General features: G+C 41.0%; 69 protein-coding genes and 1 pseudogene. 63 read left to right on the top strand and 7 right to left on the bottom strand.

Features of this window, described 5'->3' with window-relative positions; genetic code table 11:
- Positions 1-239: 239 nt before the first annotated feature.
- On the bottom strand, positions 240-764 hold the full coding sequence (locus tag MKY23_RS07260; RefSeq protein ID WP_339836702.1) for a DUF5412 family protein: 525 nt from the start codon (positions 762-764) through the stop codon (positions 240-242).
- Between the two features lie 16 nt (positions 765-780).
- On the bottom strand, positions 781-1674 hold the full coding sequence (locus MKY23_RS07265; RefSeq protein WP_090921790.1) for a helix-turn-helix domain-containing protein: 894 nt from the start codon (positions 1672-1674) through the stop codon (positions 781-783).
- Between the two features lie 121 nt (positions 1675-1795).
- Here MKY23_RS07265 and MKY23_RS07270 point away from each other — a divergent pair, with 121 nt between their 5' ends.
- The 11 genes from MKY23_RS07270 to MKY23_RS07320 all read left to right on the top strand — a co-directional run bounded on the left by MKY23_RS07270 (position 1796) and on the right by MKY23_RS07320 (position 17324).
- On the top strand, positions 1796-3691 hold the full coding sequence (locus MKY23_RS07270; protein ID WP_339836708.1) for an ABC transporter ATP-binding protein: 1896 nt from the start codon (positions 1796-1798) through the stop codon (positions 3689-3691).
- Positions 3692-3971: 280 nt separating this feature from the next.
- A complete protein-coding gene (locus tag MKY23_RS07275) occupies positions 3972-5879 on the top strand; it encodes an ABC transporter ATP-binding protein (RefSeq protein WP_339836711.1) in 1908 nt (635 codons plus the stop codon).
- A 334-nt stretch (positions 5880-6213) separates the two neighbouring features.
- Positions 6214-8094 (top strand): DNA helicase RecQ, encoded by a 1881-nt coding sequence (recQ, locus tag MKY23_RS07280; RefSeq protein ID WP_090921798.1) that lies wholly within the window; start codon positions 6214-6216, stop codon positions 8092-8094.
- 1140 nt (positions 8095-9234) lie between these two features.
- Positions 9235-11277, top strand: coding sequence for a B12-binding domain-containing radical SAM protein (locus MKY23_RS07285; protein WP_339836716.1), 2043 nt, complete (start codon positions 9235-9237; stop codon positions 11275-11277).
- Between the two features lie 372 nt (positions 11278-11649).
- Complete coding sequence (locus MKY23_RS07290; RefSeq protein WP_339836719.1) at positions 11650-12519, top strand: tyrosine-type recombinase/integrase; 870 nt, start codon at positions 11650-11652, stop codon at positions 12517-12519.
- A 186-nt stretch (positions 12520-12705) separates the two neighbouring features.
- Complete coding sequence (locus tag MKY23_RS07295) at positions 12706-12996, top strand: hypothetical protein (RefSeq protein ID WP_339836722.1); 291 nt, start codon at positions 12706-12708, stop codon at positions 12994-12996.
- Positions 12997-13328: 332 nt separating this feature from the next.
- A complete protein-coding gene (locus tag MKY23_RS07300) occupies positions 13329-13784 on the top strand; it encodes a hypothetical protein (protein WP_339836725.1) in 456 nt (151 codons plus the stop codon).
- A 195-nt stretch (positions 13785-13979) separates the two neighbouring features.
- Positions 13980-14237: a hypothetical protein gene (locus MKY23_RS07305; RefSeq protein ID WP_339836728.1), complete on the top strand. Its 258-nt coding sequence runs from the start codon at positions 13980-13982 to the stop codon at positions 14235-14237.
- 347 nt (positions 14238-14584) lie between these two features.
- Positions 14585-15685: a hypothetical protein gene (locus MKY23_RS07310; RefSeq protein ID WP_339836731.1), complete on the top strand. Its 1101-nt coding sequence runs from the start codon at positions 14585-14587 to the stop codon at positions 15683-15685.
- Between the two features lie 219 nt (positions 15686-15904).
- On the top strand, positions 15905-16546 hold the full coding sequence (locus MKY23_RS07315) for a hypothetical protein (protein ID WP_339836734.1): 642 nt from the start codon (positions 15905-15907) through the stop codon (positions 16544-16546).
- A 145-nt stretch (positions 16547-16691) separates the two neighbouring features.
- Positions 16692-17324: a DUF2971 domain-containing protein gene (locus MKY23_RS07320; protein ID WP_339836737.1), complete on the top strand. Its 633-nt coding sequence runs from the start codon at positions 16692-16694 to the stop codon at positions 17322-17324.
- A gap of 166 nt (positions 17325-17490) precedes the next feature.
- Here the strand turns inward: MKY23_RS07320 and MKY23_RS07325 are convergent, their stop codons facing one another.
- Positions 17491-17778, bottom strand: coding sequence for a hypothetical protein (locus tag MKY23_RS07325; protein WP_339836740.1), 288 nt, complete (start codon positions 17776-17778; stop codon positions 17491-17493).
- Positions 17779-17949: 171 nt separating this feature from the next.
- Here MKY23_RS07325 and MKY23_RS07330 point away from each other — a divergent pair, with 171 nt between their 5' ends.
- The 36 genes from MKY23_RS07330 to MKY23_RS07505 all read left to right on the top strand — a co-directional run bounded on the left by MKY23_RS07330 (position 17950) and on the right by MKY23_RS07505 (position 42121).
- On the top strand, positions 17950-18153 hold the full coding sequence (locus tag MKY23_RS07330; protein WP_090998994.1) for a helix-turn-helix transcriptional regulator: 204 nt from the start codon (positions 17950-17952) through the stop codon (positions 18151-18153).
- A gap of 194 nt (positions 18154-18347) precedes the next feature.
- Complete coding sequence (locus tag MKY23_RS07335) at positions 18348-18992, top strand: hypothetical protein (protein WP_339836749.1); 645 nt, start codon at positions 18348-18350, stop codon at positions 18990-18992.
- 184 nt (positions 18993-19176) lie between these two features.
- Positions 19177-19896: a RusA family crossover junction endodeoxyribonuclease gene (locus MKY23_RS07340; RefSeq protein WP_339836752.1), complete on the top strand. Its 720-nt coding sequence runs from the start codon at positions 19177-19179 to the stop codon at positions 19894-19896.
- A 302-nt stretch (positions 19897-20198) separates the two neighbouring features.
- Positions 20199-20633: a restriction endonuclease gene (locus MKY23_RS07345; RefSeq protein WP_339839310.1), complete on the top strand. Its 435-nt coding sequence runs from the start codon at positions 20199-20201 to the stop codon at positions 20631-20633.
- Positions 20634-20867: 234 nt separating this feature from the next.
- On the top strand, positions 20868-21707 hold the full coding sequence (locus MKY23_RS07350; RefSeq protein ID WP_339836755.1) for a TIR domain-containing protein: 840 nt from the start codon (positions 20868-20870) through the stop codon (positions 21705-21707).
- A complete protein-coding gene (locus tag MKY23_RS07355) occupies positions 21691-22245 on the top strand; it encodes a hypothetical protein (protein ID WP_339836758.1) in 555 nt (184 codons plus the stop codon). The genes MKY23_RS07350 and MKY23_RS07355 overlap by 17 nt, the downstream gene beginning before the upstream one ends.
- A 157-nt stretch (positions 22246-22402) precedes the next feature.
- The gene (locus MKY23_RS07360; protein ID WP_339836761.1) at positions 22403-22900 is read left to right on the top strand and encodes a hypothetical protein; all 498 of its coding nucleotides are present in this window, start codon (positions 22403-22405) and stop codon (positions 22898-22900) included.
- 427 nt (positions 22901-23327) lie between these two features.
- On the top strand, positions 23328-23669 hold the full coding sequence (locus tag MKY23_RS07365; RefSeq protein WP_339836764.1) for a hypothetical protein: 342 nt from the start codon (positions 23328-23330) through the stop codon (positions 23667-23669).
- 239 nt (positions 23670-23908) lie between these two features.
- Positions 23909-24421 (top strand): GNAT family N-acetyltransferase, encoded by a 513-nt coding sequence (locus MKY23_RS07370; protein ID WP_339836767.1) that lies wholly within the window; start codon positions 23909-23911, stop codon positions 24419-24421.
- Positions 24422-24499: 78 nt separating this feature from the next.
- Positions 24500-25267 (top strand): GNAT family N-acetyltransferase, encoded by a 768-nt coding sequence (locus tag MKY23_RS07375; protein ID WP_339836769.1) that lies wholly within the window; start codon positions 24500-24502, stop codon positions 25265-25267.
- Between the two features lie 266 nt (positions 25268-25533).
- A complete protein-coding gene (locus MKY23_RS07380; protein ID WP_339836772.1) occupies positions 25534-26028 on the top strand; it encodes a hypothetical protein in 495 nt (164 codons plus the stop codon).
- 296 nt (positions 26029-26324) lie between these two features.
- Positions 26325-27122, top strand: a complete 798-nt coding sequence (locus MKY23_RS07385) for a phosphotransferase (RefSeq protein ID WP_339836775.1) — start codon at positions 26325-26327, stop codon at positions 27120-27122.
- A 148-nt stretch (positions 27123-27270) separates the two neighbouring features.
- Positions 27271-28062, top strand: coding sequence for a GNAT family N-acetyltransferase (locus MKY23_RS07390; protein ID WP_339836779.1), 792 nt, complete (start codon positions 27271-27273; stop codon positions 28060-28062).
- 164 nt (positions 28063-28226) lie between these two features.
- Positions 28227-29189 carry a serine hydrolase gene (locus MKY23_RS07395; protein ID WP_339836781.1) on the top strand — a complete coding sequence of 321 codons (963 nt, stop codon included), beginning with the start codon at positions 28227-28229 and terminating at the stop codon, positions 29187-29189.
- 195 nt (positions 29190-29384) lie between these two features.
- Positions 29385-29873, top strand: a complete 489-nt coding sequence (locus tag MKY23_RS07400) for a hypothetical protein (RefSeq protein WP_339836784.1) — start codon at positions 29385-29387, stop codon at positions 29871-29873.
- Between the two features lie 45 nt (positions 29874-29918).
- On the top strand, positions 29919-30341 hold the full coding sequence (locus MKY23_RS07405; RefSeq protein ID WP_339836787.1) for a GNAT family N-acetyltransferase: 423 nt from the start codon (positions 29919-29921) through the stop codon (positions 30339-30341).
- A 74-nt stretch (positions 30342-30415) separates the two neighbouring features.
- Positions 30416-31183: a nucleotidyltransferase domain-containing protein gene (locus MKY23_RS07410; RefSeq protein ID WP_339836790.1), complete on the top strand. Its 768-nt coding sequence runs from the start codon at positions 30416-30418 to the stop codon at positions 31181-31183.
- Between the two features lie 16 nt (positions 31184-31199).
- The gene (locus MKY23_RS07415) at positions 31200-31619 is read left to right on the top strand and encodes a hypothetical protein (protein WP_339836793.1); all 420 of its coding nucleotides are present in this window, start codon (positions 31200-31202) and stop codon (positions 31617-31619) included.
- Positions 31612-32031 carry a hypothetical protein gene (locus tag MKY23_RS07420; RefSeq protein WP_339836796.1) on the top strand — a complete coding sequence of 140 codons (420 nt, stop codon included), beginning with the start codon at positions 31612-31614 and terminating at the stop codon, positions 32029-32031. The genes MKY23_RS07415 and MKY23_RS07420 overlap by 8 nt, the downstream gene beginning before the upstream one ends.
- 78 nt (positions 32032-32109) lie before the next feature.
- Positions 32110-32604 (top strand): GNAT family N-acetyltransferase, encoded by a 495-nt coding sequence (locus MKY23_RS07425; RefSeq protein WP_339839313.1) that lies wholly within the window; start codon positions 32110-32112, stop codon positions 32602-32604.
- 104 nt (positions 32605-32708) lie between these two features.
- Entirely contained in the window at positions 32709-33290 is a 582-nt protein-coding gene (locus MKY23_RS07430; protein WP_339836799.1) for a DJ-1/PfpI family protein, read from the top strand.
- 39 nt (positions 33291-33329) lie between these two features.
- Complete coding sequence (locus MKY23_RS07435) at positions 33330-33635, top strand: DUF2834 domain-containing protein (protein ID WP_339839316.1); 306 nt, start codon at positions 33330-33332, stop codon at positions 33633-33635.
- 85 nt (positions 33636-33720) lie between these two features.
- Positions 33721-34182, top strand: a complete 462-nt coding sequence (locus MKY23_RS07440; RefSeq protein WP_221787136.1) for an SRPBCC family protein — start codon at positions 33721-33723, stop codon at positions 34180-34182.
- Positions 34183-34325: 143 nt separating this feature from the next.
- Entirely contained in the window at positions 34326-34901 is a 576-nt protein-coding gene (locus tag MKY23_RS07445; protein ID WP_339836802.1) for a dihydrofolate reductase family protein, read from the top strand.
- A gap of 148 nt (positions 34902-35049) precedes the next feature.
- Positions 35050-35805: a hypothetical protein gene (locus MKY23_RS07450; protein ID WP_339836805.1), complete on the top strand. Its 756-nt coding sequence runs from the start codon at positions 35050-35052 to the stop codon at positions 35803-35805.
- Between the two features lie 35 nt (positions 35806-35840).
- Entirely contained in the window at positions 35841-36428 is a 588-nt protein-coding gene (locus tag MKY23_RS07455; RefSeq protein ID WP_339836808.1) for a GNAT family protein, read from the top strand.
- A 63-nt stretch (positions 36429-36491) separates the two neighbouring features.
- Positions 36492-36689, top strand: a complete 198-nt coding sequence (locus tag MKY23_RS07460; protein WP_154958414.1) for a hypothetical protein — start codon at positions 36492-36494, stop codon at positions 36687-36689.
- A gap of 24 nt (positions 36690-36713) precedes the next feature.
- Positions 36714-37241 (top strand): hypothetical protein, encoded by a 528-nt coding sequence (locus tag MKY23_RS07465; protein ID WP_339836814.1) that lies wholly within the window; start codon positions 36714-36716, stop codon positions 37239-37241.
- A gap of 179 nt (positions 37242-37420) precedes the next feature.
- The gene (locus MKY23_RS07470; RefSeq protein ID WP_339836817.1) at positions 37421-37732 is read left to right on the top strand and encodes a hypothetical protein; all 312 of its coding nucleotides are present in this window, start codon (positions 37421-37423) and stop codon (positions 37730-37732) included.
- A 64-nt stretch (positions 37733-37796) separates the two neighbouring features.
- Positions 37797-38234 carry a GNAT family N-acetyltransferase gene (locus MKY23_RS07475; protein ID WP_221787115.1) on the top strand — a complete coding sequence of 146 codons (438 nt, stop codon included), beginning with the start codon at positions 37797-37799 and terminating at the stop codon, positions 38232-38234.
- Positions 38235-38309: 75 nt separating this feature from the next.
- Positions 38310-39107: a hypothetical protein gene (locus tag MKY23_RS07480; protein ID WP_154958410.1), complete on the top strand. Its 798-nt coding sequence runs from the start codon at positions 38310-38312 to the stop codon at positions 39105-39107.
- A gap of 33 nt (positions 39108-39140) precedes the next feature.
- Entirely contained in the window at positions 39141-39401 is a 261-nt protein-coding gene (locus tag MKY23_RS07485; protein WP_339836821.1) for a hypothetical protein, read from the top strand.
- A gap of 376 nt (positions 39402-39777) precedes the next feature.
- Positions 39778-40221 carry a GNAT family N-acetyltransferase gene (locus MKY23_RS07490; protein ID WP_339836824.1) on the top strand — a complete coding sequence of 148 codons (444 nt, stop codon included), beginning with the start codon at positions 39778-39780 and terminating at the stop codon, positions 40219-40221.
- A gap of 79 nt (positions 40222-40300) precedes the next feature.
- Entirely contained in the window at positions 40301-40957 is a 657-nt protein-coding gene (locus MKY23_RS07495) for a hypothetical protein (RefSeq protein WP_339836827.1), read from the top strand.
- Between the two features lie 34 nt (positions 40958-40991).
- Positions 40992-41555 (top strand): hypothetical protein, encoded by a 564-nt coding sequence (locus MKY23_RS07500; protein WP_339836830.1) that lies wholly within the window; start codon positions 40992-40994, stop codon positions 41553-41555.
- An 86-nt stretch (positions 41556-41641) separates the two neighbouring features.
- The gene (locus tag MKY23_RS07505; RefSeq protein WP_339836833.1) at positions 41642-42121 is read left to right on the top strand and encodes a hypothetical protein; all 480 of its coding nucleotides are present in this window, start codon (positions 41642-41644) and stop codon (positions 42119-42121) included.
- 125 nt (positions 42122-42246) lie between these two features.
- On the opposite strand, the gene MKY23_RS07510 is transcribed toward MKY23_RS07505, so the two are convergent.
- Positions 42247-42783 (bottom strand): hypothetical protein, encoded by a 537-nt coding sequence (locus MKY23_RS07510; protein ID WP_339836836.1) that lies wholly within the window; start codon positions 42781-42783, stop codon positions 42247-42249.
- A gap of 209 nt (positions 42784-42992) precedes the next feature.
- Here MKY23_RS07510 and MKY23_RS07515 point away from each other — a divergent pair, with 209 nt between their 5' ends.
- The 12 genes and pseudogenes from MKY23_RS07515 to MKY23_RS07570 all read left to right on the top strand — a co-directional run bounded on the left by MKY23_RS07515 (position 42993) and on the right by MKY23_RS07570 (position 52120).
- Positions 42993-43559, top strand: coding sequence for a histidine phosphatase family protein (locus MKY23_RS07515; RefSeq protein ID WP_339836839.1), 567 nt, complete (start codon positions 42993-42995; stop codon positions 43557-43559).
- A 119-nt stretch (positions 43560-43678) separates the two neighbouring features.
- Positions 43679-44404, top strand: coding sequence for a hypothetical protein (locus MKY23_RS07520; protein ID WP_339836843.1), 726 nt, complete (start codon positions 43679-43681; stop codon positions 44402-44404).
- 33 nt (positions 44405-44437) lie between these two features.
- A complete protein-coding gene (locus MKY23_RS07525; RefSeq protein ID WP_339836846.1) occupies positions 44438-44971 on the top strand; it encodes a hypothetical protein in 534 nt (177 codons plus the stop codon).
- On the top strand, positions 44968-45654 hold the full coding sequence (locus MKY23_RS07530) for a hypothetical protein (RefSeq protein ID WP_339836849.1): 687 nt from the start codon (positions 44968-44970) through the stop codon (positions 45652-45654). Before MKY23_RS07525 ends, MKY23_RS07530 begins: the two co-directional genes overlap by 4 nt.
- Positions 45655-45687: 33 nt before the next feature.
- Positions 45688-46269, top strand: a pseudogene (locus MKY23_RS07535) (chemotaxis protein).
- Positions 46270-46614: 345 nt separating this feature from the next.
- A complete protein-coding gene (gene tnpA, locus MKY23_RS07540) occupies positions 46615-47088 on the top strand; it encodes an IS200/IS605 family transposase (protein ID WP_138227108.1) in 474 nt (157 codons plus the stop codon).
- 410 nt (positions 47089-47498) lie between these two features.
- Entirely contained in the window at positions 47499-48326 is an 828-nt protein-coding gene (locus MKY23_RS07545; protein WP_339836852.1) for a transporter substrate-binding domain-containing protein, read from the top strand.
- Positions 48327-48353: 27 nt separating this feature from the next.
- On the top strand, positions 48354-49049 hold the full coding sequence (locus MKY23_RS07550) for an amino acid ABC transporter permease (RefSeq protein ID WP_339836856.1): 696 nt from the start codon (positions 48354-48356) through the stop codon (positions 49047-49049).
- Positions 49046-49756, top strand: coding sequence for an amino acid ABC transporter permease (locus MKY23_RS07555; RefSeq protein WP_339836859.1), 711 nt, complete (start codon positions 49046-49048; stop codon positions 49754-49756). Before MKY23_RS07550 ends, MKY23_RS07555 begins: the two co-directional genes overlap by 4 nt.
- Positions 49753-50505: an amino acid ABC transporter ATP-binding protein gene (locus MKY23_RS07560; RefSeq protein WP_221787084.1), complete on the top strand. Its 753-nt coding sequence runs from the start codon at positions 49753-49755 to the stop codon at positions 50503-50505. Before MKY23_RS07555 ends, MKY23_RS07560 begins: the two co-directional genes overlap by 4 nt.
- 48 nt (positions 50506-50553) lie before the next feature.
- Positions 50554-51564: an LLM class flavin-dependent oxidoreductase gene (locus MKY23_RS07565; protein WP_221787082.1), complete on the top strand. Its 1011-nt coding sequence runs from the start codon at positions 50554-50556 to the stop codon at positions 51562-51564.
- A 61-nt stretch (positions 51565-51625) separates the two neighbouring features.
- On the top strand, positions 51626-52120 hold the full coding sequence (locus MKY23_RS07570; RefSeq protein ID WP_221787080.1) for a DinB family protein: 495 nt from the start codon (positions 51626-51628) through the stop codon (positions 52118-52120).
- A 42-nt stretch (positions 52121-52162) separates the two neighbouring features.
- On the opposite strand, the gene MKY23_RS07575 is transcribed toward MKY23_RS07570, so the two are convergent.
- Together MKY23_RS07575 and MKY23_RS07580 are read right to left on the bottom strand one after the other, a co-directional pair.
- Positions 52163-52534 carry a hypothetical protein gene (locus MKY23_RS07575; RefSeq protein WP_221787074.1) on the bottom strand — a complete coding sequence of 124 codons (372 nt, stop codon included), beginning with the start codon at positions 52532-52534 and terminating at the stop codon, positions 52163-52165.
- Positions 52535-52659: 125 nt separating this feature from the next.
- The gene (locus tag MKY23_RS07580; RefSeq protein WP_221787071.1) at positions 52660-53361 is read right to left on the bottom strand and encodes an NAD(P)H-binding protein; all 702 of its coding nucleotides are present in this window, start codon (positions 53359-53361) and stop codon (positions 52660-52662) included.
- A gap of 186 nt (positions 53362-53547) precedes the next feature.
- Between MKY23_RS07580 and MKY23_RS07585 the strand changes: the two genes are divergently transcribed.
- From MKY23_RS07585 to MKY23_RS07600, 4 genes are all read left to right on the top strand, one after another.
- Positions 53548-54108: a TetR/AcrR family transcriptional regulator gene (locus MKY23_RS07585; RefSeq protein ID WP_312027576.1), complete on the top strand. Its 561-nt coding sequence runs from the start codon at positions 53548-53550 to the stop codon at positions 54106-54108.
- A gap of 26 nt (positions 54109-54134) precedes the next feature.
- Positions 54135-54413, top strand: a complete 279-nt coding sequence (locus tag MKY23_RS07590; RefSeq protein WP_339836864.1) for a hypothetical protein — start codon at positions 54135-54137, stop codon at positions 54411-54413.
- Between the two features lie 157 nt (positions 54414-54570).
- A complete protein-coding gene (locus MKY23_RS07595) occupies positions 54571-55611 on the top strand; it encodes an iron-siderophore ABC transporter substrate-binding protein (RefSeq protein ID WP_339836867.1) in 1041 nt (346 codons plus the stop codon).
- Position 55612: 1 nt separating this feature from the next.
- Positions 55613-56389, top strand: coding sequence for a (2Fe-2S)-binding protein (locus MKY23_RS07600; RefSeq protein WP_339836871.1), 777 nt, complete (start codon positions 55613-55615; stop codon positions 56387-56389).
- A 254-nt stretch (positions 56390-56643) separates the two neighbouring features.
- Here the strand turns inward: MKY23_RS07600 and MKY23_RS07605 are convergent, their stop codons facing one another.
- Positions 56644-56904, bottom strand: coding sequence for a hypothetical protein (locus MKY23_RS07605; RefSeq protein ID WP_339836874.1), 261 nt, complete (start codon positions 56902-56904; stop codon positions 56644-56646).
- Positions 56905-57211: the final 307 nt, after the last annotated feature.

Here is a 57211-nt window from a genome sequence, read left to right on the forward strand (position 1 = left end):
AAAGGGAATCATAACAGTTCTCAAATATAGCAATCAAATTAGCAATCCAATAAGGGTCTTCTACAGAGGCCTAATAAAAATAAACCCCGTTTAGCCGAGAAAGTCGGTAAACGGGGTTTGCTGTTGCTCTGTTTTAGTATGAACAGTGTGAACCGCGTTTAGAACAACTGAACTTATCGTCCGTATCCATGTTCCGAAGCAAAGTTGTCATGACATGATATTTCATCAGAATATGTTATTCACGATTCAGGTTCCAAACATCTTACATACTGGTCCTTTGTACGCAAGCTGCTGCAAGCCCAGCCCCATCCATCATAAATTTCTTCATCTATATTCAAGGTAACAGTCTCGTTACTATACTCGCTCCAGTTTTCAATGCGAAGGGTATTGTCACTCTCCCATTCGAGGTGATTTCCGCCATGAAACTCTGCGCGATAGATGCTTTTGGCATTCGAAGTGCTTGTATCCGCTGTTTTCCGTACGTCTACCCAGATCGTTACCCCACCTGCTGCGCCGCCATAGGGAACACCGTATAGTTCGGCCGTGTATTTCCCACTTGGGGATGACATGGACGAGCTCAGATCGCCCTCGCCCGAACGATCGAATGTGGAGAGGTAGGGACGAAGCGTGAAGAAAAGCGTTAACGCCACGATGGGCAACATAAACAAGGCGATGAATATTGAAGTGTTTGGATGCCTGAGAACCCAAGATTGGTGTGCGTTTATCGGAGATGAATCCGGGCGAGGAGTTCTATCTTTTGTCATAATCATGCACCTTCCTTTAGAGCGTGATCTGTTTGGCAGGGATATAAATATCCAGTTCTCCGTAATGCTCCTGGGCGAGACTGCCGTCTATTCTTTCAAAATAATAAGCATCACTTTTGCTGTATCCGGAATGACTTTGCCAGTATTCATCGATAAATGTCCAGACACTATCCAGATGATCGATATTAATCAGGCTTGGATGGAAATCACAGATAAACTTGAAAACGGCATACTGATTGGCAGGCACTTCGATGCCGTTCAGTTCTTCCGGGATCTCTTCCAAACTCGTAACTTCAACAGATGGCTGATAGGTACTGTAATGTTCTTCAATCTCATTGGTCAATCCAATGTATACGTTATCGTGCAGCACGTTAGGGATCAGATGAAAGAATTTTTCATAAAAAAGGTTGCCTGCAGAATTGGATTTATAATATTCCTCGTTATCCACATATCGAATCTGAGATTGCTGACCGATAAGCTTCATCGCAGGTTTCCGTACATAAATCGGATGAAAAATATATCCATACGGAAGGATCGTAATCATCGACGAAGTCATACGAGCCGTAAACTGTAAATCACCAGCACCCTGTTTGCGATATTGCAGGGGGGTTATCCCAAAGGCCTGTTTGAAAGCCCGAATGTAAGACTGCTCATGTTCAAAAGAATAATGTCCGCTAATATCGATAATTTTCCAGTTCAGATCGACCAGTTGCTCCAGACTACGCGCCAATTTGCGAGCACGAATATACTCTCCAGGTAACTGCCCGCTGGCATGTTTAAACATACGATGCAGATGGAACTTGGAGATATGGGTTATCGATGCAAGATGATCGAGTGTCAACTTCTCATGAATATGGTCTTCTATGTAATCAAACAACGTATCCAATGTCTGCAGTAGATCTGGTTGCATGTACAATCTCCTTATTTCGTCCTGATTTATAGGGGATAGCAAGAAATGTTCATTTTTTCCTTATCACTGATGATATCATAACCAGATACTTAATTTGATGACAAGATTGGAGTAATTACACATGTTAGCCGACCAAACCATAACAGACAAAAGAACATATAAGCCCGCTCAAGTACTCGTACGGTTATGGACATTAACTGGAAAATATCGCATGTTTATCATCCCACTGCTCATTGCAGCTTTGGCCGCCTCACTGGTAGAAGTAGGGTATCTGGAATCCATTCGCAGATTGGTCAAAGGAGCAGCGGAATCACAGTTTTCTCTTATTTATTCAGGGTTGATCATCGGCGTTTTTATTGTCGTGCTCCGTGCTATTGTAAGCCTATTCACAACATGGTTGGAGACGATATTTCATCAGAAAACACAGGTGTTTTTACAGTCCGGGCTGCTACATTCCCTTGCACGAACAGATACACAAGAACTGGCAAAGTATCATACGGGGGATCTCACATCCAGAGTATGGACTTCAGCTACGGAGGCTCAGAAAGGCATCAATCAGCACGGGATTGAGCTTGCGAAAAATATCATACAATTGGTTTTGGCTTTTGCCTATTTCAGTTGGGTGAGCTTGCCGCTCACTATGGCCATTATTGCGTTCACGCTCATTTATCCGTTGGTAACAGCAGGGCTTGGACGAAAACTGCAGCGAGAACATGACCGATTGAATGCAAGTGCAGCGGCGAGGGATGAATTGCTGACAGATATCATTCAAGCCCCGGTGGAGATCCGTAGTTACGGACTTTCGGGTTATATGCAGCGGCAGTTTAGCGGACGAATGAATCAGGTATTTAAGCGTACGATGTCTATTTCGGTATTACAGCGTTTGACGGAGGCTGCTGGGCGGGTCTCCACTTACGGGGGTATGATCCTGATCTTGTATCTCGGTGGATTACAAGTTCTGCATGGACATATGGATGTGGGCGGATTGGCGGCTTTCCTCGTCGCAAGTAGTCAGTTGACACGTCCAATCGAAGCATTGTCAGGGCTGTGGAGTCAGATCATTGGATCGGCGTCTCAGGTTGCTCGTATTTTTGAAATATTGGATTTGGAAAAAAAGAAACCGGCTGCCGCTCAGCCGCAGCACAAGTTTATGACCGAAGGAGTTCATGTAGACCGGATTTTCTACAGATATTCAGAGCAAGAAGAAGTGTTATCGAACATTTCTTTTACAGCTGCCAAAGGCAAACTTACGGTAATTACAGGCCCTAGCGGATGCGGAAAAACGACTTTACTGAAAGTGATAGCTGGTTTAAATGCGCCTGCGAGCGGTTCAATCCAGATGAATAATCCAAATGATTCAAATCACTCAAATAATTCAGCGATTGCCTATAAGGACTCTGTGGGATTGGCGGCCCTTAAATACCCTGATCAGGACATAGAAAGGGATATAAAACACGTATATGTTCCACAACAAGCCTTCATTTTCTCAGGAACCGTAGAGGAGAATATTAGATTTGGCGCAGAAGGGTTGTCTGCTGAAGAGGTGCAGCTTGCTGCCCGTATGACTCATGCACATGATGCCATTATGAACCAGGCAAATGGTTACAAGACAGAGCTTCAGCCGCAAGGGGGGCACATGTCTGGCGGAGAGCTTCAACGGATCAGTCTCGCCAGAGCAGTGTTAAGAAAATCGGGAATTTTATTGCTGGATGAACCAACCTCCTCACAAGATCCGTGGCATGAGCAACAGTTGAACGAGCTATTTACGGTGTTAGCTACGGAGTATGACACAACGATCATAGCTGTCACTCATCAATTATCTTTAATTGAGCGTGCAGATCAGGTGATCTATATGCAGGATGGAGAAGTTGTTGACATCGGCACTCACCGAGAACTGCTGAATCGTGAGAATGGTTACCTCGCTTACCTTGCGAGCAGGATACAGAAGAACGAATGTACGGAGAAATGCCAGAACAGTAGTGAACAGAGCGAAAGAATAAACAGATCGATAGAGTAGTCAGGTCGATAGAGAATCAAGACGTCTGAATAAATAACAGGGCAAAAAGCTGAAGTACTCTTAAAAGTGTATGTGAAGAATTAGATTAAGGTAGCCCGCGAAGATAAAGGTAGAAGGATAAGTAAAACTGGGGGAACAGCATGTCATATGAATATGAAGATAAGCAGAAAGGGAATGAAACGTGTCCACAAAAGAGATGCCACATGAAGCATGAAGCATGAAGCAGCAGTGTCGATGGAAAATGAACATGAGTGCATAGAGGTGGAGGGCAAGAGCACAGATGGAAGAGCACTATAAGAACAATGATGTTGAGGGAAATAAGCATATAGATGGAGAGGAATATAAGCGTGCAGAGGGAAAGGAACATAAGCGCATAAATGAAGAGGGACATCATAGCAGTGATGGAGATCAGGATGTGAATAAGGCCAAGGAAACAGCATCTCTGAGCAAGGTTTGGCCGATTATTGTGCGCTTTATGAAGCCCTATAGATGGGCGGTAATCATTATGTTTCTTTTCATTGCGGCGGACGCGGTGTTCGATTGGGGCCTTGCCTCTGTGCAGGGATTTTTCGTTGATGCAATCCATGATGGCGGACAGGAGAAACTGAATGCTACGGCGATAACCTTTATCGCAGTGTTGATCGGGTTTATCGTACTACTGGCGATGCATCGCTATGTGCTAGTGCGGCTCAAAGAATCTATGCATAGGGATATGTCAATGAACCTGCTCCAGCTTTTCAACCAGATGCCTTATCCATGGGCGCGTAGACAGAAGTCCGGGGATGTGATGCTGCGAATCAAAGAAGATACGAAACATGGTGCAGAAGTGGTGAAGGCGATAGCAGAAGGAGTCACAGTCGTTTTTATTATCGTTCTCTCGCTGGGGTACTTGTATCGTGCAGATGCATGGGTTGCAGTTATTGCTTTGGTCAGTGCATCTGCGATTTGGTTTACGGCCAGAGTATATGACCAACGCATTGTGCGCTTGTCGGATGAAGTGGAGCCTATGGAGGGTGAGTCACAGCAACAGATTCAGCAATACATGGAAGGTGTTCCTGTGATCCAGGCATATAACGCTTCGCCATGGTTTCTCACACGCTTGCGCATGCAGCAACAATCACTTAACCGAGTACAGGCGAAGCTGCAAATGACCTTAAGCATATCCGATAATGTGGCGATGGCCGTATTTGGTCTGGCTCAACTAGTAGCGTTATTTCTAATTGCTTTAGCTGCAGCGAGAGGAGTATTGTCTCCAGGAATGGTAGTGGCAAGTAGCTTGCTGTTTGAACTTGTGGTCTGGCCTGTACTAGGCTTGTCCAGTCAGTGGAGCCAAATGCAGGCGAGTATAGGTGCATTTGGTCGCATCTCAACATGGCTGAATCTAGCACAGCGTGCGCAACAAAATGATGTAAAAGAATACAATTCAGGGCACAGAAGACTTCCGCAAAATGGACAGCCTGTCCTGACACTGGATCAGGTGACGGTGTCTGATGAAAGCAGCGGTCGAACCATTCTGGATCGGATTACGCTCAGATTGGTACCTAGTGAACTGGTGGCTGTAGTGGGCAGCAGCGGAGCCGGAAAGTCCACACTATGCCAGGTGTGTGCGGGGTTAATCAAGCCGACTTTTGGACGTGTGATGCTTGGGAACGAAGATGTAGAGCAGATTATGGCTCAGGATCAACAATCCCGGCTAACGTATATGCCGCAGTCACCGGCTTTTTTTACAGGTACGATCGAAGAGAATATACGTCTTGGCAGGGACGCTACATTAAATGAAGTAAAACTTTCAGCGGGACAGGCTGGTTTACATGAATTTATTGAGGCACAGGAAGGCCAGTATGATGCGATTTTGCAAGAAAAAGGAGCGAATCTGTCTGGTGGACAGCGTCAGCGTCTGTCCCTTGCCCGGCTTATGATGAGATCCTCAGATGTGTATATTTTGGATGAACCGACATCATCGCTGGATAACCAGACCGAGCAGTTTGTCATGCAACAACTTCGTCGTTTGGTGCAGGAGAAAACGGGATTGCTGGTGACTCATCGCATGGAGCTCGCTCGTCAATGTTCCCGGATTCTAGTGATGAACCAAGGACGAATTGCCGAGGATGGCACGCATGATCAGCTGATGGAGCAAAAAGGCTTATACTATCGCATGAATGTTAGGAATGCAGCGTCGGGGGAGTAATATATAGAGGAAGGATGTAAAGTTTGATTTTCATGCTATCGTTAAAATAGTATATAATGAAATAAATGTAATAACGGAAAGCAGCCGTTTGTCTCCACCCGGGATGAACGGTTGTTTTATTGTGTTCGAGAAGATTCAGGTTTTTACATTAAAACGCGGTTGCTCATTCGGGCTGTGCCCGTTAAACTAAAGGGAGCGGCGTTTTGCTTGACGGACAAGTCATGAGAACGCCATTTTGTTGTCAGGGATGCGGCGTTGATGCCGCGTTTGGATGTCAGAATCGGATAGAACCAAGCTGGTGCAGGAACACCAGTGACAAGTAAGGAGTCTTTACATGAGTGTGCAAGCACCTACTTTAGAAGAAGCGCAGGGTCTCCTGCAAAAATATTATGGTTACCCCGATTTTCGTGAGGGTCAAAAAAAGATCGTTTCCAGCCTGCTCGAATATGAGGATACGCTGGGCATTATGCCGACCGGGGGCGGGAAGTCGATCTGTTACCAGATTCCCGCTTTGTTATATCCGGGGCTGACGCTGGTCGTCTCCCCGTTAATCTCTTTGATGAAAGACCAGGTCGATGCGCTGACGACCGCGGGCATTGCCGCCGCTTATATTAATAGTACGTTAAGCGGCAGAGAAGTGAATGAGCGCATCCGCGCGGCGCAGCGCGGTGAGCTGAAGTTGCTCTACGTCGCGCCGGAGCGACTGGAGCTGGATTGGTTCCGCGATGAGATGGGGCAGTTGCCCATCTCGTGCGTGGCAGTGGATGAGGCCCACTGTGTGTCGCAGTGGGGCCATGATTTTCGGACAAGCTACCTGGCGGTAGCGCCGTTTGTGGACAGTTTGCCGGAGCGGCCGGTGGTTGCGGCCTTTACGGCGACGGCGACGCCCGAGGTCATGGGCGATATTCTGCGGCTGCTGCGTTTGCAGGACCCGCAGACGTATGTGACCGGACTTGGGCGAGATAATCTCGCGTTTAGCGTGCTACGCGGCGAGAGCAAAAAAGATTTTGTCTTGAACTACGCGCGCGAGCATGCCAGCGAGCCAGGTATTGTATACGCCGCGACCCGTAAGGACGTGGACGATCTGCATCAGCGTTTGTTGCAGGCTGGTTTGCCGGCAGGACGTTACCATGCAGGCATGACGGACGATGAACGGGCGCAGAGCCAGGAGCAGTTTTTGTACGATGATATTCGCGTGATGGTTGCGACCAATGCCTTCGGAATGGGGATCGACAAGTCCAACGTGCGTTATGTGCTTCACTACAGCATGCCGAAAAACATGGAGGCATACGTTCAGGAAGCCGGACGTGCAGGACGTGACGGCGAGCCGAGTCAGTGTATTTTACTTTTCGGAGCACAGGATATTATCACTCAAAAGTTTCTGATCGAGCAGAACCCGATGGAGGGTGACCGCAAAGCCAACGATTACCGCAAGCTGCAACAGATGGTCGATTACTGTTACACCACGCGTTGTTTGCGCAGTGCACAGCTGGATTACTTCGGTGAGGTGCACGAGGACAAGCCATGCGGCATTTGCAGTTCTTGCACAGACGACCGTGAACTGGTGGATATGACCATTGATGCGCAAAAAATATTCAGTTGCATTCACCGCATGCGTGAACGCTACGGGGTATCGCTGGTCGCTTCGGTACTTAAGGGTTCCCGTGCCAAAAAAGTGCTGGACTACGGCTTCGATTCCTTGCCAACATACGGGGTTATGGGCAATCGCACAGAGCGCGAAATTGCAGAGATCATCAACGTGATGGTATCCGAAGGTTACCTGATGTTGTCCGAGGGCCAATATCCAGTGGTTCGTTTGCAACCGCTGGCGGTGGAAGTGCTGAAAGGTCAACGCGAAGTCATGCAGCGTGTCGTACGGAAAACAGCAGCTACAGCTTCCGGTACAAACTACGGCGGACGCCGCGGACGTGACGCAATGCCTTCGGCTGTGAACGAAACGGTGTTTGAACAGCTGCGCCTGATCCGCCGTGATCTGGCTGCCAAAGAACATGTACCATCCTACATCATCTTCAATGATGCCACCTTGCGCGAAATGAGTGTGGTATGTCCGAAGACAGAACGTGACATGCTGACCATTAAAGGGGTTGGTGAGGTCAAGTACCGCAAGTATGGACTGCCGTTCCTGGAATTCTTCCAGAAGCAATCGGGTGAAGAAGTGGACACGGACGATGACGCCTTTTATGAATATGAGTGATATATGATAGTGAATATGTCATGAGTAATGAGAATAAATGACAAGAGACAAGTGATATCTGATCAGTGACCGAGGCCTACAGATTTGACAGGCTGCTCAAGTAGAGGATGGAGAGCTAACGATCACCACGGAGCTTATTTGCCCTGAATTGGGCACATTTGAAATCTAACGATCTCCAGGAAGCTTATTTCATTCAAAATCCTGAAAAATGAGTCTGATCAAGCTGATTTCAGTAGAATAGCGTCTCTGGGAATCGTTAGAATTTTCCAAAGCACGAATACGCCGAAATAAGGCTTCTCCTGATCGTTAGCGCTCGCAGTAGAGGCTGACAGACATGCACTAGCCACAGGCGGTGGGTGATATTTGAATAATGTGCATGGATTGATGAGCAATATTGGAGTGGATTGTGTACGTTCTTTAGTTCTACTTATATAGATTCAGAAGCAGAAACTAGATCAGAAGCAGAACCGGAAGCACAATTAGAAGAAGGAACACAAGAAGATGCACAACGGGATCAAGAACAGGACAGAACAAGAAACACAAGAAACACAAGAAACACAAGAAACACAAGAAACACAAGAAACACAACTAGAATTAGAACCAGTAACAGGACCAGAGCCAAGATCGGGATAGAAACGGATTCAAAAATCAGGATAAGTATCTCATAAAGTGTGTCCCTGCTGAGTAGACAAAACGAGAGAGATTGTCTTTCAAAGGGTGGACATGGACGCAAAAGGTGGCTAACGAGTGTGGATACAGTATATAGTGATTCTGATGGAATTAAGTCTATATATTGTAGTTTTTGTCGGCCGGGGAGTGTATGTGTTTTTAAAAGAGGTGTCCACTCTTTGAGAGACAAAATAGGAATTTGTTTATGAGGTGTGGACGGTTATAACATAAGGACTAGTTATTAGATCTTGTTCTTAGATCTTGTTAATAGCTCCTGAGCGTGTGTTGGTACTATTACGTGACGCGCGTACTGACGCGGATACTGGTGTGAATTTGTGCAAGTGTGGCGATAGATAAGGCTCGGACTTGCATTAGAGGTTTGTCTGAGCAGCATCCGGGGCAGGATGGCTGTGAGGCTTTACTTTTCCAAAAAAATATAGGGTCTGGGTGTCCAGGCAAAGGTTGTGAACCATGAAGGTAATTTTATCGACTTTGAATGCAAAGTACATCCATACCTCGCTGGCGCTGCGGTGTTTGAAGGCGTATAGTGAGAAGGATTTTGATATTGAGCTCGCGGAGTATACGATCAAGGACCCGGTCATGAATATTGTGTCGGATCTGTACCAGCGCGGGGCGGATGTGATTGGTTTTTCGTGTTACATCTGGAACATTGAAGAGACGATTAAAGTAATTGATAATCTGAAAAAGGTTATGCCTGACGTGAAAATTTTGCTCGGCGGGCCGGAGGTGTCCTACGACACCGAATATTGGATGAACCGGATTCCTAATGTCGATTTTATCGTCATGGGTGAAGGGGAAGAAACGTTACATCAGCTTTTGACGGAGCTGGAGGGCAGTAAAAAGTTCCATTTTGTCTATGGGCTGGCGTATCGCAAAGGGGAAGAGGTCATTCTCATGCCAGGACGCCCGAAAGCGGACTTGAATGATCTCCCCTCACCTCATCGATTTGAAGAGGATATCCCGGATCTCGGCAAGCGGGTTGTTTATTTTGAGACCAGCCGGGGCTGTCCGTTTAGTTGTCAGTTCTGTCTTTCCAGTATCGAGGTTGGCGTGCGGTATTACGATATTGAGCGGACGAAGTCGGACATTCTGTACCTGATCGAGAAGGGTGCGAAGCTGATCAAGTTTGTGGATCGTACGTTTAACATTAAACGGGATTATGCGATGGAGATGTTTAAGTTTTTGATCGAGAATCATCAGGGAACGGTGTTTCAGTTTGAAATTACGGCTGACATCATGCGTCCTGAGGTGCTCGACTATTTGGCGGAGAATGCGCCGCCGGGTACGTTCCGCTTCGAAATCGGGGTGCAGTCCACGAATGATCCGACGAATGAACTGGTGAAACGCCGTCAGAACTTTGCCAAGTTGAGTCGTACGGTGAACAAGGTCAAAGCCAGCGGCAAGATCGACCAGCATTTGGATCTGATCGCAGGACTACCGGAGGAAGATTATAATACGTTCCGCAAGACGTTTAACGATGTGTTTGCTTTGGGGCCGGAAGAGCTACAACTCGGATTCCTCAAAATGCTTCGTGGTACGGGACTTCGTCTGGATGCGGAAAAGTACAATTATACGTATATGGATCACGCGCCGTATGAGATTTTGGGCAGTGACGTGTTGCCATTTAGCGACATTGTTCGCCTGAAACGCCTGGAGGATGTGCTGGAGAAATACTGGAACGCACACCGGATGGATCATACGTTGAAGTATTTGATGGAGCAGGAGTTTGATTCACCGTTTGATTTCTTCCAGGCCTTTGGCGATTACTGGGAGGGTCAGGGCTGGCAGAAGATCGGGCATCAGCTAGAGGATTTGTTTACTCGTCTTCACAGCTTTCTAGAGTCGCGGAATACGCCGCATATGGATATTGTGCTGGGTCTGATGAAGCTGGATTATTTCCTGGGACATAAGTACAAGCCGCGTAAAATCTGGTGGGACGATGTGCTCCAGAAAGATCAATGGGCGGGTTATATGAAAACGTTGGCTGAACGTCCAGAAGACGTTCGATTGCCGCGTGTTGCCGGTGCCTCCGGCTCGGCATGGCTGGAAAGCAGCGGCGCGAGTGGAGCGGTCGCTGCGGGAACTTCGGCGGCTGCCGGAGAGGACACTGCCGCAGATGCGGCGGGTGTGATCGGCAGCCATGCCGGGGATGCTGCGTCGCTTGCAGCGCGCGACGCGGTGGAGTCCGCCGCGGATGGAGCGGCGGACATGGGGCACGGCAACGCTTCGCGTGCGTTGCCGATGACCTCGGCCATGACCGCACAGACGGTCATGGGTGCCCGTGCTTTCGCCGATCTGGGACTCGGCGAAAAGGAACTGCAGAAGCACGCCGTACTGGACGTGCTTCCGTTCCGGCTTGAGCGTGTGCTAGCTGGCGCCAGCCCGCTTGCCGCAAAAGGCCAGACGCTGCTGGTTGTCGTATACCAGCAGCACGAAGACCAGCAGGCGCAGTATTACACGCTGCCGCTGGGAGAAGAAGCCGCTGCCATGTAGGTGCAGCGGCCATAGTTCCGAAAGCATCGGAAGATCATTGGATTCCCTTACGGGATGAAGATGGTCTTCCTTTTTTTTTTTTTCCAAATTCAATAGAACTCAAAAATCCAATTAAGCTGAAGGGAGAGTTTTTATAAAAGATAAAGCAAAAAACACCATCATTCTAACCAAAGGTTCTGCAGATACAGTGTATGTACACATTCCATATAATACGGTGCATATCCAGTCCATTCGTCAGGTAACCGGAAGAAGGTGGGAGCCTGATGTAAAACGCTGGATCATCCCTACTCAGAGGCATCTCTTCAGGAGTTTACAAAGCACTTTGATGCGCTAGATGTAGAGATATCCCCGGAGTTGTGGGTGGAGAGTGAAATGTTGAGAAACTGGAAGTTACGTGGAGAGCAAACACAATGGAAAAGAAATGAGTTGCAGCAAGCTCTGAAATTAAGAGGGTACAGTCGCAAAACGATTAAAGCATACTGTAATCAGATTGAAAGATTTGTGGCCAGTCTTCCTCAGATGGATACAGAAATCGGTGCATCTCATGTTCAGACATATTGTTTGGATTTACTTGAGCGAGGAGTCTCCCATTCCAGTGTGAATCAGACGATTAGTGCGATCCGATTTTATTGTAAACATGTGTTACTTCATCCTGCCGATTTTCAATATATACGTCCCAAAAAGCAGGTGAAGCTGCCCAATGTTATGTCCCAAAAAGAAGTTACCCTATTGCTGAAAGCTGTGACTAATCTCAAACACAAGACAATTCTTTATCTAACCTATTCGGCAGGGCTTCGTGTCGGCGAAGTCGTTCGTCTACGCTATAACGATTTGGATATTGGGCGTCAGACCATTATCGTAATGCAGGGAAAAGGTCAAAAGGATCGGAGAACTCTTCTCTCCAACCTTGCTTGGAAAATGGTGCAGAAGTACATCGCCGAATATAAACCCGATCGTTGGTTGTTTCCGGGGCAATTTTCAGATCGGCATCTTACGGAGCGCAGCGTACAAAAGGTTTTTGAAGAAGCTAGACAACGAGCGGGTATTGTAAAAAAGTGTAGCATTCATGCTTTGCGGCACTCCTTCGCTACACATTTGCTGGAAAATGGAACAGACCTGCGCTATATTCAGGAGCTTCTTGGTCATACGAGTGCACAAACAACGCAACGATATACGCATGTGAGCACGAAAAATATTCAGCGTATTCAAAGTCCATTGGATCGTATGGACATGGGAGATTGAGTATCTCAAAGTTCTCCCTTTTTCACCAAATTTTTCTTCGCATATATCACCCCGTAGGTTATCATATACGTAGTTCATATATTACGTTGAATGTGTGGTATTTACGAAGTACATAAATTAGATGTTATCGGAAATTCAAGAAGACTTATTAAAAATAAAACTTAATTAATTAAAGGAGCTAAGAAAATGGCTGACTTTGCATTTCATTTTGAAAAAATAGATTTTAAAAAAAACAAACCCAATACTTTATATTTTAGGGGATCATGTACGAATTCGAATGGAAGGGAGGTAACTATTAAATACACAGGTGCTGATATATTAAATGAATCTTCAGTCGCTATTCCCGAAGGAACCCTAATGCAACTTAAGGACGAATTAAATAACGATTATGATTATGGACCTTTTGATATTAAGAATGCTAGAAAAGCGTTGAAAGAAAAAGGTAGTTACTATTTTAACTTTGGAAGTAATGAATAAGACGTGACGCTAGCTATGTAAACCAATTTTATTAGCGTCCAGTTTAGATACACTTTTGGCTATATATTAACATTTAGATTAAGCATAAATTCTAGGAAAGATGAGACAATACAAATTAAATAATGAAATCTGTGAGAGTTCTCTTTAGAAGAATAGAACATCCGATAACATACTATTCACGCTGCGGACATTCGTCCCTGGTCCGGCATTCGCCGGACACTCGACATGCGTCGAGTCGTGAATACAGGAACGTTATCTGAAATCGGCGAATACCAATCAAACAAGAACTGAAATTGAGGTGAGATGTTATTAAATTCGTTTCTGAAAACACATTGGAACATATATCATTACATGACTGTGTTATTGAATCAATTTCAAATGATAATCAGAGTTTGTCAGTTTTCTTTGAACATATAGATGTCTTATCTACTCATCCAAGAAACAGTAATGATAAGGCAATGTGTTCAGGGAAAGCGCTTCTACAGTTCGTTGATTTTGAAATATTGGAATCAGTTATATATGATACTTCCGAAATTAAGAGTAAGAGGAGAATTCTTGTTGAAAATGATGCGCAGAAAAAGATAGTAGACATATCAGAATTATTGGTTGATTTTGAAGTGTTAAAGACTGCAGAAATAGAAACACAGGACAATATGTATATTCATAGATTTGATGGATTAAGTTCATGTAAGTACAATGAAGATTTTGGATATTGGATTATTAAGTACAAGACATTAATAATTGAATGGGACGATTTAATAGATACCGCATGGTTCGAAGATAGATAAAAAGAAGTGTTTTGAGTAATTCAATGAAGTCGCCGACATCTTATAACATAATATTCAAGCTGGGTCTCCTTGCGGAGTCTTGGTCTGTGAGAAGGATTTCCGAGAGGAATTTCGGCAGACAACCCCTTCAGGGTTCATGAATACAGGGACGTTAGCCGAAATTATTGCGATAGTAAAAAAGAAAGAAGGATTACTATGGGGAAATTTGGTGAAGCAGCAGTGAGAACTGTCAATTATCTTAATGAACATAAACATGATAATCCAATTAAAGCATGGAATGAAGTGACAATAGAAATATTCGGGGAAGGTAATGCTTCGCAGACAAAAGGATGTCCGAAAAACACCTTTTTAGGATTATGCGAAGAAGGTTTACTCGAAGGTATTCCAAGTGGGAACTATACAAATTCAAAAAAGAATAAAGGATACGGATTAAAGGCAGTAAAAATATTATAGAGAGCAATACAGACAAGGATATAAAGCAAAGGACATTGTGGAAAGAAGTCATTTGAGATCAAGAGATTAAGTATAATTCACAAATGGATGTAGTTTTGGCTCTATGGAATGAAGGGATGATAAGGCGCTGAGTAGTTAAATCGAAGAGGATAATAACCTAGGCTAACATCATATTCAAGCTGCGTCTCCTTTGGAACCTTGGTCTGCGGAGGGATTTCGAGGAGGAATTTCAGCAGACAACCCCTTCGGGGTTCATGAATAAAGAAACGTTAGATGAAAGAATGCCGAATGATTTGAAAGTAAATATATTAGCAATATCATGTTGCTAAATGATATGAGGTGCAGGTATGGAAAATGACTCTAATGGGAATCAGAATTCGAGTGGGAATTTAGATGCAGTGTTAAGAGAATATTTAAAAAAATGTGAAATACAACAAGAATATCTAGACAGACACTTCCCACGTAATATCCCAAATGATGTTTGTAATCACGCATTTATTGAGGGGATTAAATTTGAGAATAGTTTTCAACCTAAAATACATGATTTTGTACCATTTATGAAATATGGCGATGAAGAACTATTTTTATGGACACATACTAAGGATAAAGAGACTGCCTTAGTTTCATTGGTTTCAAATATTATTAAAGATAAAAACTTTTGGAAAAACATCGGAACGGTTATTCAGCTTTCATATTCTTATTCCAGAGATTTTGAACATGATATAGATTTGGAATATAGATGGTTTTATTATTTTGATTCGAACAAATCAATTGCTGAACATACAATATATCAAGATTCAGATAGAAATAGCATATTAAATGGCACTATTCTGAAGTTAACTGATCTATACGATTTATCTCCAATTATAGAATTACTGTTACGAGATGATAAAGCGTTTACTGCTATGAGTAACTTTTATTCTTCTATGAGAACACATTATTGCTGCTTAATATGTGAACTAGAGAAATATCCTGTTAGGAAACACCTGAGTCATGAACCAGAAATTTGGGAACAAGCTAACGTAATATCAGAATATGAAATAGCGATTGTTCAAGCTTGTAGGTGTGTTGAAGCTTTAATAGGAAAACCATCTAATAAGGATAATAGAAGTAGATTATTAGATCATAAAAAAAAGTGGTTTGATCAACTTTCTATTGATCCAGACTCCACTTTTCAAAAAGCAGGAACCACATACATCGATTTCTATTATCATCTATTTGAACTTAGAAATGCAGCGGCACATAGCTACGGAACAATACCTTTTCATCTAGAAAGAAAGCAAGCTGTAGAGGCTCAGTGTTTTGCATCATTATTACTCGATGGTTATGTTATGAAGAATATTATTTCAAAAGAGGATACCGTGGAAAAACTTAGTATTAATTCTAACATCATTGAACAAGTTGATGATTCAATAAGTACATCAAAAACTTATCCTGTAAATGATTGAATTAGGAAGTGTAAATAGAAAGAATCAATAAAAGACTGAAGAACATATATTATGTTTAGTGGAAGAAGTCAGGCATTCCATCATCTACTCATGATATTCACGTTACGGACATTCGTCCTTGGTCCTGCGTTCGCCTGACACCCGACATACGTCGGGTCGTGAATACAGGAACGTTAGATGAAACCTCGTAGTAGATAGTAAATAGAGGAGAATATAATAATGGATTATGCTCTTATTCGTATGAATGAAGTTTTTCCACATGATAGCGATGTTGCTAAGTGGATAGTTGGGCTGGCAATTATACATAACGACTTTGTATTTCTCAAGAGAAAATTATTTAAAACTTCAGATGATATTTCAGACTGGATTTTTGAAACAATATCTGTTCTTAAAATCCTTACTGCCTCCCTAAGAGAAGCTATCTTCTACTTAGAAGAGTCTGAAAAATTAGAAGAGGTAAGAATTTATATCAATTCCCTACCTCAGTATATGATTCAGAAATATGAAATTCTTAAACAGCTATTTAGAAGCGGTGAGAAAGCAGAGTTATTGCAGAGATTATCCAATACAAGAAACATAACCTATCATTACACTAAACCTCAAAAAAAAGAGTTGTCCGAAGCATTAGAAGCATCAAGCAATGAAATTTTAACTTACGAAGAGAGTAATCAAAAGTTTTTCTTTGCAGAGCATATAAAGAATACGATTTTATTAAGATCCTTGTTTTCATCCAATGAACTTAAATTAGAAAAAGAGCTACCTATCGAAGAGTTGATAATGAGTATTAGAAAATCAATTGAAATACTCATTGATTTTTCTAGTGAAGTAAGTAAACACTATTTAAAAGCATTTTTTAAGTAATTCAATGAGGCATCGCCTAACATAATATTCACGCTGCGGGCATACGCCCTTGGTCCGATATTCGTCGGACACCCAGCATTTGCTGGGTCGTGAATATAGGAACGTTAGCTGGAATCAATGTAAGTCAGAAAGAGAGGTCATTTTTGTGGCATATACACATGAAGAATGGAACAAAAGAGTGAAAAGTAGATCGGATCTAAGTGGATATTTATATCACTTAACTAAAGCAGAAGTAGACAAGAACGGGAAAATCACATTAAACGCAATAGATAGATTAATGAAAATAATTAACGAGAGAAGACTGATAGGAAGTTCTTCAGAAACCGGATTTATTACAGGGGATCGTAAAGCTGTTTGTTTTCAAGATACTCCGATTGGTTCATTAATGGAGAATATAGTGCATGAAAAAGATTATAGGGATAAGCTTGGTGGTAAAATTAGATATGTAAGTATCGGATTAGCTTTTCCGAAGCCATATATTTTTCAAAATGGAGGAAGACCTGTATTTTACGAATCGAAAGAAGTAGCAAAACAAATCTTGCCTAAAACAGAATGGTGGAGAATTGTAGATTATAATTTAATGCATAAAAATTATTTGATTGATTGGACACATGAGAGAGAATGGCGTTTACCATTAGATGAGTTTATTTTCGAACTCTCAAAAGTAACAATAATCCTACCTAATCAACAAATGTTTTTAGATTTTATGGATAGAATCTCACAAGAAGATTTAAAGCAAATCCAAGGTATAGTACAAACAAGTATTGTGATTTTTTGAATGTTTTATTCAATAATCTTAATGGACACTGACTTCAGCTAACATAATATTGGCGTTGCAGACATTCGTCCTTAGCCTGGCATTCGCTAGACACCCGACATGAGTCGGGTCGTGAATACAGGAACGTTATACGACAGAATCAAATGAAAAGAGAGCCGTTTGGCTCTCAATTGGAATTTATATTTAATTCATTATGTAATTGAAGAGCATCCTTGAAACCTTGCAAGTAGATTTCACGTTCTAGGATTGTTTGAACTGAAAGGTCTGCATCATCGTAAAGAAATAGAGTTTTATGCATATCTTGAGGTAGAAGTTCATGTAACTGTTTGAAGTAAAGATTTCGATCAGATGAGAATTGATTATAAATGGTGTTGTTCTTGAGAAGATCACTATATAAGGCTTCAATCCGAATACGTATCAACGAATCAAGTAAGACTTCTAAGGAATTGTACATAAATGATCACCGTCCGTCATGTTTTATTTTATGAATAAAAGTTTAACTTGTTAAACATTATTTTATCATAACGAAAATTATAGTCAATACATATCAAAGATATTTTTGATTAAGAAAATATATTTTCATATAATTAAAGAAAAATTCAAATCTGATGCGAAGGGATACCATATGATAAGTTATAAACCATTTCAAAAATTATTGATTGACAGGGAGATTAAGAAGCAGGATTTATTGAAAATGACGGGTATTTCATCGGCAACGATGGCAAAGCTCAATACGAATGAATATGTATCGTTAGAAGTCATTGATAAATTATGTACAGCATTGGGATGCCAGCCTGGAGATCTTTTGGAACATATAACAGACCGATGAAAGAATAGAGAATAAGAGGATTTTAGTTATCCCTAAGATATGATTCCGTCTTATAACATAATATTCCAGCATCGGCTCTTATGGAGCCTTGGTCTGCTAGATGAATTGCGTGGAAGCGTTTCAGAAGACACATCCGACTGCGTCGGACGTCATGAATACAGGAATATTATTAGTTGAAAATAAAGGAGAGCATTATGAAAGACATAGATTCAATAAATAAAATTGCTCAGATTTGCTTTTATTGTATTACAATTATATTGGGTTTTCTTACTTTTAGGAATGCAAAGAGAGGATTATTAAACCCAGTAAATACTGAGTATCATAAGAAAGTAATTGAACGATTGTCTGAAGTTTCAGAAGAACTCGCTAGTGAATTTTATAATGATTCAGAAAAAGATTGGTTCCAGATAAATGATATTACAAATGCAGTTGACAGAATTAATGATTTTTATTTAGAGAATAAAGAAGAAATTTTGTCCAAGAAACAATTTCCTATTTGCGGTTACCCACTTCCTGAACTATCCTCACATTTGAGAACATTAATATCGAGAATTAATTTTGATCCATTTATACCTATAAAAATAAGAGATTTAATTATTGAACTTCTTGAGAATAGATTGGAATATACTGAATCAATTATTGTTGAAGAACTGGATAGATATTGTGATGAATTAGCAGAAGGATTGCATACAGAATTTTTTGAACATAATGATGGATTAGTGCAAACTAGAGTGAATAAAAGACTAAGTGAACTAGGACTAGATGAAAGTCAAGTTCAAGAAGCAGTAAATGATATTCAAATTGAAATACAACATTATTTTAGATCCTTTCAACCATGAATATAACTCTAGTAGGAATAACATCACCTAACATAGCATTCCTACTGTATTCGCCCTTGATCGCCGAGAATGATTCCCAAGGGAGTTAATCAGGAGATAAATTCAACCAGCTAAGTCTGACGGATTGTTCCCTTTGGTCACTTGAGCTGCTTGGACGTCAGATGAAATTAATGGAGGTATCTTTATGTTTGAAGATAATGAAATACTGAAAATAGAAAACGAAGGTTATGAAAAAGGTAACAACCCAATGTTTGGAGAGTATCGTAAAATATTTAACTTTGAACCTATTCCTTATGGTAATCGTGAGAGACACGTATTTAAAGAGAAGGTTGCTTCCGAATTAAAAGTCAATTACGTATATTTTGGAGAGGTAAGAGTAAGTATAATCCTTTATTTGAATGAACAGAAAAGATTTGAGACACCGGAACTTGCTGACTTAGATAATTACGCGAAGTTAATTTGTGATGCTATAAAGGGTCCAAAGGGAATACTTATTGATGATGCTCAAATTCAATCATTGAGTATCTCGTGGATTGAAACTGAGGAAGAAGCGCACTTTGAATTAAAAGTGTCTGGGCACCCTGATGATTTTGTGATGAAACCGTTACAGTTGTACGAAATGTCAAATAAGCTTTTTTACCCTATATCATCAGAAGTCTGGACAACAGAAGGTGTAAAACTTAACGAGAAAAATAATGTGTTACTGATTGGATTGGATAAGATGATTGGAAGGAGTAAAACTTATAGACACAGCCTTAGACAGGAAGGGCATGATTTAAATAAGGCATTTTACCAAAGCAGAAGAATTGCACCTGTTCTAATGGGATTTCATAAAAACAGAATTATTGATTCGGGATTTGAAGTAGTAGAGCTGAAGCACTGGAACTCTTCTGATCTAATATAATATTCACACTCCGACTCCTGTGGAGCATTGATCTCTGTGATGGATATCGAAAAGGTGTTTCAGAAGGCAACCCTTTTGGGATTCGTGAATACAAGAAGGTTATCTGAAATTCTATCAAGTGCTTCTAAAGTCTGAAAAATAAAATTAAATTTAAGTTGATAACATCATAGAAATGAGAGTAGGTGCTAGAAATAAACCCATATCGTGGATTTGTCGCTAGCATTTCAGCTACGGATTTTGAAAAATATTGTCTTGAAGTATTGAAGGCATATGCTGAGACTGAAAAGCTTTAGGATTTTTCAATACTTCATAATCAAAAAGTTCCGACCAGTGATGGAGAATATCAAATAGATATTATGGCTGGATTTATCGCCTTGTCCGTAAGTTTTAAGGTAATTGTTGAGTGTAAGCGTTATACAAGACCTGTAGAACGTGAAAAAATCGTAGTTTTAGCGTATAAGGTAAGAAGTTTAGGAGCGCACAAAGGAATATTAATTTCTACTTCTGGTTTTCAAAGCGGAGCAGCGGAATATGCTAAGCAGCATGGCATTGCTCTGATACAAATATTTGATAAGGTTGTTATGCATATTCAAGCTTCTGGCGATCTTCAAGTGAATCCAATACTCGCAGAATTTATCGAACGATCTCCTGAGTTTTACGCCTATCAATGGAGTACTAATTTAACTGACTTTCCTGATAAAAAGATATATCCATCAGAGAAAAGAAAATGGTGTTAAAAATCAGGGAGGAAATAATGAAAAGAATCCCTAAAAGAATTGAGTGAATTTAACTTTCAAATAGAATCTCACATAACATTATATTCACGCATCGGGCATACGCTCTCAGTCCGGCAGAAGTATTTCGGGGAAGAAAGAGCTGCCGGACATACTTGGCATTCGCCAAGCGTCGTGAATACAGAAGCGTTATGTGAAATATTGTAACTAATGAATTGTATAGAATAGAGGGATGGAATGAATTTATTTTTGTCATATAGTTTTAAGGACAAGGAAATAGCTGACCTTGTAAGTTTGCAGATAAAAGAAAGTAATGTAGGGAGTATAAATGAATATGAATTAAATGTAAGTGAAGTGAATGTTTTGGATGAATTGAGATACAGTATACGTAAAAGTGATTATGTGATTTTTTTTATTTCTAATAATTTTTTGAATTCTAATTATTCCATGTTAGAGCTGTCTGAAGCTCTTAACGAGTTAAGAATACGGAAAATTAATATTATACCTATTCTAATAGAGAAGTGTTCAATTCCTAGGGGACTTTTGGAACTTGGTATTATTGATTTTTCAAAATCCTTTGAAAAAGGTATGGAAAAGCTATTAACTAAATTAACGATCAAAAAGAAAATTGATCTCGAAGAAATTAGCCCATGGATGTACGAAAAAATAGTAGCAATTTTTCTTAAGGAGTATGGATTCAAAATCATTCAAGGTGAGAACAATCGTGATCTTGGTGTGGATTATATATGTGAATATAATGCCAAAGATCCATTTGGTCAAAAAGTAAAGGAGGTTTGGATGGTAGAAGTAAAGTTCTATAAAAACGAACGTTTTAGTATTAACGAAATTAAAAAGCTTTATTATTATGTGCAAGCTTCATCACAAAAGGGTGCTAATTTGCTTATGATAACTAACAATATTTTAAATTCTGCAGCAATGGAGTATTTGAATGACCTAAAAGAAAATGCTCCAACTCAAGTGACAGTAATTGATGGGCCGGCTTTTGAAAGGTTGATTTATAGGAAAACACGATTAGTGAATCGTATAGCCGAGGTGTTGTATGATTCAAATCAATGAGCTGATAAGAGAAATTGATGATTGCCCTATAGGTCGAGAAGGATGGTCACAATTTGAAGAGATTTGTACACGAGTGCTTGAATTTCTTTTTGTGCCTCCGTTAACACGGCCGAATAGACAATCACGTACATATTCTGGCGTGAATAGAAGAGATGCAATTTTTCCAAATAGAAATATTACTAATACTGGTATTGGCAATTGTCTCAATTGGCATCATCTTTATGTCGAATTGAATGCAAGATTTATATTATTTGAATTTAAGAACTATAGTTCGACGCCACTTAGCCACGAAGAGGTAAATCAAACTCGAAATTATCTTGTATCTACAATTGGGAAATTAGGGATAATAGTGTCTACTAAAGATCCAGAAGATTCAGCTATGCGCCAAAGAAACATTGCATATACTCAAGAAGGAAAAGTTATTATATTTCTTAAAAAGGAACACTTAAAAGAGATGTTAGCAATGAAAGAAAGAAATGAAGACCCTTCTGATTTAATAATGGATATGATAGAGCTATTTTATATTCAACATGAATAAAAAAATGGAACATACATTTCACTGAAAGTTAGGTATAAAAGTCTTTACATAACAATATATTCACGCTGCGGGAATTTGCCTTGGGTTCGGCAACGAACACCCGACATACTTCGGGTCGTGAATACAGGAACGTTATAGGAAAGGAACGTAAATAATAATGTCTGAAGAAATGCTGGAAGAACTCTCTTTAGATGATTTAAAAGAGCAATTACTTCAAATCATAAAATCAACTGGAACTAAAATTGAGGAGAGTCAAATTGTAATACTGGATCGAGGACTTCCTCATAAATCTTCAACGTTACCTGTGGGCAGAATGGCTGTATACTCTTTCATTTATCAAGATAGATTTTTAAAGATAGGTAAAGCAGGACCCAATAGTAACGCAAGATTTAATAGTCAACACTACGATCCTAAAAATTCTCAAAGTAATTTAGCCAAATCATTATTAAATGATCCAATGCTTGTAGGATTAAATCTTGATGCAATGACTATTAAAGAGTGGATTAAAAAGAATACAAGAAGAATAGATTTCTTGGTGGATGCTACATTGGGAATATTCGTTCTGAACTTAATTGAAGCATTTTTACATTTGAAGTATAGACCGAAATATGAAGGCTATGAAAAACAAAGATCGACCATTAAGATGGATTTGTAAGTAGTTCAAAGAAGATGTTCCCATCCTATAACAAAATATTCAAGCTGCGGCTCTTTCCGAGCCTTAGTCTGCTGGATGCATTTCAAAGAGGAATTTCAGCAGACAACCCCAACGGGGTTCATGAATACAGTAACGTTAGGTGAAATTTCTGAAAATGGAGGAACTAAATTTGTAGGATAAATTAATACAGCTCGATGGTGAAACATTAAAATCAGTAATTTCGCTTTTCGCGTTATTTTTTTCATTACTAGCTATAATAATTACTTTTTGGAATGTAAATAGACAACGAGTTGCTAATCTAAAGAATGACACTGAAAAATTCAAAAGAGAATTAAATCTAAAAACATGTGATGAGTTCATTGAAAAGATATTTAGTGCTAAACAACTGCTGCAAAGGACGCGAAGTCTTGAGGGACAATTAAGGTGGATGATATTTGGAGCTAAGTCGCAAGAAGAATTTAATGAAGATTTATGGGGGATTATTGAAGATAAGAGCATAGAGGATTTATGGCTGTACATTCTGAAGAGAGAAATAATTCTTAAAAAGTACAAGGGAGATTGTGAAAAACTGTATAAGGAATGGGATAGATCTACACAAGAAATTTGGAAATTTAAGAACTTTTGGATTCCAGGGAGAACAGATCAAGAACTTTTTGAAGAAATCATAAAACCTAATGAGATAGCTGAACCTTTAATTGAACTAACTGAAAAATTACAGAGACAGATTCAGAATGATTTTTTAGGTCATATTTATCAAAAAAAGATTTGAAATATAGACCAGTTATGTTTATCAATGAAGTCAGAAACATCACCTAACATAAAATTCCTGCATCTTTTCTGACGCTCCTTGGTCGCCAAGGGGATTTCGAAGTAGTGATTTCATGCGACACATTCAACCAGCTAAGTCTGACGACCCGGACCTACGGTCCTTAAGCTGCTTGAACGTCAAGAATGCACAAACGTTATATGAAAGGGATGCAAAGAATATAAAAAGAGGTGTCATTTCAAATGGATATTGAGATTACAAGAATAACAAAAGATCAAGCGGATACTTTTTTGAATTTGTATAATTTATATTTGTATGACTTATCAGAATATATCTGTGAAGATCCAAAAGATGATGGGAAATTTGATCCAACAAATACTTACCTGTACCTAGAGAGAGAGGAGTTGCATCCATTTTTTGTTATGCATCTAGGTAAACCAATTGGCTTCATATTAGTTTGTTCCCCTCCGTTTGTTCCAGAAGGAGTTAATTTTACAATACAGGAATTATTTTTATTAAGGAAATATCGCGGTAATAGAATTGCTTCGTTAGGAATAGAGAAAGTATTTAAGCAATTAAAAGGAAAAATTAGTATCGGTCAACTATTGGAAAATAAACCAGCAGTGAGATTTTGGAAGAAATATTATGAAGAACATAATATTGATTTCTTCGAAGAACAAGAGACTATTGAGATTGACAGCTTAGGACTACAAAAAGTGATTTCACAAACTTTTGAGATTCCGAAAAATTGTTAAGTAATTCGACGTAGGCATCCCAATCACATAACATCTCAGGAACGTTATAAGAAATAGCCGCAAAGGGAGGAATAATTGGTGTTAGAATTAGAGAAAAATGAGCTCGAGACTGTTCGCTTTTTATGCAGCGGTAGTAGTAATACAGTTCTTTTTGCGAGTATAGAAGGAAATATAGGAAGGGCATGGACTGACAGTAAGAAGGAGCCCACGTACTCCGTAATTATTGCAGGAGATTTCGCATTCTTACTTGGAAGTGTCGAAGCTTTGAAAGAATTAGATGTTCCATTGCGGTTTGTTCTTGAAGAATGCAGGGGGAAAATCATAATTACGAATGAGTTTTCTTGGATATCCCTTTTATCTCAACATTACTCGGATTCATTCCAAAAGTTTAATCGGTATTCCTTTAAGAAAGAACCGACTTTCCAAATAGACCAATTAAAAGAGAAGATAAAAATGATAGATGCTGCTTTCAAAATCGTACCCATAGATGAACATATTTACCCAATGGTACTGCAAGATCCCTTTATGGCAGATTGTTGTTGTTTCTTCTCTTCCTTAGAAGAATTTATGCAGCATGGCATTGGATTTGTTATCCTCAAGGATAATCAGATTATTGCCGGTGCTTCTTCTTATACTTATCATAAAGGGTGTATTGAAGTTACAATTGGGACACATCCCTTGTACAGACGCCAAGGTTTGGCACTAGCTTGCGCATCAAGATTGATTCTTGACTGCCTAAGCCGAAATATTCACCCAAACTGGGAGGCAGCCAATTTAGAGTCAGTTGCTCTTGCAGAAAAATTAGGTTACAAATTGGAAAAAGAATATGAAGTGTACTCTATATAAACAGTCACACTATGGGGACGGCGGTAGTTGAGTGTTGCAAAGAAAATAATTGTAGGTACTTCAAAGAAGCACATCGTGTAACAATATATCTACGTCGCGTCGCTATTGCTCCTTGGTTTGCCCGAGGATTTTCGAAAAAATGGATTCCGGCAGGCACTTCTGCAAGGCTAAGTGGCTGAGCCACCCAGTCGCTTTGCTCCTTTAAGCCTTTTCGGGCTCGTGAACACAACATGTTAGGCGAAATCAGTAAGAGAGGGGACAACATAATGCTTGCACTAAGACTTACCAAAGACTTATTGAAAGATATGAAAGTGGCTCCAGTTGAAGATATCAATGCAGCTCTGTTTTTAAGCTGGCATGTAAATATTTATAACTTGAACAAACGAAAACACATTGTTTTTGTGAACGATCTAACTAGATTAGCTATTATCATTGATGGAATCAGAACGGGGCAAATAGAGCGTTTGAAAGAAAAATTTATGATAACTCTTCGGGAATACTTACTCCGAGAGGGAGTTAATGCAAGTCTTATCAATAGATATTTTGCGAATAGCGAAGAAGTAGTTATCTCGAAAACAAACAATAGAAGCGTCCTAGGAACTATGAAAGAAGTTACGTGGTTTATTGAAGATGATTTTCACGATAACATTGAACGCATGAAGTGGCTAAATAGAATGATTCATAAACCAATAGATTACAAGGAACCGATCAATTATTTCAAAGAATCCTTATGGAATAATAACAACTACAACATCATTTGAAGGAACTTCAGGGCGGCGCCCTGGCATTGCCTAATAACATATTCGCACATCGGGGAGACTTCGTTGCCTAGGTCCGGTAGCGGTTTGCAGTGAGTTCGAGATGAGGCAATTTAGTATTCGCCGATCCAGCCGGACACATACCATCCCCCTTGGTTTTTAGATACTAATCATGGAAGGAAGCTCAGACAACAAACGACCCAGCCTAAGATAAGAGCTATCTATGGCGGGGTCATTTTATTAATATAGGAACGTTAAATGAAATCAGCGCATGACACAAAATTAAGGAGTACAAAACCATGGATAACAGATTATCTATACCAAGTAAATTAATCAATCTATCCGAATTAGTTAATACCACAGCTGTTGAAAAAGGAAGGCACTATCAATCGGTGTACATTTTGGAGTTTAGTAATTCTGTAAAGTATATATTGAAAGAAAAAAATGTTGATGATTCCGGTAGTTTGATGGACGAAGCAGAAAGATTAAAATGGCTCAATGATATAGTTCCAGTTCCTAAAGTTATAGGCTATATAAAGGAGAACGGTAAGGAACATTTAGTTATGACCTACATAGAGGGCTGTGCCGCCGAAGAATACAAGCAGGAAGAGGGGCAAAAAAGTCTAGGTTATATTCTGGGAGAGGGATTAAGAACGATACACAATATCCCCGTTCATAATTGTCATTTCAACGATAATCTTCTGGATAAGCTTATTGATATGGTAAGGAAGAATATAATTGATAGAAAACATGAGGTCATGGATGCTATTAACAAGTCATTTCCCAATCATACCATTGAGCAATTGATGAATTTCTTAGAGATGTATAAAGCATCGACAGAAGAACTGGTTTTTACGCATGGTGATTATGGTTCGGGAAACGTTATGATACATAAGGGGCGTATTGCAGCATTTATTGATGTAGGAGCATCGGGGATATCCGATCCGTACTATGATATTTATTATCTTGTAAAAAGTCTTACATTTTATACGGATAAGGAAGAAGAAGTAGAGGAGTTTATGAAAGGATATGGAATTTCTGAATTAGATGAGAATAGAATGAAATTTCATCAAATCATCGATACTTTATTGTTGTGAACATCCAAACTCAAGGGATGAACTGACATTGTATTACAACGTATTGACGCGGCTGGCCTTAAGCCTCTCGGATTCATGAATAAACGTTAGGTAAAACCACGCAGGATGAATTGTATAATTGTATGCGTCAAGGAAGGGGATAAAATTAATGATATTGAATTTGGAACTAGCAGATATTCTAGAAAAATCTGAAATAAATTATATGGTTGATCGAATGACTGCAATCAAAGAAAGAGAAGGAAACCCTGAGGGCATTGAAATTAAACGATTCGGCGAGAGCATGGCATTTTATAGTAAAACCATGCCCTGGGGGCTTTTTAATAATGTAAAGGGAAGAATCTCTGAAGATGTGATTGAAGATATCTTAGACTTTTATAATGAGCGGGAAAGGAATTTTGAGATTCAAGTCATCCCCGGTAAGATAAATCAAGAAGTAATGAAAAAACTCCATAATAAAGGATTTTATCAATCAGGATTTCATACAACGCTTTTTTGTGAACCTGGAAATCAGGATTCGTTCGATAATGACAACCTGGAAATTCGTGAACTGCACGAAGATGAGTTTGATAGATATGCAGAAATTCATTGTTTAGGTACAGGATTATCTCTTGATGGGAAAGAACACGTAGCTGCAAATAACCGAGTACTGTTTTCCCGTCCGGGATGGCACTATTATTTGGGGCTGGCTCAGGGGCGTCCAGTTGCAGTAGCTGTAATGTATGTAGAGGACAGTGTTGCTTCATTAACTTTTGCGACAACACTACCAGAATATCGAAATAAAGGATTTCAAACCAGTTTATTACTTAGACGAATTCATGATGCCTACAGAAATTGTAATCTCGTTGTTAGTCAGTGCTCATATGGCTCGCAAAGCCATCGGAATATGGAAAGAGTAGGTATGAGAATCGGATATACCCGAGCAGCATGGACAAGAATTTAATTGTGAAGGGGCGGGGGCGGTCTCTCTAAGATAGTATTCATATTTTGGCTCCTTTCTGTCCCTTGCTGCTGGATGGATTTCGGAGAGGTCTTTCGGCAGACACCTTTTTGGGTTCAGGAACGTGAGAACGTTAGAATAAATAATATGCAGATAAGGATGATAGAATGGATTCGAAGACGCTTGATGAATTTGCACGAGCGATAAAAAAGACAAAGATCAAAAGCTGTCTAATCATGAGGGAAGACAGTTTAGTGTTTGAATACTATAAAAATCGTAAAATAGAAATTAATCCTCAAAAAATCAATTCGTGCACTAAAAGCATTTTATCCATACTTATTGGCATTGCACTTGATAAGGAATACATAAAGAGTATTGCAGAACCAGTGTGTAGTTTTTTCCCGGAATTAATCAATATCCTTGATGATCCTAGAAAACGAGACATCACGATTGAGGATTTACTTACGATGTCGGCAGGGTTTGAGTGGCCCGAATTCGGTGAATGGAATTATTCCACTCCAATGCTGTTTAGTTCGGACATGATAAAGTATGTGTTTGAACGAAATCTTGAACATAACAGAGGAGAGAAAATGAATTACAATTCTGGTTGTTCGCATGTGTTAACAGCGATCTTGCAGAAGACTACAGGAATGAAAGCTATAGAATTCGCACACCTCCATCTGTTTAAACCTCTTGGCATCACGAATGTACATTGGTACGAAGACAATAAAGGGATTAACCGGGGTGGAGACGGCTTGACGATGACCACTGTTGATATGTTAAAGATTGGCACGTTATGTTTGCAACAAGGGAAATGGAAAAACACTCGTATTGTTTCATCAGACTGGTTGGAACAATCTACGCAACCTTATTATTTTACTTATGAATCGATTGGTCATTATGCTTACCATTGGTGGGTAAGACACCTTAATATGAACAATACAGAAGCAAGTGGGACAGAAATGATATTTGCTTTGGGCTTTGGTGGTCAATATATATGTATAATACCTAGTTTGGATATGGTTATTGCAATAACCAGTGACATGTATGAAGACTCATTGAAACCATTACGAATACTGGAGGAATGCCTTAATAATTTGCAGCAGGGCAGATCCTCGAAGAAGGCTTAATACTTAATCTAATCGCACATTCATACACGGTGCCTACCGGCTCCTTGAACCGCAAGAGGCATTTCGATGAGTCGTTTGCAGTGGACAACATTGAGGATCTAACCACGTCACGGCTGAAGCATACGTCTTTTAAGCTTCTCGACTTCGTGAATTCCAAACGTTATCTGATATTTTTGCATGAGGTGAATGTATCAAATGATAAAATTAAATATGAAAATCATAACCTTGATCTTATTATTAATTTTGCCTGCCTGTTCGCCCAATAATCAAAAAGATCCTTCTAACTCAATCTTTCAGGTTGGAATAGATAAAATTGAAAATGTTAAGGTCAACAAACCCTTTCAAATCGTAGGGTATTTGAAAAACTCATCAAATAGGTCAGTGGAGATATCTCATGGCTCAGGTATGTTTAGTTATGAGATTTATAATGAAGCTGGCGAGAGAATCCTTCCAAACGCAACCGTGTTATTAGAACACGCTATTGGCTATCAGGTTGAGCTTCAACCAGGTGAAGAATATAGAAATAATGGACAAGATCAACGAAGTAAGGAATATTACCAATTCGTTATCCACCAGCCAGGCAATTACAAAGTTAAAACGAATGTCGAATTTATGATGAATAATGATGGCAAACCAAAGAAAATAAGCTTATCGAGTGAATCCAAAGAATTCAAAGTGCAGTAGAGGATTGCAGGGAATCTCAACATAAATTTAGCGGAGGTGATTTCAATGGAAGTACAAATACTCAAAAAACAAATTAGTGTAGAAGATTATATGAATCTGAGGGAGATCGTGGGTTGGGGGAATCCTGATAATATAGAGGCCATCGAACGTGGATTAAAGAACACTTTATATTCCATCTGTATAGAGGTTGAGGAGCAGACGATAGGATATGGAAGAATCGTGGGCGACGGTGGGTTTACTTTTTACATACAAGATATTATCGTGTTACCTTCCTATCAGAGGCTCGGTTTAGGCAATAAAATAATGGCGGAACTGATGGAGTATATTACAAGTACGTATCCGCCAGGAAGTTCAGTCGGACTCATGTCGGCAAAAGGCAAAGAGGATTTTTATAAGAAATTTGGATTCGTGGAGAGACCCAATGAAGGTTATGGTGCAGGAATGATCCAATACTTAACGAAACCATAGTAGAGGCATTTCGAGCAAGAGGAATTCACTGGACACATAGCTGAAAGAAGTTTTTACGTTTAGGAGGAGTCTATATGATATTAGAAAAAGTTATAAATCAAATTAATATACAAAGTGAATATAAGGATTTGGTTGATACGTATGTAGAGCATATCCTGAACGAATTCAAAGATAAGATTCATAGCATTTATATGTGTGGCTCGATTCCCAAAGGAACGGCTCAACCTTATAAGTCAGATGCAGACTTTACGATTGTATGTGCCAATCCCAAAGACATTGATTACGAAAGATTGTCGAATATCAAAGATAAGCTTTTGGAAGAATACCCATTTGTTACGAAGATGGATACGATCATTTGCTCGATGGATGATGTATTAAGTAGGCCGAATGATTGGGGTTTTTGGGTTAAGATCATTTGTGTTTGCATACATGGGGAGGACATTGGTGAAAAAGTACCCCCGATCATCATTTCTCCAGAATTCATCTTAGATTTAAATACAGATACCAAGGAGGAAGTGGATCGTATACATCGTTCACTTGCTAATGCTAGTGATGACGCGCTGAAAACTAGATACACTAAAGGTTACTCGAAGCGATTACTTCGTGCATTATACTCATTGGTTTTAGAAGATACAGGGGTATGGGAAGATGACATGACTAGGATGAAAAATGCTATATTAGACTATTGTGAGATTGACCCCGCTTTAGTTGAATATCTGTATGCTTGTTACTTGGATAGTCGTCATGTACCTGTTGAAGAGTTTCTAAGAAATGCAGAGGAAGTATATCGCTATTTCGAGAATGCTTTACATACAATGGCTGCATCCAGAAATTCAAAATGAATGCGAGGTGGGACAGATGAAGGAGGCTACTCTTAAATATGTTGAACAAGCATCCATGGAAAGTCTCATACAAAAGTTGAATCTGCCGCCATTCACTCCATTTTCACAGGATTGGGAATATACGTCGGCTGATGCATCGAGATTAGATGAATTTATTACGTATTACGAGAATCATCAATTAAACGACAATGAGAAATTTACACTGATGATCATTATGATCTCCTCATTGGATGACTACCTTTCCGAAGGAAAAGGAACGGATGGTCACAAACTATGGAATAGAATAAAACAAAATCTACGTAAAGACTATGAGTTACATATCCATACTATTAATTATTGGGCTCAAGATGAGAGCGATCTAGAAGATTGTTTTGCAGTCACACCCTATGTTAAAGAGATGCGAACCTGGAACGAAGGTGAATACGACAATGATTGAAAAAGAAGAAATCATGGAGAGGTTATTAATAGCCGTGCCCTCCTATAAGGATAGATACGAACGGTACATCCAAGAGAACTATGAACTTGGAGAAGAGAGATTGATCTATGTGGATATAAGTGACTTCGTCAAACATGTTATTAAGTGTTATCAACGAAAAGAGACGGATGAATTCGATGCATTATTCGAAGTCATTGAAGAGTTTCATACGAATGGAGATTCATTTGTTAAAGAATTTGCTACAGTCGGTATTCTTGAATCATTTCAGAACCAATTACTGGATAAGAATATTGAGTATAGTGAATTTGAAAAATGTTTAAAACCAGAATCAAAACGATGGTGGAATCATGTAATTGATTATTGGAATGGGAAGACTCCATACATTGGAGGACCGATTAAGGAACAATCATAATGTTCTGGATGTTGGTGATTTTGAAGCAACCCTAGAATCATTCAAAAGCCCGAAAAGGAGATGATTCGGTTGAAAGTCATGCTTCGCTTTGTCTTACCTAGTGATGCTGAACATGTACAGCAATACGCAAGTTACCCTGAAATTTCAGAGACAAGCAATGTTCCCTATCCTTATCCAGACGGAGCAGGAGAATCATGGGTGAACATGGTGATGGCTAGACGTGAACAAGGGATATCTTATGTATTTACTATTTTATCGGATGATCAATTTGCGGGTGTCATGTCTATAAATGCTGTGGACCTAACTGAGAAAACAGCTGAGTTGGATTACTGGATTGCAGTTCCTTTCTGGAATCAAGGCATAGGCACAGTCGCAGCTCAAAAGGCTATTGATTTTGCGTTTCATGAATTGGATCTTCAAATTCTTAAAAGTGCTTGTTTGGCGAGTAATAAAGGATCTTTAAAGGTCCTGAAGAAGAACGGATTTAAAAAAGTAAAAGACTTTGTATTTGAAGCCGGTAAGTTTAAAGATGAAACAGGATGCAGACTTGAATTACATAGGTGCGACCTTTAGGCGCAAATCCCGATGAAAACTTTATGAAGCCTGTGATTGATTAAATCGAGTGAGCGGGAAAGGTCTTCATCCTCTACTACAGGCGATTGGAGAGGAATGATTCTATGAAGATGGCATTTATTTTATTTAATGGAGTAACATTTCTTGATTTTGTAGGTTTCTATGACGTTATCTATCGATTGAACTTATTTGACCAAACCAAAGGAACGACATGGGACATCTGTGGATTGACTGAGGAAGTGACAGATGAGCTGGGGATGAGCGTAAAGGTGAATGTCATAAAACCTGATTTATCTCAATATGACCTTGTTTTTGTTCCAGGAGGTATGGGGACTAGAAAACTAAAGGAAGATATTGAATTCGTGGATTGGATTCGAACTGCCGAATCTGTGAGTTACAAAATCTCGGTTTGTACAGGTTCGCTTTTATTAGGCGCTGCCGGTTTCTTGAAGGACAAGACAGCAACAACCCATCCGAATGTATATGACTTACTTGAGCCTTACTGTAAAGAAGTAGTTGAAACGAGAATCGTTAAAGATGGAAACGTGATCACTGCGGGAGGCGTAGCGACATCGATTGATTTGGGACTATATTTGATTGAATTGTTTGCAGGCCAAGAAGAGGCAGATGTAGTAAAGAAGCAGATTGATTATCCCTACACTGCAGTTGGAATCATTGAAGTGTAAATATATTAATGAGGTGAGAGGTTGAAGTATTTCTTCGGGGTGTTAACCATTTTAGGAATAACATTGCCCTACATGTCGTTTTTTCCTTGGATTAGTGAAAACGGATTCAATATAACGATGCTATTGAGTGAAGCAAGACAGAATCGGATTAGCGAGTTTGCTTGGCTGGATGTACTGATCTCCGCGGTTGTTTTGATTGGGTTTATCATTTATGAAGGAAAACGAATTGGAGTAAAGCATATGTGGTTACCGATCATTGGAACATTAACCGTTGGCGTTTCTTTTGGACTGCCATTATTTTTATTATTGCGTGAAATTCATATGGATAAAATGAAGAATAGATAAACTGGGAAATGGATTATAAGTCAGTGGCAGATTCATGTAGTTCTAATTCAATAAATCATTCGTTACGTATCGAGGTGATTGTGGAGTGGTTATAGTTGAGACAGAGATTCTAATCGATGCTCCAATAGAGTTATGTTTTGATATGGCTAGAGATATCGATGTTCATACACAAACGGTCTGGAAACATACGAAAGAGAAAGCTGTCGCAGGAATTACTTCGGGAAAAATAAATTATGAAGATACGGTAACCTTCGAGGCAAGACATTTTTGGATTAGGCAAAAGTTGACGTCAAGGATCACAGCGTACCAAGCTCCTTATTATTTTGTAGATGAAATGCTGAAAGGTGCGTTTAAAAGCTTGCGCCATGAGCATATTTTTGAAGAACATAACGGCAAGACACTCATGAAAGATCGGCTTACTATGGTTGCTCCGTTCGGGGTTATAGGCTGGGTCACCGAAAGACTTATATTAAAATCATATATGAAGCGTTTCCTCATGTATCGAAATCAACAATTGAAATTCTTAATAGAGATGCAAAGTGAATAATAGAAGAACGTTATATACATCTTTTTGGAATAGTAGTATATTTCATTTGTGGTTAGCAAACCATATGAGAAAACAAGATGAATCATGTCAGAGTTCAGTTCAGATTTAGCGGAGATATCCCTCATAAACAAGGAGAAGTGAAGATGAGAAAACTCGTTTTATTTCTGCATTCGTCGCTTGACGGTTATGTAGAAGGACCAAATGGTGAGATGGATATTGGCTGGGTTTCTTATGATGCCGATTTGGAGAAACACGCAAAAGAGGTTCTGAGCACTGTTGACACGGTCATTTGGGGACGTGGGACGTATCAGATGATGCACGGTTACTGGCCATCTGTACGTTCGGACGTATCGGCTTCTCAGCATGAACGGGATCATGCCGAGTGGATTGAGAAGACCGTCAAAATTGTTTTTTCAACAACGCTGAGCGACGTCGAGTGGAACAATTCCAGATTGGTAAAAGAAAATATTGAAGAAGAGATCAAAAATCTCAAACAACAACCAGGCGAGGATATGGTCATACTCGGTAGTCCAAGGTTCGCACACTACCTTATGCAGCTTGGCTTAATAGATGAATATAAAATTACAGTGTCTCCCGTTTTAATCGGAAGTGGATTACCGTTATTCCAAGGTCTCAACCAGAAGATCAATCTTCAACTTATTGAAAATAAAACCTTTGATTCCGGTGCTCTAGGTCTCTTTTATCGGGCGATTAAATGAATGGGTTTTCTTTAAAATAAAATAAAGGGAAAGAATCCCATTACACAAGACCCAGTCTAAGATAAAATGATCTAAGGCTGGGTCATTTCGTATTAGAATTATTCACAAGAACGTAATTACATAGAATCACGAAGAGGATGGAGATCATATGAAGCTATTTAAAAGCAAATTCAAGATTGCTGGATTGATCATGTTATTGTTCCTATTTTCAACTATAGCGGTTTCTCTAAAAGTCTACGCAAAACCTGTGAATGCTGTGTTAGTGGATTATTCAGCCATGGAACAAATCGAAAAAAATGTATTCATAGAAGCTGACGCCGGGAGCGACGTGAAAACTCAACTGCTTGAGTTTGTCAGGTCATCAGAAGATAAAGTGATTAATATATTCGGCAGTAGAGTTGCTTCTCCCTATGTAATAGTTGCATTAAGTCAGAGTGCATTAAATAAATATGCGGAAAATATAACGGGTCAAACGTACTATTATCCATGGAAGAATTATATAGTTATAGGACCGAAGGGATTAAATGAAAATGTAATATCACATGAGTTCACGCATGCAGAGTTGAGAGAAAGATTAGATAATAAAGACAAAGTTCCTGCTTGGTTTGATGAAGGTCTGGCAACCATGATAGACGGTCGATATGCCAACAACGAAAACGTATGGAAAGAACATACGAATAATGGCGAGAAGCCTATTGATTATCAAACACTGGGCTCACATGAAGCGTTTAATAATTATGGAACCCGAGAGGCTTGGATTAACTATAACTTGGCATGTTACGAAGTTACCCGTTGGTTCAAAGTGGTGGGAAAGGATGGACTTCTCCAGTTAATTGATGGATTGAATAACGGTAAAGAATTTGATAACCAATATCAATTAATCGAAAGCGAAATGATTGATTAGCATTAAAGTCAAACAATAAACCGGAGGTGTGGAAAATGAAGATTGAAGATGTTTACAACGATTTACCTGTGCTTGAGACTTCGAGAACGATACTTAGAAAAATTGAAAAGAATGATGTGCAGGATATCTATTCTTACTGTAGTGACCCGGAAGTATCCAAATATACAACATGGCATCCACATATGAAAATAGAGGATACCGAGAATTTTGTTGATTTCATCATAGATAAATATAATAAAAGCCAGATCAGTCCATGGGGGATACAAGATAAAACAATAGGCAAGATCATCGGAACTTGCGACTATGTAGGCTGGGATATCCATCACCACAAAGCTGAGATTGGATACGCATTGTCAAGAGATTATTGGGGACAAGGTTATATGACGGAGTGTGTGAAGAAAATAATCCAATTTGGTTTTGAACATATGGACTTGGTTCGAATTGAAGCTAGATGTATATCAGCGAACACGGGTTCTTCAAGAGTCATGGAGAAAGCAGGCATGGAGTTTGAAGGGATATATAGAAAGCATATATTCATTAAAGGGAAATTCGAAGACCTCAAAATGTATTCGATCATAAACGAGAATTCAGCGAAAAGAGTGGAAGATAACTTTGCCATCTGACAGAAAAAGAAGGCTTCAGACATTGTTGAAAAGAAACAAACTGAAAAATAAGGAAATCGATATATGAACCAAGAAGAATATTATTATATATTATGGAGTCATGGATCAGATCCTGTAATCAAAGCAAGGTTGAATCAGATCGTTAAAAACCTGGAGGATGTTACTGCTGTTTCTCCAGATATATGGGTCTATCGAGAAGAGAGGCAGGTTATTGAAATCTTCCATGATGGAATCGTAAGAGTGATGCAAAAGAAAGAATGAGGGTGGTAAAAATGAGGATTAAGGATGTTGGGAGGGGAAATATTGCGAGTAAGTACATTTCTTGAAGAAAAAGATTTTAGCTTTAAAGATGTGGAATACTTGTCTCCAGAAATCAAAGCAGTGGTGGTCAATCATCATATTAATGTCACACAAGGAGAAAGTGAAAATATTGCACATATACATGTTCAATATAATGAAAACTTGTCCTTTCAATGTAAAGTGATTGATTTATACCAGGAGCATTCACCAAAGATCGCATGGATCAAAAATAGTTATGTAACAGATACATCGAATGATGATTTTGATTATGAGGATGTATTGCCTCCTTTTGGTGTTGTAGAGTTATATGATTTGGATATGAAATGTAATTCAGATTGTACGAAAGTCATGATCCAAGCTTTGTATCAATTAATGTTTAACTTCTTGCTGGAATATTTCAATGTGATTGTTTTTCATTCAAGGGAAGCTACGAATGTTATAGATCTTGAGAACATAAGATTTAAGCGTTTCATGATCAACGACGAATTATATTATAGGTCGATTTCTTACTAAGTATAAAGAAAAGTTATTGTTGAAGAATGAACAAGTGCTGTTTTCGATCCAACTTTTCTCTCTGGCATTAATATAGGTGGAATAGAGCAGTATGAATTTTGGCGGATTCACAACGAAGAGGAAAAACAAGAGGTATATATCGAGCTTTAATTAATCTAATACATTGGAAGTGGTCTTCAGTGAAGAAAGTAGCGGTTGTTAGCTTGTATTTTTTGAGCGAGGCAGAAGGTGGACAGAAGGCAGCAATTACGGAGGACTTTTCGGCACCTATCGTTTTTGATGTGGATCCAGATTTGCAATTCGGGCTCTGGAGTGCTGTCGTGAAGTTACATAGTCAACCGGATGAACATAGGGAAGCCAGGGCTGATCTGTATTATCTATTCCACAATTCAGAAGAAGTGCCGAATCATCTGTTGGAACCCGGGAACAGTTTCTCACTAAAAACGAATAAGACTATTGCCAGAGGAACGATAGAATGGTTGAAGGAATGATAAGAACATCAATCCTCGTAGGTTCAATAATATAAGGTATCATTTCAGAGATCGGAGGTTAACCATGGACGTTGTGATTCGAGAAATCCGAGAGACGGACTATTCTGATGTAGTCATGTTATGGAACAATGACTTAGGCAGTCCGACTGTTACTTCTGATAATATATCTGCACGGATCGAAAGACTGAATTCAGATGAAAACTACAAAATAATAGTCGCCGTATCAGATAACAAGGTAGTTGGTTGTATTTCAATGGTGCAAATCATGGCATTGGAATATGAGATAGGATACTTACAAATTAATGGTCTGGTTGTTCAAAAAAATGCCCAACAAAAAGGAATAGGCACTAAATTAATTGACCATGCCGAGGATTTTGCTTCAAAGAACGGACTTTCTTACATGATATTAAATTGTGGATTTCAACGTACAAAAGCACATGAATTCTATGAATCTAAAGGATTTGATAGATTATCCTATTGTTTCACTAAAGCGGTAAGGTGAATCAGTCCAATGGATGAGTATTAGACAAAGCGAAACATAACAGACAACGTAAATATACAAAGGAGTTATGCATAAATGGTAAATCATATGACCACATTGGGATTTCGTGTACATTCTCCAGAAGATTTTGAAAATATCGCCGAGTATGCACTCTCAACAGGAACCAGAATTAAAGCTAAACATGGGCAATATGCTTTTGCTCTGGCAGGAGAAGGGATTGAGATATGGCTTCAAATAGATAAAAAAAATCAGGTTATCGGATTGAATCCACATTTTTCAGGTTTATCTCGTATGAATATCGGACTTACTGCAGAATTAAAGCCAGACGAAAACAATAAACTAGATGGCAGTTTTCATGCTTGGGCTGAACCCGATGATTCGATGGAATCTGGGAGCTATCCATTCGTTTTTGATGTACCTAACCGAGGCGTCTACGGGCAAATTCTGACTCCTCAGAGTATACATGTACAATTATCTGCATTCGCACATGAAGTGACGATCTATAAAGATGAAGAAGAGTTTAACCTGTCCCAAGATAGTGAATTGAAATTTGCAGTGGAATCTTTTATCCCATCCGGACTATTTGATAGTGAAGGTACGCCAAGTGCAACAGCCATTTTTACTGGGCGAATCGTAGAAACGGCAGAGATTGCTAATGAGCAGTCGAAGCTACGTTTCACCTGGGCATTAGTCAGAACATTAGGTGGGGAGATTGATGTTGTCATTGATCAAGAACTCGTTAACAAGGAAATGATAGTCGGTGGCATTATTTCTGGTTCATTCTGGCTTAGCGCAAAGTTCCAGGATGAACCTGTCATTAAGAAAAAAAGCAACGTGATTGAGAGAATATTTAGAAAAAATAATGAGAAATAATATGAAATTATAAAATTTAATATGGAGGTCTATTTGAAGACTGAAGAAATACTCACAAGGATTATCAACGCATGGGACCCACTTGCACTTCTGGCTGGTGGGGCACCAAGTAATGAATATGATATTGAGATAAAAGTGATATGCAAACAAGTAAACGCAGCAACGAACGAAACTCAAATAGCTCAAATCATTTATACAACATTTAGAGAAAAGACGGGCATTGAATTAAATCTATTGAGTTGCTTGAAGTGTGCATTTAAAGTTGTTCAGGAGATAAAGGGTAATCAACAATGAAAATAGAATAAAAAACTGAACCATGGATGTCATCTTTTAAAATAGTCACATCTATGCTGACATCTCATCCATACAACTGTGATGTTAAACATGAACCCCGCGATTCATTGTCGCGGGGCTTCTTCATAAGGTGCTACCAACTAGAGCAGCAAGTCGCCCCTATGCGGCTTACCTATCCATAGACGCGCCACGCTTCACCTTTGACAAAAAATCCTGACGCAAGCGAAACTGGACTTTCTGAATTGACAAGATAGAGAAGAAATGTCATGTTTTATTATGAACGATGATTAAATGTTGAGTGAACCGGGGCAGCAACGTCACGAAGAGATATTTGAATAAATAATAGATAATTGGGTGTAAAAGAAGGTGGGATGGTGTGACTCAAGCTCGTTTGATTCGTGAAGATGAATTAGAGGATTTGTTATTGCTGTATACGTTTCTTCAACCGAATGATCCTGAACTAAACAGAGATCAAGGTTTGGCAGATCATTGGGCTGAAATGCTGCAGGACAAGAATATGCACATTGTTGTTGTGGAACATGAAAGTGTACTTGTTGCTTCTTGTATTGTAGTTATTATTAAAAATCTGACTAGAAATGCTAGACCCTATGGATTGATCGAAAATGTAATAACGCATAAGGATTACAGGAGGCGGGGGTTTGGTCAACTGGCACTTGAAAAGGCCAAGGATATCGCCGAGCAAAAGCACTGTTATAAGTTGATGTTAATGACGGGTTCTCAGCGAGAAGAAGTGCATCGTTTTTATGCGAGAGCAGGGTTTAAAAAGGGTAGGAAGACAGGATTTGTATTACATATGTGATACAGCATGGGTGGGTTTAATTGATTAGGCCTGATAAATCGGATGGATCAAACATAGCTACGTTGGAGGGTGATCATGGTTGGATATTAATAATCAAAATGGTGATTTTCTTGGTAGAATTCAGATGGAAGCGCAGGAAAGTGATTACGTCGTAGATCAAATTATACGTACTCTGAAACCCGGGGATGGAAAGGCCATTTACATTGCAAATGCTGGAGAGCACCAATTCACCCAGCAGACGAATTATGCTGCCGTTGAATGGGGGCACGGACTGGAGCAGTTGAAGGAAACGCTGACGGAGTGGCAGCCGCAGTTTCCGGCCCATGCGGGGGTTGAGAGCGTTCAGGTCTATTATGGATTCGATAATCTGACACCGGATGAGATTGAAGCTATGGCTGAAGAGAGCAGAACCACAGGACAGCAGGTCGTGATCCGCGATTTGCATCCAAACAACAAACTTGTAGGTATCCGAATCCAGTATCAAGGAGAAGGGGCACTGACCCTTCACATTTTTGGCACAACCAAAAGCCGAATTTACCTGTCCGAGGATGAATTGTCTCAGGTGAAACCGCTACGCGTTCGGGGCGCAGAAGCATTTTATTTTTCGAATCACGGAATGGACCGGTTGATCTGGATTGAGGTTGGAAGCAGCGGAAAGGCGCTGCAGTATGAACTGATCGGGCAGCAACAGTCCGCAGCAACTTTAATTCAAATGGCTGAAGGGATGAGCATATAGTCTTAGTTAAGCATCGAAAAGGAAAGGAACAGATATGAATAACAGAAGATGGGTATTACTTTCAACGGTTATCCTGATTATAGCAGCAATATTTATTTATCAATATTACAAGTCAGACTCCCCAAGCGAGGCAATAACAGAGAAGGTTTTGAACCAAGATGGGTATACCGTCACGCTGAGATCAGAACATATTCCTGTTGAAATTTTTGTGAAACCCGAATGGATTAATTTTAATGTCGATGAACCCATGAAAAAAGATATCCAAGCAGCCGAGATCCACAACTCGACTCTGCTACTGGATGTGGTAAACAGAGGTAACGATATTTATTTTTCGTTTAGAACGATCTTTAATATGAACAATCCTTCGGGAGCATTTATATATAATGGATACTTTACTGAAGAGGGAATTCAAACTTATACGGATACAAATGTGAAATTGTACGATACAAATGGTGAAGAAATCGCAGTAAGTCAAACAGGACTTGGTCCAGGTGCAGCATTTTCCTTTGGAATTGAGGAGGAACAACAGAAGCTTATCAAGGAAGGGTTTTATGTGAAGTATAATGATTTTAATGTTTACAATTATATGGAAAAATAGCAACTCATCATGACTGAGTTCAGCGATCAGATGTGCCTTGTCATGAGGTGGATGGAGGATGTAAGTAGCTATATATGGAGGGTATCATGGATATTGTAACCAAGCAGTTGAAGCTGGAAGAGCTTAGTGATTTGAAATATGAAGTCCATATTGGAGATTCCGAGGCAGTGAAATATTGCAAGATCATGATTCTAAAGTTCGTGGGTGAATATGGATATGGTTCTGGTGGGAATTCAGATGCCATCTATATGTGTGCAATAGGCAAAGCAGTGTTGGAAGCCTGGGAACCAGCGGGGTTGATCCTTGATTTCAGTGAACTAACCTATGAATGGGGAGATCAGTTAGAAGATGTGTTCTATATTGGTGAGGATCAGTATCGTAACCTCCCTTTTCCTGTAGCACTTATTGTAGGCGAGCACTCGGAAGAAGCGATCAGAACGTTAATATTAGGGGTATACAGTGATCAGACCACCGAGGACATTGACTGGGTGCACCGTGATCTGAACAGCGCCTGGACATGTATTGAGGAGAAATTGACGGAGTATGATCGGAATAAACGATTGTGAAATCTGCTGCGATAACCAAGGTATAAATAAATCCAAATGAAAAAGCCCCAACGTTGGGGCTAACTCCAATTCGATGTTAATTCATCGATAAAGGCCCATTGGAGGGATAAGATAGAGTCACATGGTTAGTAATCCTGATTCAGGTTGTACTTTTTCATAACGAAGTCACGGAACGTCGAATACTCAGATAATTGTTGTGATGAGGAGGACTCAGGTAAGCTATATTGGCTTATGCCTTCCAAGCTGAATTTTCCCAAGTTATCATTAATCAAACCGTAATCACCATAGGAATTTCTCAGCAAAAAAATCACACTTGTCTCACCCTGCTGTAGTTCTACATAATCATTCGCTGTATACTTAATATCTCCATCCAAGCTAACAGGTTCAATGATGGTTAATTCATTCTGATCTGAAGGGAAATCCTCAGGTTTCTTTACTATTTGCTCAATCTTGATGTTGGTATTAGTGTGGAAGGATTGCATGGTTCCATCATCAAATGCAGTTATGACATGCTCACGATCCGCAAACCCGTCTGTTGCATATCCAATCACGATTAATTCAGCAAACGCATCGAGCTTTTCCACTTCACTGAAGGTGATGGAGTTGGCCGGTAGATGGACTACGGTATAAACGTTTTGCTCCGGTTTGGATTGAACATTCATATATGTGATGATTGATACAGTGACGACGACTATGCATACAACGCATATCAGAACAGATTTTTTTTGAAATGAAAACATTAGCTTATCCTCTCTTAGATATTCTTTTCTCCACTTCTACTATTACATAAATGAGAATTATTGCAAATTATTTATAGGAGTAAAAACTGATAGATGAATGGATTTAGGAGATGAAACCAAAGGAGGAGCGTATGAAAACGATCATCTATATGGTTAGGCATGCCGAGTCCCCTTACAATGAAGGAACGGAAAGAACAAGAGGACTCACCTTGAAGGGCAGGGAGAATGCGGCCAAAGTAACCGAGATATTAAAGGAAGAAGGAATACATACCATCATTTCAAGCCCGTATGCCAGGGCTGTTCTAACTTTGGAGGGGCTGGCAACAGCTTTAGGGGTAGATATCCAGCTCATGGAGGATCTCCGAGAAAGGCATTTTTCAGATGAGGCTGTTGAGGATGAGGATTTTAGCGCGATTACGGAAAGAATGTTTGCTGACCCTGAGTATGCATTGCCCGGAGGCGAGTCTAACAAGGTGTGCCAGCATAGAGCTGTGAGCGGTTTGAAACAGATTTTAAAAGAGTATTCTGGGAAAAAAGTAGCGATCGGCACACACGGACATGTCATGACGTTAATGATAAATGCCTTTGATCCAACGTACGGAGTGGACTTTATCAATCAGATGAAGAAACCGGATATCTATCAATTGCAATTTGACGGGATGAGATTAGAGAATGTCACTAGACTGTGGGAAGAATAGGAGATGATTCCGATGGCAGGCGGCTAGATTGGCTGGTTCGCACATTAAGGAGGATGAAGATATTACGGAAGAATGAAGAGAGTGGTAGGGCTGCTTAAAAATGAGGGGAGAGAATATGGATGGATCAGCAGGATTATGGTCGTTATTTATTAGCCATGGGCGGGGAAGAGTTCGAACCAGCAGTGGATGAGCAGGTTGACGCAGACCATCTTTACGGCTTCTTTCAATGGTTTATGCCATCGGGAGAGGGTATTGACCGAGTGTTTGAGCCGATTCCAGGCGGTGAGCGTTTTCTGGACCGAATACGTCCAATCTATGAGATGTTGAATCCTGGCGACTTCACCGGTGAATATGTGCCAGGGTATTTCAATGGTGGACATGAGGTTGCTCCCGAAGAAACGTTGCGAAAACTGGGTCAGGAGCTAATTGCAGGCTTAAAAACTCTGTTCTCCATTGTGCCAGAAGATGACGAATCAGCGGATATCGCTCAGGAAGCATTACAAGATCTGGCCTGTGTGAAGGAAGTGGTTGTGTTACCGCAGGGTGAACTTGGCAAGTTAGAGCAAAGAGCCATCCAAGGCACGGACGAAGAAGATAGCGAGGCAGTTTATGAAGCTCTCGGAGATCTCCTTAGTTCTCGCAGTGACTACGATGAAGCGATTGAAATCCTAAGCGAAGCCTATTATTCTATTGCTTGTGATTATTGGGTAGCGTATTACTTGCAATGGCCCCGTTATGAAGGTTTGCAGGAAGTAGAAAACTGCCTGTATCCATACTTTGAGCTGTACCGTTATGGGTATAATCTTCATTGGACTAAGACGACATTATTCATTGGCAAGCGTTGATCCTACTAGAGCGTATAGAAGGAGTATATATTTATGAAGATTGAACCTACCAAAGAGTTTGCTTGTAAGCTGGGGATCATGCTTGAGAGTAAATTAATCTGGTACAAACACTTTCAACTCTTTTGTGATGACATTATTCTGGAATATGAGAAGCCACCATACTGGATCATTGAATTAGCAACAGTGAAATATCAAGGTGACGCGATTGGAATCGTTAACAGATATATTCACTCCGAACCTTTCGTCGATGAATATCTTAACTCATTATACGATCATTACATCGCTTGTTTGTATATGAAGTACGATCGAAGAGAAATATCCTGGGCCAGCTTTCTGCTCGCTTCCGGACAGTATGCTGATCTTTACCAGGCAGTGAAAGTGGAGTGCGAATATTTCTATGAATTATTAAATAAATACGAGGCTGAAGATTTCGATGTGGAGCTTGAGCACAAACAAAGTGAAGAGATTCGGGATACGTTTCGGAACGAGATCATGGAAATGCAGGAGATCTATGATGTGTTCAGGGTGTATTTTAAACAATATATTAGGAAGGAAAGAGAATCATGAAGCTTTTTCATGGAAAAGAAACCATCGTTCAACAGGCGATGCCTGCGATGCCATCTATATGTACACCTCTGGGCACCGTGGAATTCTTACTTTCGGTCTCCAACCAATCCTATCTTGCAACAGATTGCGTCAAGCTCAACAGTGGTGGGTGGTTGTATAAGTATGACTACGATTCATGGGACTGCGAACTCGCAATTTGTAGAGTGGATGTAGAACTTGCTTGCGATCAGGCAGTAGATGAATGCTGGGGAGCTGTATTCAGAATCAAACCAAAGAATGATCACCAGATTGATGAGTGCAGCTTCACGGCTTCGTGGAAAGAGGGATATAACTGGACAAGCTGTGGATCGGATACTGGAGAAGGACTCGAAGCGATTGAATATAAAAATGAAACGTATCAGTTACATATCGGTACACAAGACGGAACGCTATTAATGATGAGGAGAAACCAAGGGGATCGGATTCCGAAATCCTATGGTGAAGGTATTGATGTTGAAGCACAAGGGTACATCCGTAGTTCTGGAAAAGGGATTAGTGTGCCCATGTCACAGATGGAATCGGATGATATATGTGAAATTCATGTTGTAATCGCATGGAAGAAGTATGTAGAAGAAGATGTGTCTACCTGGCTCGCTGTGGATCAATTTTCAAAGGATATCTTAAAGGGAGAAGGGCTCAGCTAGGCAACACCAATTTAATAGATAAGGGTGAACCATATGGAACGAGGACTCATTATCTTTTTAAACGGAACGTCAAGTTCAGGCAAGACAAGCATTGCGCTGGAAATGAAAAAGCAGGGGGAAATGCCGCTGCATCATCTGTCCGTAGATCAATTTTTTTAAAATTACGATCAGTTCATCGATACGACATATCCGGATATGAAGCCAACAAGAGAAGTGGAGCCGGGTGTGATGTCAGATATCCTATTTGGACCGATTGGCTCATTGTACTACTCAACCATTAAACTGTTTTCGGAGCTCGGCCTGAATGTAATTGTGGATACGGTCATTAGCGATGACAAGTTTTTCAATGATTTTTATGAGTTGCTTGCCGATTATCCAATATTGTTTGTTGGTGTTCATTGCTCCAAGGAAGAACTTACCAGAAGAGAGCAAAGCAGGGGGGATCGCGAGATCGGGCTTGCTCATTCCCAGTTCGATTACATATACGCCTACGATGAGTATGATCTGGAATTGAATACAGAAGAACTCAGTTCAGCTGCATGTGCGGAAAAAATACTAAGTTATATGAACTCCGGGCAAGAGTACTCGGCATTTAAGAAGTTAAGTCGAAGATAACTATATAAGTTGAAGAAAAGGGAATCAAAAAAATCCGGGGATAACAGCGATGGGAAGGTTATTCTGTCGTCGGAGTGCTCCGTGTAAGCATCTTTAGTCCAACTTATATAGAAGATAAGTGAAGGAGAAGGGGCGGCTAGTTATAGTTTCATAAGGATGTTAGACATGTTGAACCTAACGATTCTTCGTTAGGTTTTTTGCTTATGGCTTTAGCCAGTTGAGTGCGTGAAACGCGCGAAACAAAAAACCACCCGCTATGCGGGTGGAGGGATTAAGGGTTTGACCACCATGACCATTCCAATACAATTGAGATGTTCAGGCTCAAAAAGAAAGGAATGGTCATTCATGGCAACCAAGAGCTACAGCCTAGCTCACACAAAGTGGATGTGTAAGTACCACATTGTGTTCACCCCGAAGTATAGACGGAAAGAAATTTATAATCAAGTAAGAAGAGATTTAATCGAAATCTTCAAACGTTTGTGCAAGTACAAAGGAGTCGAAATCATAGAAGGCCACATGATGCCCGATCATGTCCATATGCTAGTAGCCATACCACCAAAAATTGCGGTCTCCACGTTTATGGGATATCTAAAGGGAAAAAGTTCGCTCATGATCTTCGAAAAACATGCCCAGCTTAAGTATAAATACGGAAATCGAAAATTCTGGGCCGAAGGGTACTATGTAAGCACAGTGGGTCTAAATGAAGCCACCGTAAGAAAGTATATTCGTGAGCAAGAAGCACATGACCAGGCAGTAGATAAGCTGAGTGTAAAAGAATACGAAGATCCATTCAGCAGTAATCGGAGCAAAAAGAAGTAAAACCAGTTTAACTGGTAAGTGAAAGAGACAAATAACCATGAGCCTGAACAGCCCTGCTGTCAGGCTAGCGTCTTTAGGCGCAGTTTGGCAACAGGGGGTTATACCCCAAGAGCAAACCACCCGTTGGACGGGTGGTCCTGATTGTTTCTCCGAGATCACCGTTAGATAACTATAATGAATCAGGTTTAATGTAGAAGTCGTCTATATTATTGCAAGTGGACACTCATGGTAATGTTAAGGCGAGTTGTAATCGCACCCATCGAATATTTTATTTATATATAGAATTGTTCTATAAGTAAACCCGTTGACGATGTTCCTGTTGGAATGCTATTTTTAGATCAATTAATTCCTAGTTAACATGTAAGAATTAGTGGTTTAAAATAATCGCACACATAACGGGGGAGAAAAACATGAAAAAATGGTCTGTTCTAACACTTACAACTGCAATCGTATTAGCGCTGACAGGATGCAGTACCGGGGGAGACACGAAAACAGCATCGGGAGCTGGCGGAGCAAAAGAACCAACCAAGATTATTGTGGGAACAGGCACCCAATTTCCGAATGTCGCTTTTATTGACGAAAATAACAAGCTGACGGGATATGATGTAGAACTCGTCAGAGAAATTGATAAACGGCTTGATGATTACGAGTTCGATCTGCAGACGATGGAGTTCACGAACTTGTTGCTCAGCCTCGAAACGAACAAGATTGACATGGTCGCGCATCAGATGGAGAAAAACCCGGAGCGCGAACAGAAATATTTATTCAATAAAGAAGCATATTCCCACTGGAAGAACAAAATCGCGGTTCTCAAAGATGACAACACCATTCATTCCATTGATGATTTGAAAGGCAAAAAAGTGTTAACGACAGCAACTAGCGCACAAGCCATCTTGCTGGAAAACTACAACAAGCAGAACAACAATGCACTAGATATTGTGTATTCAAGCGGTGTGGCCAACGATTCCATCGCACAGCTCAAGGCTGGACGGGTTGCAGCGTTTGTAGCAGCGGACTTTACGCTCCCACTCATTGATCCGAACGGCGATCTGAAACTGGTCGGTCCACCACTCAGTGAATCGGATACCCTGTTTATGTTCCGTAAGGATGATCCTGAAGAACAGAAACTTGCGGATCGCATCGATGAAGCACTCAAGGAAATCAAGGCAGATGGCACATTGAAGAAACTGAGTGAGCAGTGGCTTGGCTTTGACGCTACGCAATCGGAAACGAAATAACACGTAGAGGAAAGGCAGGTCGCAGCGATGGGTGCACCATTTGAATTCAGTTACGTCATCGACTACTTTGTAAAGCTTCTACCCACCATCAGTACTACGCTTCTCATCGTCGTTAGTGCAATGGTGCTTGGTCTAATCATCGGTTCCATCGCGGCGCTGCCGCAGATGTACCATATTCCGGTGCTGAAACAGCTTTCTAAGCTGTATGTGTCCTTTTTTCGCGGAACACCGATCTTGATTCAACTGTTTTTGTTCTATTACGGCGTGCCGGAAATTTTGGGTTTGTTCGGGATTAATGCGAACCGTGCACCTGCCATCTACTTTGTCATTATGACTTATTCCCTTAATAGTGGAGCGTTTATGGTGGAGATGATTCGGGCTTCCGTCGCCTCCGTGGATCGGGGGCAGGTAGAAGCTGCTTATGCCATAGGCATGTCTGGCCCGCAAGCGTTCTTCCGGATTGTATTGCCACAGGCGTATGTGACGGCACTGCCTATATTCGCCAACATGGTGATTGGCAGCTTGAAGGACACATCCCTTGCGTTCAGTGTGGGTGTCATGGAGATGACGGGCAAATCGTCTACGCTGGCAACGATCTCTCGTCATTTTATTGAAGCGTATATTTCGCTGGCGCTCATTTATTTTGTTTTGAGTTTTGTACTGGAGCGGGTGTTCGGTGTACTTGAGCGGAAAGTGCAGAAGAGGGGGGTTGCTCCGATATGAGCTTTGATGCTTCCTTTGTATGGACCGCGTTCGTGCAACTTCTCGGTGTCATCCCGACTACACTGGCGATCACGGTGGTCTCGGTGGTGCTTGGTTTTATCATCGGCACAGCGGTTGCCCTTCTCCGTCAGTTTAGGATTCCTTTACTGAGCCAGCTGGCGACTGCCTACGTTACGTTTATTCGCGGTACACCGATGATCACACATCTGCTTCTGATCTATTTCGGTCTGCCGATGATTATTGACAGCGTGTCTTCCTCACTCGGACTTGGGTTCAACTCGTCGTCCATTCCATTGATCGGTTTTGCTTACCTGGCATTCTCGATTACGGCTGGTGCTTATGCATCAGAGATTGTCAGATCCGGCTTGCTCGCGGTGGATCGTGGTCAGATTGAAGCGGCGTATTCACTGGGTATGACAGCGGCGAAGGCACTGCGCAGAATTGTGTTGCCGCAGGCTTTTGCAGCCAGTCTACCCAACATTTCTAACATGCTAATTGGTATGTTGCATGGATCTACACTGGCATTTGCGGTCTCGGTGGTGGAGATTAACGCCAAGGCGCAAATTGTCGCATCGACCAACTGGAAATTTTTCGAGGCGTATGTGGCGGCAGCCCTCATCTTCTGGGGTCTGACCGTCATGATTGAAAGACTGACCGCAGTGGCAGAGAAGCGGTTCAGATCGTACAACCGGGGAGGCGTGTCATGATTGAACTCAAGCAAATACACAAAAGCTTCGGAGACAATAAGGTGTTGTCAGGAATCGATCTGAAGGTGGCACGTGGAGAGGTCGTTGCGATTCTGGGGCCGAGTGGATCAGGCAAAACAACGCTTCTGCGCTGCATTAACTATTTGGAAAAACCAGACTCCGGGCATATCACACTCGGTGGTTTCAACTTGGATTACGGCAAACACGCCAAAAAGGATATCCATGCCTTACGCCAAAAATCAGCGATGGTCTTCCAGCAATATAATCTGTTCCGCCACAAAACAGCATTGCAAAATGTAATGGAAGGACTGGTGGCTGTCCGCAAAGTGGCTAAAGAGGAAGCACGGACGCGGAGTGTCGCTTTGCTTGAAAAGGTAGGTCTCGGAAACAAGCTCGATTCATACCCTAGCCAGCTTTCAGGTGGACAGCAACAACGTGTCGGGATCGCCAGGGCCCTGGCGATGAACCCAGAGGTTATTTTGTTCGACGAACCGACTTCGGCGCTGGACCCGGAACTTGTAGGTGAAGTGCTGGCGGTAATTCGGCAGATTGCAGAGGAAGGCATCACGATGATCATCGTGACTCACGAGATGGGTTTTGCACAGGAAGTGGCGAACCATGTTGTATTTATGGATGGCGGGGTCATTGTGGAAGAAGGAGAGCCGAAGCAGTTGTTCCGCTATCCGAAGGAAGAACGGACGAAGCAGTTTCTCAAACGCATTACACCGGATACTTCATATTCCATATAAGAACACGGGATCAGAAACATAAGAAGGAATATCCAAGGGGGAAGAGATATGTCATTTACATTAGGGATTTTGGATCAGAGCATTGTGTTTCCAGGCCAGTCGGCTACGGAGGCGTTGAAAAATACCGTAGAACTGGCGAAGCTTGGTGAATCACTTGGATATGACCGGTTTTGGGTAGCGGAGCACCACGACTCGGAAGGGGTTGCCGGATCATCGCCGGAAGTGCTCGTGTCGTATTTGCTTGCTCAGACCCAAAAGATTCGGATCGGCTCCGGTGGTGTCATGCTCCAGCATTATAGCCCATATAAGGTGGCTGAAAGTTTCAATGTGCTCGCGACACTAGCTCCGGGACGAGTTGAACTAGGGATTGGGCGAGCTCCAGGCGGCTTACCTCGTTCCACAATGGCGTTGCAAAAGGGAATCGCCGAGCCGGAAACGCTGGATGACAAACTGGTGGAACTGAGAAACTTCCTGAACGCTCCGGCGAGTGAAACTCATGCGCAGCCAGGACTCACAGCGCATCCGTTACCAGGTCAACCGGCACGTATTTATATGCTGGGCACGAGTGTTTCAAGTGCGGAACTGGCAGCCAAGCAGGGGCTACCTTATGCGTTTGCGCTGTTTATCAACAGTGATCCCGAAACGGCACGCATCGCACTGGATACGTACCGCACGCAGTTTAACACCGAACATGGCGGAGAGCCTGAAGCCATTCTGGCCTTGTCGGTCATAGCGGCAGATACGGAAGAAGAGGCAAATGCGCTGGCGGGACAGCACAAAACCGTGCGTGCAACGCTGGCGAGTGGCAAAACCGTGAATGTGCAGACGTTGGAGCAAGCAGCAGAATTCGCAAGACAGGCGGGAGAAACGTATACGGTGGTGGAGCGCGAAGCGGACATTACACGCGGTACCAAGGAAACGGTGCGGAAGCGACTGCTTGAGCTGTCGGAGGAATATGGCGTAAACAGCTTTGTGTTTACAACGATTATTCCCGATTTTGAACAACGAACACGTTCATTCCAATTGCTGAAAGAAGCATTTACGGGGGAACTGGTGTAAACATAGCAAATCCTATCATCCGTATTGTAGTTAAACTTATATAGATCGGAGAGCGGTAATCATGGGGAACACAACAGTGAAGACAGAATCCATTATATCGGCATATGTACACGCTTATGAAGAGATTGAACAGGAGATTGCAGGTTTGACCGAGCAGCAGTTGAGGTGGAAGTCTTCTCCTTCCTCCTGGAGTGTTACGGAAGTGCTGGGACATCTGGTGGATCACAGTATCGTCGTATCCTTCCGCATCCGTGAAATATTAGCGGGATCACCAGCGACGCTGCCTGGGTTTAACCAGGATGCATGGGTTGCCGGACAAAAGGCAAATGAGGAGCAGATTTCTCAGTTGCTTACGATTGCTAATGGTCTGGTGCAGTACAACTCAGGACTACTGGAGCGGCTGAGCGACGAAGAATGGGAGAAAACCGGCATTAACTTCAAAGGCGAGACGGTATCTCTAGCTGCAATCATTCCTGCTTTTGTCGCTCATGTGCAGAACCATCTCGACCAGATTGGCAGAATCAAACAAGAGTTGGTTGAAAAGCAGGCGAAGTAATAGGAAATGCAATGATGAGAGCGACGGGAAGGCAGGTATCCGTTATGTCTGAGGCCAAATCTTTCTTTTAGCGTTGTCCTGCCCTACTAAGTAGATTTCATCAATATTCCCATATGTGTTAGAGAATGAAATGTTGAAGTCGTTATGACCTCCAATCGGAAGTTGGCTGCCTTTGATCTGGATGAATAGTGAATGATCATGATGTGAGATGTTGTAGCCGTGATATTTGCTGATACTGTCTCCGAATCCACCTTGTATCGTAATAAGCTCAGGAGAAACGTCAGTCTTCGTAACCATTATCTCTTCCGGGTCGACAACCTTGTTGAACATATAAAATCCAATGATAATAGGAAAAGCAATAATGGAAACGGTGAACACTATAGTGAGATACTTCCTTTTTAGTCGCATACTCATGATTCACCTCATAGTTAGATGATATGAATCGATGTCTCAGTTATTATGGGGCATCGATTCTTTTGTTTTAACACAGACCTACATAGAGTATATAAGAAATGAAACGAACCTCCAATCCGAACGACTTATCTCCCTATATTCACAATTTTTCCGGTCCAATCGGGCTGGCTGGCTGCCGCGCGTACTAGCCCGTCAGCACAATCTGCAAAAGGAAGTGCAGCAACTGGATTGATGCGAGCGAGTGGACCAGCCGTATATTCCAAGTTCCCTTCCGCATACTGAAGCACGGATGCACGCATGATGACCCATTCCAGATCACTTTGGATGAGCGCTTGTTCCGCGATATGTTTATCCTGAATGGCCTTCCAAAAAATACGGCGCATCAGATGCACGGCGAGACGGCTGACATAAGAAAATTCTCTACCATCGCTCAAATTAATGCCGCTCTGCATCACCATACGTTTAACCCCTGTATGCTGACAGGCCGAAATAATATTTGGAATTCCCACAGACATGACCGTACCTGGTGAGAAATTAGCCTTCATTGTACTTAAACCGGCACTGAGATTACCCAAGCCCTTCTTGGCGGAGGTGGATGATACATTGAGGGGAGGGCCTATACAACTGATGACAGCTTCTGCCCCTGAAATGGCCTGAATCATAACAGGTAAATCGAACACATCCCCTTTTCTAACAGTAAGTCCTTCTATTGGAGCAATGGCTTCGGGACGACGAGCAACGGCAATAACTTCATGCCCTAATCCAAGTGCGCGTTCAATCACTTTTTTTCCTGTTCCTCCGGTAGCCCCAATGACTGCGATTTTCATATGGTTAAACTCCATTTCTCACTGTGAATTAATGCACAGTAGTGTATTATTTATCAACTATGTATAATGGTATACGTAAATAAAAATCTTACAATGGCTAAAAAGCTGGATTGCGTGCAATTGTGCACAGATGGTTTGAAAATGTGTATTAACAATGAAGAAAAAGGGTGATATAAGGTGGTAAAGGTGGATCGAAGGATACGCAAATCCCAAGAAGCGATCAAAACGGCGGTTACTGAACTGATGATGAACAAAGATTTTGATCATATTACGATCCAGGACATTTCTGACAAAGCGGATATCAGCCGCAGAACGATCTATCTTCATTACACAGATAAATTCGATCTTCTGAATAAACTCATCACAGAGCATATTGAGAATTTGCGTGAAATCTGTGAATCTACGGAGATGGACACGGGTTATAACAACATGGTATTCGTGTGGTTTGAGTATTTTGAGAAGCATTTTTTATTTTTCTACGCATTGCTGGCGAGTAAAGGCAGTTCTTTTTTTCGTAAGCAGTTTCTGGACTTTTTTATTCATGAATTACAGAACGGGAACGAGAGCGAACCAGCTGTTATGAACACCGAATTAATGAAAGACCAGATTGTGGAGGTTCAGTTTGTGGGGGGAGCGATCATTGGGGTCGTCGAATGGTGGTTTACGCATGAAAGACCTCTCCCACCTTCCGTAATGTCTGAACGTATAGGAGCAATGCTTGAACGAAATCTGGATACAAATCCTTAAAAATATTCCTTTGGAGGAGATCCACTATGAATCCAGAAGAGCATATTGAGCAAATGTTACATACTATCATTGAGAATACTCAATCCATCATTAACGATAATCAGAAACAATCCTTCGGCTCACTGGAATATTTCCTGGGACATATTAGGGAGTATCGAGATGAAAAGCAATACCTGACAGAGGATTGGAAGTTCCGTACACCGCGCTGGCTGGGGGAGTATGGCAATACGCCGGAGGAAGAAGAACTTCTTGCAGACATTTACCGTCTTCAGGCTTACATTGCTGAGAAATTAAAAGGCGGATAGTGGATAGGTGTAGGTAAAATATCAATGACGATGTCGCATTAGTCCGACTGAAATGTCGCAAAAGTACATGGTAACACGATACACAGATCGTTTATACTCTCTTTATGTTTCGATAATGAAAATCATTATCACTAGTATACATAAGGGGGATTTACAAATGAAACAAGGAACAAACGGGCAAGCAGCCGGAAGCAAAGGCTATCTTGCTCACAAATCACGACTACTGATGGGCTTGATGTTGGCCCTGATTCTTGTCCTGACGGCGTGCGGTGCCGGAACAGGTACAGATAGCGGTAAACAATCTGCGGCAACACCTTCGGATACACCTGCGAGTACGGAGACGAAGACCGACGGTGCTTTTCCAGTAACGATCAAGGGTATGAAGGGTGATATCACTCTAAACGAGAAACCGAAGAAAGTTGCCGTGCTCGATGTTAAGTTTTTGGATCAAATGTTAGCGGTTGGCGAAAAGCCGGCAGGTAGTGTTATCGCTGGAGGAAACACTGATTTTCCAGAATACTTAGGTGATCAGGCAAGTGGCGTTGAAGTTCTGGGTACACGGGACGAGCCTAACCTGGAAGCGATTGTTGCACTCGACCCCGATCTGATCATCATGACCGACTTCCAAGAGAAGCAGTATGAGAGTGTAAGCAAAATCGCACCTACCCTGGTACTCGATTTCTACGAAGACTGGCGTGATACGTTAGCTACAGTAGCTAAAATTACAGACAAGCAAGACGAGGCAGAGAAAGTACGTACAGCGTATGAAGAGAAAGTGGCAGGAATGAAAACAAAACTGGCTGAGAAGCTGGGTGATGAGACAGTAGCATTGATTCGTCCGCGTAAAGAAGGTATCCGTGTTCATGGCATCGAGCACCGTACAGGCGGCATTCTGTATAATGACCTGGGCTTGAAAATGCCTGCACTTGTTGAAGGAATCAAGGATGATACTTCCGTAGAAATCTCGATGGAGAAAGTCCCTGAAATTGGAGCAGATCGTTATTTTGTCCTGTCGGATGAACTGTTTGCCGCAGAAGCTGAGGAGATGGTGAATAATCCGGTATGGAAGTCTCTGGATGCTGTAAAAAATAACCGCACGTATGATGTAAACTCCACACTATGGATCGCATACTACGGACCGCTTGCGATTAATCTAATTGTAGATCAGGCTTCGGAAGCCCTGCTAGGATCGAACTAATATGAGCCGATATCTCTCAACAGACGCATGGAAAGAGACGGTGGAGGATCATTCGATTTTGCTTGGCGAGCCGCCTGAACATAGTGTCCGTAGCATTGCGCTGAGTGAGCTGCATGACGAAGAGGCGTGCCGAGAGTATATCAGCTGGTTTCAACATTATATCGATGCACCAGACATGAAGGTTGCCGCTTCCATGTTAGCCAAGCGACTTGGCTATCTATGGACGACTCCGCTCGTGACTGCGATGACGTTTCATCATCAGCATGTAACCTTTCAGCTGGAGAACAGCTTTCTCTATCATCCGAAGCTCGAAGAACATGAGAAGGGCACACGATTTCCTTTTCTGGCGGTGAACGAGCTTCGGGCTGAAGAGCTGACGGGAGATAGACACGTTTGGCGGGAAAAGGCAGTCCAAGAGATGTTTGCAGTACAGCTCACACCTCTCTTAAAGACACTTGCTGCGATTGCGCCTCTTTCGATGAGTATTCTCTGGGAGAATATCATGGTACGGATCGGGCGACTATTCGCTCCTGATGAAGGTGAGACGGAACAGGAAAGAGAGCAAATTCAGGCGGATTTTGCCTATCTGACGCAGATGGCGTCCGGGCAAGTGTTTGGTGAGAGAAAGAATCCGTTGACCCGCTTTACCGAGTGTAAGAACGATGTGCATGTTGCCAAAAGTGATCGGCTCACCTGCTGTTTCTGGTACCAGATGTCAGGGGAATATTGCCTCAAATGTCCGAAAATTGACAATGAGAAAGAATCTCAACTACAATGACAACAGTAATGATTATACCTATGTTATTGTCAGGAGATTAGAGAAATGCCGATGCAAGAGCAGCGTTTTAAAAGAAATAAATGTAACTTCTAATGTGCTGCTACTGGCATACGGAGGGGAAGGGGAGCTTGCAATGGATGGCGAGGGTTGCCACATTGGAGCTTCTTTTGCCTGTTATAGAGGGGACAATCCACATAATTGTGTAAAAAAGTTCCTATCAGATTGCCCCAAATTCCAACGTGTACATCAACTTTTTAGTCAATTCCAAGCTTTAACCAACGTTTGTTCATCAGTTTGCCGATCAGAACACTCACTAAAAATAAGATAAGATTATACACAATAACCGTTAATACATTGCTTAAAGAAATGAAATTGTTTCCTTGTGCAAACACTTGGTTGATGTGTCTATAAAGGTAATTTGAAGCGTCGAAAACAGCAACATATGTTAATTTATCTGAACTGGCTACTAAAACGACACTCAATATCCAGTATACAATACTTAAACCAATACTCATCAAGATATTAGATGAAAGCAAACTGATCGTTCCAATGATAAGAATGTATTGTGTGACTACAGACGTCAACAAAAACAACATTAGAAAAAACAGACTAAAATCCTTATACACCATAGATACAACGGAAAGGAATATTGTGATTAAAATAAGAGATTCAATAAAAAGTACGGCGAATTTATTCAAGAAGAATTTAAGACTGTCATAGGATAATAGCCTATAAAACAGAATGGTTTTATTCGAATATTCCTTATTCACGAAGAAAGCAATGATAAACGAGAACATTAAAAATCCAAATTGAGTAAAGACA

The sequence above is a fragment of the Paenibacillus sp. FSL R7-0272 genome, from assembly GCF_037969905.1.
GTDB lineage: Bacteria > Bacillota > Bacilli > Paenibacillales > Paenibacillaceae > Paenibacillus > Paenibacillus polysaccharolyticus.

Excerpts from the sequence above, each read along its gene's own strand:
- MKY23_RS07605 (WP_339836874.1), bottom strand. The coding sequence starts at position 56,904 with ATGAGTATTGGTTTAAGTATTGTATACTGGATATTGAGTGTCGTTTTA.
- MKY23_RS07405 (WP_339836787.1), top strand. The coding sequence starts at position 29,919 with ATGGAAGTACAAATACTCAAAAAACAAATTAGTGTAGAAGATTATATG.
- MKY23_RS07310 (WP_339836731.1), top strand. The coding sequence starts at position 14,585 with ATGGAAAATGACTCTAATGGGAATCAGAATTCGAGTGGGAATTTAGAT.
- MKY23_RS07565 (WP_221787082.1), top strand. The coding sequence starts at position 50,554 with ATGTCATTTACATTAGGGATTTTGGATCAGAGCATTGTGTTTCCAGGC.
- MKY23_RS07475 (WP_221787115.1), top strand. The coding sequence starts at position 37,797 with ATGGACGTTGTGATTCGAGAAATCCGAGAGACGGACTATTCTGATGTA.
- MKY23_RS07425 (WP_339839313.1), top strand. The coding sequence starts at position 32,110 with ATGCTTCGCTTTGTCTTACCTAGTGATGCTGAACATGTACAGCAATAC.
- MKY23_RS07545 (WP_339836852.1), top strand. The coding sequence starts at position 47,499 with ATGAAAAAATGGTCTGTTCTAACACTTACAACTGCAATCGTATTAGCG.
- MKY23_RS07355 (WP_339836758.1), top strand. The coding sequence starts at position 21,691 with ATGATTCAAATCAATGAGCTGATAAGAGAAATTGATGATTGCCCTATA.
- MKY23_RS07420 (WP_339836796.1), top strand. The coding sequence starts at position 31,612 with ATGATTGAAAAAGAAGAAATCATGGAGAGGTTATTAATAGCCGTGCCC.
- MKY23_RS07415 (WP_339836793.1), top strand. The coding sequence starts at position 31,200 with ATGAAGGAGGCTACTCTTAAATATGTTGAACAAGCATCCATGGAAAGT.
- MKY23_RS07455 (WP_339836808.1), top strand. The coding sequence starts at position 35,841 with ATGAAGATTGAAGATGTTTACAACGATTTACCTGTGCTTGAGACTTCG.
- MKY23_RS07480 (WP_154958410.1), top strand. The coding sequence starts at position 38,310 with ATGGTAAATCATATGACCACATTGGGATTTCGTGTACATTCTCCAGAA.
- MKY23_RS07360 (WP_339836761.1), top strand. The coding sequence starts at position 22,403 with ATGTCTGAAGAAATGCTGGAAGAACTCTCTTTAGATGATTTAAAAGAG.
- MKY23_RS07410 (WP_339836790.1), top strand. The coding sequence starts at position 30,416 with ATGATATTAGAAAAAGTTATAAATCAAATTAATATACAAAGTGAATAT.
- MKY23_RS07505 (WP_339836833.1), top strand. The coding sequence starts at position 41,642 with ATGGATATTGTAACCAAGCAGTTGAAGCTGGAAGAGCTTAGTGATTTG.
- MKY23_RS07380 (WP_339836772.1), top strand. The coding sequence starts at position 25,534 with ATGCTTGCACTAAGACTTACCAAAGACTTATTGAAAGATATGAAAGTG.
- MKY23_RS07395 (WP_339836781.1), top strand. The coding sequence starts at position 28,227 with ATGGATTCGAAGACGCTTGATGAATTTGCACGAGCGATAAAAAAGACA.
- MKY23_RS07520 (WP_339836843.1), top strand. The coding sequence starts at position 43,679 with ATGGATCAGCAGGATTATGGTCGTTATTTATTAGCCATGGGCGGGGAA.
- MKY23_RS07560 (WP_221787084.1), top strand. The coding sequence starts at position 49,753 with ATGATTGAACTCAAGCAAATACACAAAAGCTTCGGAGACAATAAGGTG.
- MKY23_RS07445 (WP_339836802.1), top strand. The coding sequence starts at position 34,326 with ATGAGAAAACTCGTTTTATTTCTGCATTCGTCGCTTGACGGTTATGTA.
- MKY23_RS07260 (WP_339836702.1), bottom strand. The coding sequence starts at position 764 with ATGACAAAAGATAGAACTCCTCGCCCGGATTCATCTCCGATAAACGCA.
- MKY23_RS07530 (WP_339836849.1), top strand. The coding sequence starts at position 44,968 with ATGAAGCTTTTTCATGGAAAAGAAACCATCGTTCAACAGGCGATGCCT.
- MKY23_RS07400 (WP_339836784.1), top strand. The coding sequence starts at position 29,385 with ATGATAAAATTAAATATGAAAATCATAACCTTGATCTTATTATTAATT.
- MKY23_RS07365 (WP_339836764.1), top strand. The coding sequence starts at position 23,328 with ATGATATTTGGAGCTAAGTCGCAAGAAGAATTTAATGAAGATTTATGG.
- MKY23_RS07590 (WP_339836864.1), top strand. The coding sequence starts at position 54,135 with ATGAATCCAGAAGAGCATATTGAGCAAATGTTACATACTATCATTGAG.
- MKY23_RS07510 (WP_339836836.1), bottom strand. The coding sequence starts at position 42,783 with ATGAATGTTCAATCCAAACCGGAGCAAAACGTTTATACCGTAGTCCAT.
- MKY23_RS07465 (WP_339836814.1), top strand. The coding sequence starts at position 36,714 with ATGTTGGGAGGGGAAATATTGCGAGTAAGTACATTTCTTGAAGAAAAA.
- MKY23_RS07285 (WP_339836716.1), top strand. The coding sequence starts at position 9,235 with ATGAAGGTAATTTTATCGACTTTGAATGCAAAGTACATCCATACCTCG.
- MKY23_RS07595 (WP_339836867.1), top strand. The coding sequence starts at position 54,571 with ATGAAACAAGGAACAAACGGGCAAGCAGCCGGAAGCAAAGGCTATCTT.
- MKY23_RS07550 (WP_339836856.1), top strand. The coding sequence starts at position 48,354 with ATGGGTGCACCATTTGAATTCAGTTACGTCATCGACTACTTTGTAAAG.
- MKY23_RS07450 (WP_339836805.1), top strand. The coding sequence starts at position 35,050 with ATGAAGCTATTTAAAAGCAAATTCAAGATTGCTGGATTGATCATGTTA.
- tnpA (WP_138227108.1), top strand. The coding sequence starts at position 46,615 with ATGGCAACCAAGAGCTACAGCCTAGCTCACACAAAGTGGATGTGTAAG.
- MKY23_RS07515 (WP_339836839.1), top strand. The coding sequence starts at position 42,993 with ATGAAAACGATCATCTATATGGTTAGGCATGCCGAGTCCCCTTACAAT.
- MKY23_RS07370 (WP_339836767.1), top strand. The coding sequence starts at position 23,909 with ATGGATATTGAGATTACAAGAATAACAAAAGATCAAGCGGATACTTTT.
- MKY23_RS07265 (WP_090921790.1), bottom strand. The coding sequence starts at position 1,674 with ATGCAACCAGATCTACTGCAGACATTGGATACGTTGTTTGATTACATA.
- MKY23_RS07325 (WP_339836740.1), bottom strand. The coding sequence starts at position 17,778 with ATGTACAATTCCTTAGAAGTCTTACTTGATTCGTTGATACGTATTCGG.
- MKY23_RS07350 (WP_339836755.1), top strand. The coding sequence starts at position 20,868 with ATGAATTTATTTTTGTCATATAGTTTTAAGGACAAGGAAATAGCTGAC.
- MKY23_RS07430 (WP_339836799.1), top strand. The coding sequence starts at position 32,709 with ATGAAGATGGCATTTATTTTATTTAATGGAGTAACATTTCTTGATTTT.
- MKY23_RS07570 (WP_221787080.1), top strand. The coding sequence starts at position 51,626 with ATGGGGAACACAACAGTGAAGACAGAATCCATTATATCGGCATATGTA.
- MKY23_RS07390 (WP_339836779.1), top strand. The coding sequence starts at position 27,271 with ATGATATTGAATTTGGAACTAGCAGATATTCTAGAAAAATCTGAAATA.
- MKY23_RS07525 (WP_339836846.1), top strand. The coding sequence starts at position 44,438 with ATGAAGATTGAACCTACCAAAGAGTTTGCTTGTAAGCTGGGGATCATG.
- MKY23_RS07305 (WP_339836728.1), top strand. The coding sequence starts at position 13,980 with ATGGGGAAATTTGGTGAAGCAGCAGTGAGAACTGTCAATTATCTTAAT.
- MKY23_RS07500 (WP_339836830.1), top strand. The coding sequence starts at position 40,992 with ATGAATAACAGAAGATGGGTATTACTTTCAACGGTTATCCTGATTATA.
- MKY23_RS07575 (WP_221787074.1), bottom strand. The coding sequence starts at position 52,534 with ATGAGTATGCGACTAAAAAGGAAGTATCTCACTATAGTGTTCACCGTT.
- MKY23_RS07330 (WP_090998994.1), top strand. The coding sequence starts at position 17,950 with ATGATAAGTTATAAACCATTTCAAAAATTATTGATTGACAGGGAGATT.
- MKY23_RS07580 (WP_221787071.1), bottom strand. The coding sequence starts at position 53,361 with ATGAAAATCGCAGTCATTGGGGCTACCGGAGGAACAGGAAAAAAAGTG.
- MKY23_RS07460 (WP_154958414.1), top strand. The coding sequence starts at position 36,492 with ATGAACCAAGAAGAATATTATTATATATTATGGAGTCATGGATCAGAT.
- MKY23_RS07335 (WP_339836749.1), top strand. The coding sequence starts at position 18,348 with ATGAAAGACATAGATTCAATAAATAAAATTGCTCAGATTTGCTTTTAT.
- MKY23_RS07340 (WP_339836752.1), top strand. The coding sequence starts at position 19,177 with ATGTTTGAAGATAATGAAATACTGAAAATAGAAAACGAAGGTTATGAA.
- MKY23_RS07555 (WP_339836859.1), top strand. The coding sequence starts at position 49,046 with ATGAGCTTTGATGCTTCCTTTGTATGGACCGCGTTCGTGCAACTTCTC.
- MKY23_RS07275 (WP_339836711.1), top strand. The coding sequence starts at position 3,972 with ATGGAAGAGCACTATAAGAACAATGATGTTGAGGGAAATAAGCATATA.
- MKY23_RS07600 (WP_339836871.1), top strand. The coding sequence starts at position 55,613 with ATGAGCCGATATCTCTCAACAGACGCATGGAAAGAGACGGTGGAGGAT.
- MKY23_RS07295 (WP_339836722.1), top strand. The coding sequence starts at position 12,706 with ATGGCTGACTTTGCATTTCATTTTGAAAAAATAGATTTTAAAAAAAAC.
- recQ (WP_090921798.1), top strand. The coding sequence starts at position 6,214 with ATGAGTGTGCAAGCACCTACTTTAGAAGAAGCGCAGGGTCTCCTGCAA.
- MKY23_RS07385 (WP_339836775.1), top strand. The coding sequence starts at position 26,325 with ATGGATAACAGATTATCTATACCAAGTAAATTAATCAATCTATCCGAA.
- MKY23_RS07315 (WP_339836734.1), top strand. The coding sequence starts at position 15,905 with ATGGATTATGCTCTTATTCGTATGAATGAAGTTTTTCCACATGATAGC.
- MKY23_RS07270 (WP_339836708.1), top strand. The coding sequence starts at position 1,796 with ATGTTAGCCGACCAAACCATAACAGACAAAAGAACATATAAGCCCGCT.
- MKY23_RS07290 (WP_339836719.1), top strand. The coding sequence starts at position 11,650 with ATGTTGAGAAACTGGAAGTTACGTGGAGAGCAAACACAATGGAAAAGA.